This is a genomic window from Amedibacillus sp. YH-ame10, assembly GCF_053848885.1.
Map to the genome: position 1 here is coordinate 1 of NZ_JBSPFA010000011.1, position 57,671 is coordinate 57,671.

Below are 57,671 nucleotides of genomic sequence, written 5' to 3' on the forward strand. Positions count from 1 at the left end.
AGCAAGTTCTTTTTTAGCGAAAACAGAAGAGTCTTTAATCAAAAAAATCACCTATAGATAGTATACTATATCTACAGGCGAAATTTAATCTTTCGGAATGTCCTTCAGGACATCTTTTTTATATAAAAAAGGAAGAATTATTCATTCTTCCATATACTATATAACGCTTTTTAATAATTCTTCTGCAGAGATACCATATAGCTTCGCTAAAGCTAAAAGATTCGAGGTACTTGGTTCAGAAGTAGCACTTTCCCATTTTGAAACAGCTTGCCTACTAACACCAAGTGCTTCTGCCACGAACTCTTGTGTCATCTTACATTTTAAACGTTCCTCTTTCAAAGCTTGTGATAATGATTTCTTAATCAAATTCTTTTCTTCACGAACTTCCTTTGATTTTCCATACTTTAATAAAACGCGGATAAGTAAAACAATAAGGGTGATAAATATACTAAGCGTAACAAGTGAGATTAAAATTAAAATGAATGAAACTCTCATAATTAGTACTCCTTTCTTGATATTTATAGCATAGCATTTTCGAAATATCACATCCACCAACTATAACGCTAGAATAGGTTGCGTCATAAATTATCTATTTCTTAAGCACTGTCTTTTTAATATATTCAACCGTGGCATCCGTGCCATGGTCTCTTTGATATTCCAAGATAGATTGTATAAGGTCTTTTGTAGTAGGGTGCATAATAACATGATCATAGCCATTCATAAAGTATTCATATGCACTTCCATCATGATATTGATCTTTCATATAAATACGAGATGCGACAGTACGATCACAATACATTTCCACAACATAATTAACTGGCATTTCAATTGGTTTAATCCCGCCTCTCGCATTATCAAGCCAATATTCCCAATGATGTTTATTGCGTCCTTTGTGATGAAGCCATCCTAAAGAGTACCCTTTTACTTCCTTCTCTTTATCAATAGGACTTCTATTTCCTTGGAAATACTTCACACCAGAATGAAACTCAATCCATGAGTATTTCGATAAATCATGAAGTAGTCCTTGTTTATATAAACCACACCTAAAACATAGCTTTGTGACTGCCAGTTTATGTGTCGTAATTGTTTTAAAGTGTCCATATAATTTTGACATGATTATCATCCTTTCTGTACTAGTATACCATTATTTCTTCTTATTTTCATAGTCTGTTCACATAGACTTCACATTCATGGTTTATGATATTAGTACAAGCTAGAAATAAGCTTGTATCAGGTAATGGAAATGTTTCCCCATCCCTTATAAAATTTATGACAATTATCATGTTTACAATTTTACTTTCCATTATCTGCCTTCATGCTTAGACCTTTGTCCCTCGCAAAGGTCTTTTAATATTATGTGATTAAGTTTAAAGTAAATTTCATATGTTGTGAGTGAGTAATAAAAAACCGCTAGGTTATTTTTTAGGATTCTTATGGAAACGCCATGCTTGAAAGGGAATATAGGCAACAATTAGAACAAGTATAGTTGGCAATATATAATTGATAGGGAATGCAAATTTTTCCATTCCCATCCATAATGGGATGTACAAAACATTAAGTACAATAGAGATCCTAAAGGTAGTAGATTATTGGTTACTATGAAATCTTCTAAATCTTGGATGTTGGTTCCAAATCCTAGAGGTTCTATTAAGGATAATACGCTAAAGCCTAATGTACAAGGTAAAGACAAAACAACAATCAAAACAAAGTTTACAATCACGGCTTTTTTTCTTGTCCAACCTAAGTCCATAGCGAACGCTACAATGTTTTCAAATACTGCAATGATGGTTGTTAACGCCGCAAAGATTGCATCTCCTAAAACCGCAAATAGGCAAGACATCATATATTTAGAAATCTTTTCAACTCTATTTTGTAAACCACGACTACAGATAATAAAACTTATAACAATCGCAACCATCATCCAAAAGATGCATTCCCCTGGGTTTGAAGTCATAGTATGAAAAGTACTATCTACTGTGGCTTTATCAACATGATTGAATTGACCACTCACCATTTTAAAACAATAATTTAACATCCAACCACCTACGGTTGTATAAAACATCATTAATAAATAGTTTCCACCGATGGCAATATATTTGATTCTGTGCCACTTTGTACCTTTTGGTTCTAATACATCAAAACTCTTAGCGGCAGATTTTGTGAAGCGCGTCCAACAGAAAATTCCATTGTCATAATAGGAAATCCTAATAGAACTAAAGAGACAAGATAAAGTAATACAAATGCAGCTCCTCCATATTGTCCAGTAATATAAGTAAATCTCAAAACATTGCCAAGTCCAACTGTACATCCTGCAGATATTAATATAAATCCTAAACGTGATGATAATTTTTCCCTAGATTTCATAAGCATGCATCCTTTCTTGGTTTATTGAAAAGGGCAATGTTCATAAAGTCAAAGAATAATTTTACATAATCTTCAATTCGTATTCACATAGATTACACATTCAAAGAGTATGATATAGCTACAGACAAGGAAAGGTGTCTGTCTATCATAAGGGTAATGTCTCTTCCTCATTCAAAATATATTTCATTACCCTCCTTCATTCCTGTAGACCTCTATACTCCCTCATAGAGGTCTTTTCAATTGCGCGAAGATTTGTTGCGATATCTACATGCATAAATCTTTAGATAGTGCTATACTATAGAAAGAAAAAAGAGGTGTAAATTATGGAAATAGGAAGAAATACACGCTGTTGGTGTGGAAGCGGAAAGAAATATAAACAATGTCATGAAAAGTTTGACGAAAAACTCGCGAAACTTGCGAAAGAAGGAAAGACAATTCCTCAACGTTCATTGATTAAAAATAAAGAAGAAATTGAAGGCATTCGTAAAAGTGGAAAGATTAATACGGGTGTACTAGATTATGTTGCAGAACATATTCATGTAGGCATGAGTACAGATGAAATTGATCAGTTGGTGTACGATTATACAACGAAGCATAAAGCGATTCCTGCACCTTTAAATTATCAAGGCTTTCCAAAGAGTGTGTGTACTTCTATCAATGATGAAGTGTGCCATGGTATTCCGGATAAAGATATTATTTTAATGGATGGAGACATTGTCAATGTAGATGTGTCTACCATTTATCATGGATATTATTCAGATGCAAGTCGTATGTTTATGATTGGAAATGTTTCTGATGAGGCAAAACGTCTTGTGGAAGTTACCAAAGAATGTTTAGAAATCGGTATTAAGGCGGTTAAGCCTTGGGGACATGTTGGGGATATTGGGGCAGCGATTATGGAACATGCCAAAAAGAACGGATATAGTGTAGTAGTGGATTTTGCAGGTCATGGTGTTGGGAAAGAATTCCACGAAGATCCTGTTGTATCTCATGTTGGAAGAGTGGGAACTGGTATGGTATTAGTACCAGGCATGGTGTTTACGATAGAGCCTATGATCAATGAAGGAGATTATCACTTATTTATTGATGCGGATAATGGATGGACATCTTATACAGAAGATGGTAAATTGAGTGCACAGTGGGAACATACTATTCTAGTAACGGAACACGGGATTGAAATCTTAACGTACTAAGAAAGAATACTTTAAAGCATTTGTCGATAACCTTGGTTATATGATGAATGTTTTTATTAATATCTTTTACGTTCTTTCTTTTAAATATAGAGGAAGTCTGTTAAAATATGTAAGAACATGAAAGGGTGATAGAATGCGCGTTGTACTTCAAAGAGTTACACATGCCTCTGTAACAATAGATGGTAAAATACATGGACAAATACAACAAGGATTTTTAGCCCTTGTAGGAATTACACATGATGATAATGAAGAAATTGTTTCCAAGGTCGCAAAGAAATGTGCGCAACTTCGTGTATTTGAAGACGAAGAGGGAAAGATGAATAAAGGGTTAGATGATATAGGTGGAGCAATTCTATCGATTTCGCAGTTTACGCTTTTTGCGGATTGTAAGAAGGGCAGAAGACCAAGTTTTGATAAGGCTGCAAAGCCAGAGATATCAAAGCCTTTATATGAATATTTTAATACGGTATTAAGGCAAGAAGGAATACATGTGGAAACAGGTGTGTTTGGTGCAGATATGAAAGTAGACTTATGCAATGATGGTCCAGTCACCATCATTATAGATAGCTCACAATGGTAAAGGAGGCATACATATGGCAGAAATAGTATATGGTAGTGAAATCGCAAAAGATGTGAAATCAAAACTGAAGATAGAAATTGATCGATTAAAAGAAGAAGGGAAACGAATTCCAAAACTGGTCGTTGTTCTTGTTGGAGATAATCAAGCAAGTATTTCTTATGTAACTGGAAAAGAAAAAGCATGTCATGAAATTGGAATGGAAAATGAACTTTTAAGACTTCCACAAGAAACCACAGAAGAAGAATTGTTGTCATTGATTGATTCTTTGAATAAGGACGCAAAGGTAGATGGTATTTTGGTTCAATTGCCTCTTCCAAGTCAAATCCGTGAAGAAGAAGTATTGTTGGCAATTCGACCTGACAAAGATGTGGATGGATTTCATCCTTATAATGTAGGTAAGCTAATGTTACAAGAAGATACCTTTGTTTCCTGTACACCGAAAGGGATCATCCGTATTCTAGAAACGATAGGATTTGATGATTTAAGTGGGAAAAGTGCAGTAGTTATTGGAAGAAGTAACATTGTAGGAAAACCAGTTGCACAGCTTCTAATGAATAAAAACGCAACGGTTACAATATGTCATTCAAGAACCAAAGATATTGAAAGTGTGACTTCAAAAGCAGATATCGTAGTTGCGGCAATTGGAAAAGCCAAGATGATCACTAAGAATTGGATCAAAGATGGTGCTGTAGTAATCGATGTTGGTATCAATAGAGATGAAAATAATAAAATGTGTGGAGATGTTGATTTTGAAGATGTGGAAGACAAAGCATCTTATATTACACCTGTACCAAAGGGTGTTGGACCAATGACCATTGCGATGTTAATGGAAAATACATTGGAATCTTATTGTAAAAGGGAGAAATGAAAATCTTAGATTTTCTGGAGGTCTTATGGTAAATAAAGAATATGATTTAAATGATATCGTGGAAATGAAAAAAGAACATCCTTGCCATAAATCAAAATATTGGAAAGTGATTCGTATGGGGGCAGATATTCGTATTAAATGTATGGGGTGTGGTACAAGCGTGTTATTCCCTAGGGTTGAATTCGAGAAGAAACTTAAGAAAGTGATTGAAAAAGCAGAAGGTAGCGAAGAATAGTATGATGTGAAAAATATCTCTATATAATGTTAGGGATATTTTTTACATAAATTTCATAGTGTGAGTGTAAGCATACTCAAAATGCACCATGTAGTATGACGTGATACGTAAGTTCTTTGCATATAACATAAAACATGATAAAATGTAACCATTGAATTGAGAGGAATGATGATATGCCATTAACAGCAGGAATCGTAGGTTTGCCAAATGTTGGAAAGTCTACATTATTTAACGCCATAACAAAATCACAAGTGGAGGCAGCAAACTATCCATTTGCGACGATACAACCAAACGTAGGAGTCGTAGAAGTACCTGATCATAGAATTGATCGCTTGGTAGAATTGTTTCATCCAAAAAAGACGATTTATACAACATTTGAATTTACCGATATTGCGGGTCTTGTAAAAGGTGCTAGTAAAGGTGAAGGGTTGGGAAATCAATTCTTAAGTAACATTCGATTAACGGATGCAATCTGTCATGTTGTACGTTGTTTTGATGATGCTAATATTACACACGTAGAAGGGGATGTAGATCCTATTCGCGATATTGAAATTATCAATTTAGAACTAATTCTAGCGGACTTACAAACAGTAGAAAATCGTTTAGGTAAAATTGAACGTAAAGCCATGACAAATAAAGATAAAGATGCTATAAAAGAGGTTGCAGTTTTAAAGAAATTGCAAGAGGCTTTAGTGGCAGCAAGTCCAGCACGAAGTGTAGAACTGAATGAAGATGAGCTATTTATTATCAAAGCTTTTAGTTTGTTAACACTAAAACCTATGATTTATATTGCGAATATGTCAGAAGAAGAAATTTCTAATCCTGATGAAAATCCATATTATGTCAAGGTGAAAGAATTTGCGAAAGCAGAAAACAATCAAGTTGTCGCGATTTGTGCAAAGATTGAAGAAGAATTATCTTCTTTGGATGCAGAAGAAAAAACTGAGTTCTTAAATGATTTAGGAATTGCGGAAAGTGGTTTAGATAAGGTTGTGAAAGCAGCTTACAATATCCTTGATTTATGTACATTCCTTACAGCTGGAGAAGATGAATGCCGTGCATGGACATTCAAAAAAGGAATGATGGCTCCTCAATGTGCAGGTGTTATTCATACCGATTTTGAAAAAGGATTCATTCGTGCAGAATGTTACAAGTTTGATGATATTGATGCGTTAGAAACAGAGCTTGCTGTAAAAGAAGCAGGTAAACTTCGTTTAGAGGGTAAAGAATATGTTGTGCAAGACGGAGATGTATTGCATTTTAGATTTAACGTATAAATGAAAAAGGAAGCGGTTATCGCTTCCTTTTCTTTAGTTTCCATACAATTTTATTCACAATTACCATTGTAATTAAAGCTACAATAAAGGTGATATAAACGTTCTTAGTAAATCCGGCAACAAGATATCCAACCACACAAGAAACAGCGACAATCAAAGCGTATGGTGTCTGTGTGGTGACATGATTAATATGATTACACTGTGCACCAGCTGATGCCATTATGGTCGTATCCGAAATAGGAGAAATATGATCTCCACAAACAGCACCCGCAAGAATAGAAGATATACAAATTACTAATAAAGGTTCTCCTTCCGCAAAGATAGCAGTCACAATAGGAATCAAAATACCAAAGGTACCCCAAGAAGTACCAGTAGAAAAAGCCAAAGCAGCTGCGGCAATAAATAAGATTGCGGGTAAGATTGCGGAAGATATACTCGCATGTTTTAAAAGTTCAGACACAAATATACCTGCTTCAAGTTTGGTAGAAACAAGGTCACCTAATGTCCAAGCTAGTATTAATATGATAATGGCAGGAACCATCATTTTAAACCCTTGTGGAATACAGTCTGCGAAATCTTGATAACGAATAATACGACGAGGAATATACAATAAGAATGTAAAAATCAAAGTAAAGAACGATCCTAATACAAGAGCACTAGATGCATCACAATTTGTAAAGGCAGTAATAAAATCAACACCCTCGAAAAATCCCCCAGTATAAATCATAGCTGTAACACAAGCAATGATTAAGAATAGAACAGGCAGAACCAAATCTAATACTTTTCCTTTATCCGATGTAGGTATTTCTTCATTATTTTGATAATCATGTAGACCAAAGTGAACATCCCCTAATGCAGCACAATTCTCGTTCTCTTCCATTTTACCAAAATCAAAGTCATTACGTATAACATGAATCACCATTATGATAGTTAATAATGCATATAAATTATAAGGAATGGTACTAAGGAATAATGTGAATCCATCACCGCTCGTATATCCACTTACTGCTGCAGCCCAACTAGAAATAGGCGCAATGATACAAATCGGCGCAGCCGTAGAATCAATAATATAAGCAAGCTTAGCACGTGATATCTTAAAGGAATCACTCACTTCACGCATAATATTCCCAACGGTTAAACAATTGAAGTAATCATCTACAAATATAAAAGAACCAAGAGCAAACGTTGCATATAATGCGCCATGCTTTGTATGTATCTTTTTATTCGCCCAAGCGCCATATGCTTTACTTCCACCTGCACGATTCATCAAAGAAACAATCATACCTAGAAATACAAGGAAAATAAGAATTCCTATATTCCAAGTATCTCCTAAATTTTCACCCATCGTATCAAAGATAACGTGTGTTGCGTCTAGTACTTGAAACCCACTTACTAGTAACGCCCCTGATACAATCCCTATAAATAAGGATAAGTACACTTCTTTGGTAATCAGTGCTAAAGCAATCGCTATAATTGGTGGTAATAGCGAGAAAAATGTTGCGGTAAACTCCATAAAATCATCTCCTCCATAAAAAAATGCCTTGTTGGACAGACTCCACCAAAGCATATAATTTCTATACTTTAGATAGCTCTCCACTTTATGTAAAGTGACAGTATTGTGCATGTTGTGCAAAATACCAGAAACATTGAATTGGTGTTCATATGTTTCTTCGGCAAATAACCCTTTCCATATTCACTGCCACCAAGCAGATGTGAAGATGTACTCTTGTGATTTGCGCCTCTATCAATTAACGTTGTTTAGACTACCATTATTCCAACGAAATGTCAATGGAAGTACTTGTAAATCAATATCCAGTTTACAATTTATGCTGTGCATGTTAATATAAAATCAACGAAAGGCAGGTGGTTTGTATGAAAAACCTAATAATAAAACAAAGGAAAGATACGAAACGCCTGTTTAATATAATCTAACAGTGTGTTTAGCATCCCTTCTTTGGGATGCTTTTTCTTTCCCTATGCAACAAACATAAATGGAAAGGATCATAAACAATGAAAACAACAACATGTAGTAAAGAATTTGTAGAATCGATGGTTTCTATGCCATCAAGTAGTGATGCACAAAATGAGTCCTTAAGACAAGAAATAAAAGAAGGATTTCCATTGGAAAAATGCTTTGTTAAAGTTCAGGATGAAAAGGTAGTATGTAGATTGATAATCTTCGAAGAAATGCACTATCTAGCACATTTCACAGTAGAAGATATACCTCAAGAGGAAGTCGATAGTTTCTTAAGCGATGTATTCGTACAATTACCTAGAAATGTGGAGTGGCGCTTAGACTTATATACAGATAAGATACATTATGAAAAAATATATATGGCTTGCCAAAGCTATGCAAATTTATGCATAGAAAGGGAGAGTTACACAATCAAACCGATAAGCAAGGATACCTCTGGTTATACATTTACAAGCGCGATGGATATGGAATATAAAGATGTATTAGAACTCATGATCAAAGCAAGTTCCACCACACTAGATATACTTCTTCAAAAAGAGTACAAAGATTTAGGATTACAGGAAGGTGTTGAAAGTACATTAAAAGAAATCCTAGAAGATAAGGACAGTAATAAATTTTTCCAAATCTTATTGGTACAGGATGTTCCTGTTGGATTCATCGCAATCAATGAGCTGGTGGAAGGTGTTGCGGGTATCACCTATATTGGAGTTATACCTGAGGAACAAGGGCATCATTATAGTAGCTTGTTATTAAATAAAGCGATAGATATTGCACATCATGCCAAAATAGATAAGCTAATTGGAGATATCGATGTTCATAATTTTGCAATTCGTAACAATTTAGTTAATGTTGGATTTCAAAAGGATTGCGAAGAGAAAGTGTTCATTCTTTAGTGAGTATTATGATATAGTATATATAGAGTTAGAAGCCTATCTCTAAATGTATACATTTAAAGATATATTGTTTTTTAAAGAATATATCTTTTTTTTATGATATTTTTTTTCTTTTTCAAATGAAAATATCATTTTTTCAAAGTATCGAAAGGTATACATTTATGATTGTCAAATATGACAAAATACGTGTTAAATATGACAATATATTATTCATAGATATCAAAATCTAGTAAAATGAAAAGGACAAGATAGAATCAAAGGGGAGGGATTTGTATGTATCAAATTGTACTATGTGATGATAATAAAGAACAGTTACAAAAACTAGAAGTTCTTGTGAAGCAAATAAATCATGAAGAGATTGAGATTATTTCATATACAAATGGGGAAGCTTTATTAAAAGATTTATCGAAGTTTCCTAAATCATGTATATTTATATTGGATATTATGCTTGATGGAATGGATGGAATAGAAATTGCGAAAAGGATAAATTCAGTAAATTCAAGAGCAAGTATCATATTTATAACGGCTTATTTGAATTTAGTAACAGATATTTATAATGTAGATCACTGTTTTTTTGTGTTGAAGTCCGAGTTGCAAACTCGTATAGAGTTTGCATTACAAAAGGCAATTGATCAACAAAATAAAAATAGGGAATTGCTTTCTATTCACCAAAACGGAAGCAGAGTGGTTTTTCATTTAGAAGATATTATATATTTTGAGAGAAAATTACGTGTTACATACATTGTATTAGAAGATGATGTAAAGAAAACGGCATTGAAGTTTGACTCTATTATTAAGCAATTACCACCTTATTTTCAAAGATGCCACAATAGTTATATTATAAATTTTAAAAAAATACAGAAACTAAGTAGAAATGTATGTGTGTTAAAAAATAATAATACTGTTCCTATTAGTAGAGCATATAGTAATCAGGTAAAAGAAAAATTTGAAACATATATCATAGAACTGGTCTAGAATGGAGTTATATTAAATGAATTCTTTTATACTTGAGAGGCGGATGCTTCGCTTGTTAACAATCATACAAGTTCTAATGCTTTTGTTTTTACTTGTTTTTAATTACTATATAAAGTCACTTATAGGAACATCGATTTACTATGTTGTCATCTTATCGCTTAGTTTTTTATCCTATTTTCTTCTTTATAAAATAGTGAAAGGTATTTTATTTAAGGCACAAGAAGATGCACAACAGCAAGCGTATATAAAACAAAGAGAATTGGTTGATGAACATTTTCTTGCGATGAAACAAAATGAAGAAAATCTACTTAAGTTAAAAGATGCGATTCTAACTAGAGCTATGCAAGACAGTACATTGTTAAAGAAAACAGAGGAAGAAAAAAAGGAATATTTGAATCATCTTATACTAAGTTTTAAAGGAATGAATAAATTATCAAACTGCCATAATAAAACGATTGATGCAATCTTATATAATAAGGCTCTTTTAGCAGAATCGCGAAGAGTGCCTTTTCATGTGACAGCGCTTATACCTGAAATCATTGGAATAGAACCTATTGATTTGATGTGCGTATTTACGAATCTATTGGATAATGCAATTGATGCGAATAAAAATGTAGATGTAAAATCTCGTTTTGTTCATGTACATACAAAAGTACAAGCGAACTATTTAATTATAAAAGTTGAAAATGCAAAGCCAATAAATCAAACCATCGTTGTAAAGAAACATGGAACAAGCAAGATGGATAAAGAGAATCACGGGCTAGGTATTTCAATAATACAAAATACATGTAAGAAAAACAAAGGGAATTTATATATCGAAGATCAAGGTACGAAGGTAATAATAAAGGCAGTGCTTCGAATAAAGGAGGATAAAGCATATGGCAAGTGAAAACTATGTGTATATCGCACAATTTTTTTATGTTATACAAAATATCGCGCGTATCTACTTCTTTACTTCTACGCTCGAATTAAAACATAATGATCTCAAACATAGAATTATAGCACTTATTGCTGTTTCTGCTTTAAACCAAACGCTTACGAATGTTATATTTGATAACTTTTTTTTGAAAATAGGGATAGATGTAATATTTACCACAGCATTGTTTAAAGTCATGTCTGTAGAGAAGTTATCTAAGATCATACTATACGTCATGTTGTTATTAAATTTGGAAATGATATATGAGTTAGTAATTTCATTTTCTGTAATAGTTACAATTGGTCCTAATGCATTTCATAGTGATTCTTATATATTTAATATTATTCTTCAGATGTATTTTACCTTTATGTTTTCTATGGTTGTTGTGGTAGCAGCTAATGTGTTAAAAAAGAAAACTTTTCAAATTAGTTTTAAGTTAGCAGTTTTGGTTGCGTGTCTTTCTGCTCTTCAATCTTCTGTCATGCTAACTGTTAGTTATGGAGTGTATTTAAAGGTTACTACAGAACGGTTGATATTGCCCGTTATAGGCGCATTACTCTCTTATCTAGTACTTAAGATAATTATGAAACGTATATATATGGAATATAAATATAAAAAGAATGTTGCATATTTTGTAGAACAGTACGAAGAATCATTAGAGAAATATATTGAATTGAAAGAACACGATGAAGAGATTAGTTATCTAAGACATGAAATTTTAAACCAATTAGATACTTTAGAAGCGAGCACCTTTATTTGTCATGAATGATAAATGATTCCAAATATTACATCTTATGTGTTATGTATGCGTGATAAATAGAATTTTATAGTATATAAATCTATAATTTATAATGTATAGCACAGGAGGGTGTTCTAATGAAAAGGAAAAGTTTGAAAATATTTGTTTTAGGTTTATCAGTGGCAATGGGAATTTCAATGTTAGTAGGTTGTTCAAGTGAAGGAGGGAGTAGTAGTACAAGTGTAAGTAGTAATAAACTTAATATAGCAGTTAAAGATAAGTATGTTGTAAATTCAAAAGATAATAAATATGGGCTCATGAGTTTTGATAAGAAACAAGTGATTCCTTTTAAGTATGATTATTTAGGGTATTTGTCATCAGCTGATTTATTTATTGCACAAAAAGACGGGAAATATGGTGTGATTGATATAGATGAGAAGGAAATCTTGCCTTTTAAATACTCTTCAATAGGTATGAACGATACCAAAGACAAACTATATGCTTCTGATTATAAAACAACTACTGTATTTAACTTAGATGGAAAAAAAGTTAAATCTCTTAACTATGGATCTGTTTGGGATAGTGGTAAAGGTAGTGCAATCGTTGGGAAAGATATAAAGGAAGCAGATTATCGTTTAAATGGAAAATTTGGTTTGATTGATGAATCTGAAAAAGAAATTTTAAAACCAGAGTATTCATGTTTGCTTTTTATTCGTGAATACGATAAAGAAACAAATGGAACTAAGTATTTATCCGTTTATGCAGAGAAAGATGGCAAAGCTGGAATTTTTAGTTTGGAAGGTGAAGTCATCATCCCGATGGAATATAATAGTACAAATAAATTAGACACGGGGAATGAACAATTTTATGTAACCTATAATGGATATACACAAAGTTACTTTGTTAACAAAGGTGAGAAATATGGTGTATTAGATAAGAGCGGAAAACAAATTATAGAGACAAAATATGATTCTATTCGTGGAGACCATAACGGGTATATTGCGACCTTAGATGAAAAAGATACAGTCTATGATTTAAAAGGGAATGTTATGTTATCCGATGACACAATAGATGTTGTGAGAATTTCTGATAATGGTCTTATTTCTGTGGTGAAGGATGATGAAAGTTATTATGTTGATTCAAAAGGTAATAAAGTTGAAATTAAAGGTTTGAAAAATAAAGAGCATATCTTGACTTTAGGAGCTTTTGATGAATTAGGTAATGCATATTTAAGATATGGTGTATCGGATAGCATAGAAGTTGCAATGATAAATGAAGAAGGGGATACTGTTATTGGACCATTTAAAGAAGATGAAAATATGATGATAAACATTTTTAAAATTGGGAATATCAATGAAAACTCTTATTTCACTGACGTTGTTTTAATAAATGAACCAAATTTGAAGAATAATTCGGACTATGTAGTAGAAGTAAGAGAACCTGATAAAAACGATGTTTACCAAACGGTGAATTCAACTTTATATGATAAGACGGGAAAGAAAAAGAATGAGTTTAAAGGTACGATTAGCTATTATGAAGCTTCAGAAGACCTTTATGACATTTATATAAAGAAGAATGAAGGATATTTGCATGGACTAATGAACCGTGATGGAAAGGCGGTTGTAGAACCAATCTATGATTATATATCTACTTTTTATGATGATTATCTAGTTGCTCAAAAAGGAGATAAGCATTGCTTGTTAGATAAAGGGACTGGTAAAGTTGTAATAGAGTATTAGATTTTATAGTTTCTTACATTATTATAAAATTTATTATTTATTGACTGTTCACGATTAAGGAAATTAATAGTTATTTCAAACTGTTGAAAGTGAAATAAAGTTTAAAATGAGGGATTTGAAAAACTTCGGAATTTGGATAAGGCAATATAATTGAAACGGAGTGTATAGCGTGAAAAAAATTGTTAGTATAGTTTTAATAGGCAGTTTATGTTTAAGTGCATGTACTGGGAACCAAAAGGAATCAACCGATATATCTTATGGTGAAAATGTAAAACTAGAAAGTTATTTCAAGTTAAACAAGGGAGAAACAATTTCTTCTCTATTAACGATAGACTCAAAAATCATAGGTATTTATGATGTAAATGCGGTTATTGTCGATAAGGATAAAAAAGAACGCAAAGAGAATAGAAAATTAACAGTAAAAGATAGTGAAAAAGCTACTATTAAGCTGTTACAGAATGAAAATAAGACTTATGAAATACCTTTTAAGGCGTCGTTTAATGTGATTGGAAATATCGATAAGATAGAGGATAAAGTGGATGGTGAATATAAAGAGATTGATATTGTAACTAAAGAAGTTTATGAAAAAGAAATAAAAACGTTAAAAGATTTAAAGAACAAGGCAGAAAAACAGATATTCACTACGAATGAATCTTTAGAAGAATATAAAAACACTAGAGCAAGAAATGGGTATACTCTTGTAACAAGCGATGTTAACGTTGAAAAGGAAGGTACTTATGTAGTTGAAGTTTGTACAATTGATAAAAGTTATAACATTACTGAAATAAGCTATGCTTTGAAAGTAGTAAAAGAAGGAGAAAAAGTATCAGAGAGTAAGCTTGCGGTTGGTGTTGATGGTACCAAAATGGGGAAAGCAACATCGTACACAATTACTAATAAAACAAACGAAGAAGCTAAGGCAGAACCTAAGAAAGAAGAAGAAACAAGTCTTCCAACAGATGATGTACAAAGCCAACAGAAGTTTGAGAATAATATTGTTACAGGAGGTGCAGTTAGCTCTCAAGGAAGCCCTGTTTTGCAAGCTGCTTTAAATTATGTTGGTTCTCATATGATGTGTGATGAATTAGCTACTATGGCTTTGGTGAATGGAGGATATTTAACAGGAACTCCTGAATCAATTTTTCGACATAATGGTGTATACAACATAGGCGTTTATCAAATGCCAGCTATAGGATCATATATTTCCGAAGGACAAGCAGTTCCAGGTGACTTAATCCTTTATGATAATGGTGGATATGGTTCTATGCACGTCGCGGTTTATGCAGGAAATGGAAAGGCAGTACATGGTGGTTATAATGGAGCAAATGTCGTAGTAAGTACGGTGTATTTAGGGAGTGGACCTAGATATTTTCGCGTTGCACCTATGACTTGGTCAGATGTATCGATGAAAGTTTATGGACATGGAACGGATAGCAATGGGAATGTTATATGGCCAGAAACTAAGCCTCCCACAAATCAAAATCCATCTACCAATAATCCAGGTGGCAACAGTGGTAGTGGAGATAGTCCGGAAGTGGATGACCCATGGGGAGATATTGACTTTGGTCAAGGAAACGCAACTTATACTTATACGTATAATGGTTCGACAAGTGTAAGTTTTGCATCTACGAGCACGGTAGATAGTGATTTTGTATATGCGCAATTACAACAAGTTGCAGAGGGGACAATTACACGAGAACAAATGGTAGCGAATTTACTAGGGAAAGGTTATACGGTTACAGGATAATGCTGAGAGATATAAAACGAGGAGAAGTAGCATGAGAAAGATAAATATATTATTTTGTCTTGGATTGGTAGTGCTTTGCGGATGTTCAAGTGCGAACAAAGGGAATTTAAGTAGTTCTGGCAAAGGAACAGATGAAAATTCTGAAAATGAAACTTCCAACGCTTGGAATCTTGTGAATGAAGGATTCGAAAAACTGATTAATATAGATAAAACTGTTCATGTTGATGGAGTAACACAAGAGATTGCACATATAGATATAGATAGTGAATATAACATGCTTAAAGGGTCTTATGAACAGTATTATGATGTAGGTGATTTAAAAGGAGATACAGGTTCATTTGAAACATATGGTTTCATGGATAATCTTAGTATCAATCTTTCAGATAAAAAAGGTGATAAATATTTTGAGGATAATTTTGGAGAGAGTTATATAAAGAATGCAGATGAAACATTTGGTCATAATGAGCCTACAGTGGATAATCTAAAAAAGATTTATATCAAAGATATACTTTATCAGTTCAAACCCTCTTTGATTAAGATAGATGAAAAAAATGTAGTGTTTACAAACACATCGTATGATGGAGAAGTAGTTGAAGAAACGAAATCAATAGAGGATATAGGAGACAATTATTATCTAAACTTCTTAGAAAATTTTAAAATGAGTGATCGACCTGACTTTGGAAAACGTGGGAAAACAGATTATCGGTTTTTGAATGATGAATATTTTGATGGCTCTATAGAGGAAAAAGATGATACCACAATTGTTACATTCAAATTTAATAAGAACACATCTAAATATAAAACATTTTATGAATCTGATTTGTATAATGAGTTAATGACAGGTAAGGGAGCATATAACGTTATAGATACGACCGTAGAAGCAAATAAAGATGATCCTTTAGCTTCTCTAGCGCAGCAGTGCAAAGATGACGTGTGTAAAGATGTATATTTAAAGCCTGCATTCAATGATGAAATAAAATCTGCAGAGCTAGTTGTTGTATTAGATAAAGAAGGGTATCCTATTTCTTATGATCGATTGATATTGTTAACTTTTGATAAATACGATATAACACTTCCGTATTTTGCTAAATATACATTTGAAAGAAAATAAAGATAAAAAAATGGAATTAGAACATATTTGATATTCAAAACGACCTTAAGAATCCACAAAAGTGGCAACTTAAGGTTTTTATTCAGAATTTAATGAATTCTGAATATTCTTGTAATAGTGTTTTAATTAAGATTCTGTGACTATTTAGGGTATAAATAGTGAAATTATAACGGTAAATTGTTTCATAAAAAATGTAACTGAATTTTTTTTATTTACAATGCCAAAATTGTTTATTTTACTGTATAATAGTACGAAGAAGCTCAGTTTGTGGATGAAATCCAAGTTCTATGGATATAGAATGGAAATGCATCCTTTCTATAAAAAGCTGATGTAAAAGAAATGCGTATATAAAAGCTTTTGTTTTTTTTATGTTTTACCGTATTTCTATTGAACAAGGAGGAGAAGACATTATGATTACAGTTATTAAGAAAAGAGATGGACGTGAAATTCATTTCTCTCCAGAAAAAATTACAAGGGCAATTTTTTTGGCAGCATCACATGTAGCACAAGAAGTGGGGACTGCTGCAGATTATGCAACAGCAGAAATGTTGACAGAACAAGCGGTAGGTTTGTTGAACAACATGTACCAGAATACAATTCCAACGGTAGAAGAAGTACAAGATGCCGTTGTTAAGGTTTTGATTGAAAACGGTCACGCTAGAACAAGTGAGGCATATATTTTATATCGTGCAGAACGTACTAGAATTCGTAGCATGAAATCTCGTTTGATGAAATCTATCGAAGAGATTACATTTGCGGATAGTAATGAAGCAGATATTAAACGTGAAAATGCGAACATCGATGGAAATACAGCGATGGGAACCATGTTACAATACGGAAGTGCTGTTTCTAAGGAATTCTGTATGTCACAATTAATGAACCCTCAACATGCACAGTTGCATGAAAATGGGGACATTCATATTCATGATATGGACTTTATGAATATGGGGACTTTGACTTGTTGCCAAATTGATTTAGATAAATTATTTAAAAATGGTTTCTCTACAGGACACGGTCATTTAAGAGAACCAAAAGATATTACGAGTTATGGTGCTTTAGCAGCGATTGCTATTCAGAGTAATCAAAATGATCAACATGGGGGACAAAGTATCCCTGCATTTGATTATTACCTTGCTCCAGGTGTTGCGAAGACTTTCCGTAAAGAATATATGAATAATATGAATCGTGCTTTAGAATTGATTGTAGACCTTGTTGTTGATGTAAAAGCAAACTTCATGGAAGTAGAAGAACAAACAGGAAAAACTGCAACTATGATCATTGATGAAGACTTCGTTATTGCATTGAATGATATGATGAAGAAAGAATATCAATTGAATGATGATCAGATTTCTATGGTAAATGCATTTAGTTATAAAGAAGCAACGAAAGCGACAGATCGTAAAACATATCAAGCAATGGAAGCATTCGTACATAATTTAAATACCATGCATTCACGTGCTGGTGCACAGGTTCCTTTCTCAAGTATCAACTTTGGTACAGATATGACACCTGAAGGAAGATTGATTTCAGAAAAACTTATGCTTTCACAAGAAGCAGGTCTTGGGAATGGAGAAACTCCAATATTCCCAATCCTTATCTTTAAAGTAAAAGAAGGAATTAACTATAATCCAGAAGATCCAAACTACGATTTATTTAAATTAGCAATGCGTGTATCCGCAAAACGTTTATTCCCTAACTTTAGTTTCATGGATGCGCCATTCAATTTGCAATATTATAAACAAGGACAGCCTGAAACAGAAACAACATACATGGGTTGTAGAACTCGTGTAATGGGAAATGTAAATGGTCCTGAAGTAGCGACTGGAAGAGGAAACAACTCTTTTACATCATTGAATCTTCCACGTATTGGAATCAAACATGGAGTTGCGATCAATGGTGAATTCAATGAAGGTGCATTCTTTAATGAATTAGATGAAAAGATGCAAATTATTATTCAACAGTTATTAGAACGTATGGAAATTCAAGGAAAGAGAAAAGTGAAGAACTTCCCATTCTTAATGGGACAAGGAGTTTGGATCGGTTCTGAAAAACTTGGATGGGAAGATACACTTGAAGAATTAGTAAAACAAGGAACCTTAACCATTGGTTTCATTGGTTTAGCTGAGTGTTTGAAAGCATTGATTGGAGAACATCACGGAGAAAGTGAACGTGCTCAAAAATTAGGTCTTAAAATTATTCAACATATGCGTGAGATTTGTGATGACGCAACAGAGAAGTATAAATTAAATATTTCCCTTATTGCTACTCCTGCAGAAGGATTATCTGGAAGATTTACACGTATTGATAAGAAAATTTATGGAATTATTCCAGGTGTTACAGACCGTGATTATTATACAAATAGTTTCCACGTGCCTGTATACTATCATATTACAGCCTTCAAGAAGATTCAGAAAGAAGCTCCTTATCATGAATTTACAAATGGTGGACATATCTCTTATGTGGAAGTGGATGGAGACCCATCTAATAACTTAGAAGCATTTGAATCTATCGTACGTTGTATGAAAGAAGCTGGTATTGGTTATGGAAGTATTAACCATCCAGTAGACCGTGACCCTTGTTGTGGATATAGCGGTGTCATTGAAGGGCATATTTGTCCAAAATGTGGACGTGATGAAACAAAAGGTGAATACAAGTTTGAAAAAATTCGTCGCATCACAGGATATTTAGTTGGTACAGTAGATCGTTTCAATAATGGTAAAGCAAGCGAAGAGAGAGATCGTGTAAAACATGGTTAATCAGCTTCGCCTAGCTTCACCCCTACAGTTTGATAGCATTGTAGATGGACCTGGTGTGCGTATTGTTGTATGGACACAAGGCTGTATTCATCAATGTAAGAATTGTCATAATCAACAAACGTGGGATGCCTTTGGTGGAGAAGTATATCATGTAGATGAACTTGTTGAGCAAATTCAAGAAGCGAATCTACAAACAGGAATCACCTTCTCAGGAGGAGAGCCATTTCTACAAGCAGAGAATCTATTGCCACTAGCAAATGTCGCAAAAGAAAAGAAGTATTCGATTTGGGCGTATAGTGGATTCTTATTTGAAGATTTGATAAAGGATGCACAGAAAAAAGAGTTATTATCTTATTTGGATATTTTAGTAGATGGTAAATTTATAGAAGAATTAAAAGATTATAGACTCGTATTCAAAGGAAGTAAGAATCAAAGAATTATTGATGTACAGGAATCATTAAAAAGAAATGAAGTTGTCATATCAACATATGATGAACGAAATCAAAAACTAGGCTTATAACTTAGTTGATAGGTTGATGAATATCAATTTTATCGATGAGGTTATAGCCTCTTTTTATATAAAAAAGGAAGCATCACGCTTCCTTACTCTTTAGTATGTAAGTTTTCTGTTGTTTCTTGATCAAAGTCTAAGCCTTCAAATTGTAAACGATAGTAATTCGCATATACGCCACCCTTCGCTAACAATTCATTATGTGTTCCACGCTCTTCCAAACCATTCTCATTAATGACGATGATTTCATCCGCGTTACGTATTGTGGATAAACGGTGTGCGATAGTAATGGATGTACGATTCTTTGCTAGTTCTTCCAAACTCTTTTGAATGTGACGTTCACTCTCATTATCTAATGCACTAGTTGCCTCATCTAGGATAAGGATTTTAGGGTCTTTTAGGAAGACACGTGCAATGGATATACGTTGTTTTTGACCACCAGATAAACGTGTTCCACGTTCTCCTACAAAGGTGTCATATCCATCTGGCAAAGACATTACAAAATCATGGATATTTGCTTTTCTAGCAGCATCTACGATTTCTTCGTCGCTTGCCCCAGGTCTTCCATACGCAATGTTATCTTTTATAGAACCCGTGAATAAATACACATCCTGTTGAACGATACCAATGGCATTTCGTAGACTCTTTAACGTTAAATCACGAATATCTTGCCCATCAATTTGGATGCTACCACTTGTTACATCGTAGAATCTAGGTAATAGAGAACATATGGTTGTTTTACCACCACCACTTGGACCAACTAAGGCAATGGATTTCCCAGCTTCAATGTGAATATCTACATGGTCTAGTACGGTTTCATCATTGTTGTAAGAGAAGCATACATCTTTATAATCAATAACTCCTTTTACATCTTTAATATCTTTTGCATTTGGTTGATCATAAATATCGGGTTCTGTTTCCACGACTTCAAGGAAACGTTTGAATCCAGAGAATCCTTTTTGAAACATCTCTGTAAATTCTACCAATACTTCTACAGGCGCAACAAAGATGTTTATATATAATGCATACGTCGCTAATTCAATCGCGCTTAATGTTCCGTTCGCAATGAAATATCCACCCGCAACCAATAAGGTTAAAAACAACATCCCTTGAAAGAAGTTATTTCCTGCATAAAATAATCCCATACGATAGTAATTGTTTTCTTTCGATTTTAAAAACTGTTGATTGCTATGGAAGAATTTATCACGTTCTACATCTTCATTCGCAAATGATTTAACAACACGAATACCAGCTAAGCTATCTTGTAAGCGAGCGTTAACACCCGCAATCTTTTTACGATTATCCATAAATGTAGATTGCATCTTTTTGTTTTGAACCAAAGAAAATACTAGCATTAATACAGTAACAATAACCAATAGAATGGTAAGTGGGATATTGATCATACATAACAAACTAAAGGAACCGATAATTTTTAATAAAGATATAAAAACATTTTCAGGACCATGGTGTGCTAGTTCTGATATATCAAATAAATCAGATACCAGTTTACTCATCATTTCTCCTGTGTTATTTTTATCATAGTAAGAAAAGGAAAGGCGTTCAAATTGGTCAAATAGATCTTGTCGCATATCACTTTCCATACGTGCTCCCATAATATGACCCTGTGCAGATACATAGTAACGAGCAATGGAGCGAATGATATACATAATTCCAAGTCCACCCGCTAATAGTAGCAAACCGCTATATATGGCTTCTTTTGTATCTAGGTACAAGGTCCTATTTAAGTAATTTAAAATCTGTGGAAAAGCTAAATCAATGACACTGATTACAAGTGCACAAAGCATATCAAGGAAAAATATAAGCTTATAGGGTTTATAATAACTTATAAATTTTTTCATTATATTCATGTTACATCCTCCTTCTTCTTTACATAAACGTTCTGACTTATTATAATCTATTATGAGAGAAAGCTCTAGTAACATGCGTAAGAAAAACGAAAAAAAGGTGAGAATAATGGAATGGATACAAAAAGATTACATCATTAATGGATATCAAGTTAGTGCTAAGTATACAAAAGAAAATGTAGAAACTATTTTTCAACCCCTAATTACACAATTGGTAGAACTCCAACAACAAAAACAACAAAGAATATTGGTGTTCTTCGCGGCACCACCAGCGTGTGGGAAATCAACACTAGTAACCTTCTTATGTGATCTTGCGAAAGAACTGGGATATGATAATATGCAATATGTTGGTATGGATGGATTCCATTATCCCAATGAATATTTGGATTTCCATTTTATCAAAGGGAAATTATTAAGAGAAGTGAAAGGGTGTCCTGAAAGTTTTGATTTGGGGAAACTTAGAAATTATATTATAGAAACAAAGGCAAAAGATATAGATTGGCCAGAATATGATCGTAGTATTCATAATCCTAAGGAACATGCGATTCATATCCATAAGGATATTGTGTTGATTGAAGGAAATTATTTGTTGTTGGAAGAAAATGGATGGAAAGAATTGAAACAGTACTGTGATTACTCTGTTTATATCCAAGCAAATGAACATGTACTTGAAAAAAGATTGATTGATCGTAAGGCAAAAAGTACCAATACAAGAGAAGAAGCAATTGCTTTTTATCAAAAAAGTGATCAAAAAAACATCCAACGAGTTCTAGAGAATACGTCGGATGCTGATTTGAAATTAGAATTAGATGCTCTTGGGGTGTATCATCAAATATAATTTACATTATTTGCTAAGTTCACAAGAGATACACTAAGGCCAATAATAAGAAGATAAATAACAACATAAATAATTGGCGTTATATGTTTGAAATAGGAGAGTAGAGAAGCACCTTTATGTTTTTTAATATAGGATGCGATCTTCTCTCTTTTTAGGAACAATGCAATACATGCAAATAGGATAAGTGCAATTTCAAAAATTATAAACCCATTAGATACTATATCATTATCCATATAAATAGTTGCGACCATACTGATCGCATTATTTATAAAGTGAATAAGGATGGCAGGCAATAATGAATTGCTGCGCAATACAACGTAACATAATACAAGAGATATAAAGAATGTTGGAATTGTTTGTGGGATATTGCCATGCGCAAGTGCAAATAGTATCGATGTAATAATAATCGCGAACATATTTCCAAAACGCTTTAATGCGGTTAAAATTAAACCACGATATAACAACTCTTCAAAGATTGGTGCTACAATGCAGACCATAATAAACATTAAAATGTTATTTAACAAATCATACTGTAAAGAAAAGTCTGGTGTTGTTAAGGTGATACCAACATTATTTAATAATAAATTCAAGAAATATACTAAGAAGCTTGCGATACTAGATAGGCCCATTCCAATACCCGTATAATACAAAATCTTGCCGAAACTAAATGGATTTTTCTTTAAGGTAGGAATTGTAATCTTTAAAGATTTTTTAAACAAATACACTACAAATAGAGTTGCCCCTACAGTTGCCACAATCGATGCAACGTTGGTAAAGGTTGTCATACTCATACTATTTTCAATGTCATACATTCCATAATAGGAAGTTGACATGTCACTAACTAAGATAGCAACCATGAATGGTACCATGCATAAGATAACTCCTAATTCTGAACCAATCAGCGCAAGTAGTGCACCTGCTGTAGCGTTACATACATAACTTTCTGTTTCGTGTTTTGGTTTTTTTGGTAATAGTGACTCATCCAACATCTTTCCACAACCTGGACACATTACCGCTTTTTCATCAAGTTCTTTTCCACAATATCTACAATACATAAAATTTCCCCCTTATCTATCAAACAGTTTTCTGCGTGATGTAGACTGAATAAACAGTTTCTTCAAAGAATCACTGTCATTGTTAATCAGTGTTTCTTTTAAATGATTGATTTCACCTACGAAATCATCGATTTCTTGAATCAATATATCTTTGTTCAAGAAAAATAGTTCGCTCCATAAATTTTCATTGATTTTCGCAATGCGTGTTAGATCACGGAAGCTATCTCCAGTATACTCTACTAAATGCGTATTGTCATTCGTATTCATTAAAGAAACCGCAATCGCATGTGTAAGTTGTGATACAAATCCAATCATTTCATCATGCTTTTCTGGAGTTAATACAGTGATATTAGAGAATCCTAATATGGACGCAAAGGAACGTAAGGTTTCAATAGCTTCTTTCGTATTCTTATCCGTTGGTGTAATGATAAAGTTCGCAATATTGAAGATTGCGTCATCCGCAAATTTTACACCACTAACCTCTTTACCAGCCATAGGATGAGAACCTAGAAATTCAAGATCTTCTCTTAGCAACTCTTGTACTCGGTAAACAACGCTGCTTTTTACACCACTTACATCCGTAATAAACGCATTCGGTTTCATATACTTTTGGTATGTTGAAATCCATTCAATCATTGCGTTTGGATAGAGTCCTGATATGATGAAGTCAGCTTCTGAAATCAAATCTAAATCAAAGGTGGAGCCGTTATCTATTATATTATGTTTCATCGCAAAATCAATACTAAGTTGATTGATTTCAATCGCATCTACATGATAACCATTCTTTTTTAGCCCCATGGCATAACTACCACCAATAAGACCTAGACCTACGATTAAAAAACGTGTATCTTTCTGAATCATAGCATTTCCACCTTTCCATTCACACCTAGCAAATCTTCAAAGAAAGCAGGATAGCTCTTGTTGATTGCTTGTGCATCATCGATGGTAGTGGTAGATTGACTACAGGTGGTTGCTATACTCAATGCCATAACAATGCGGTGATCATTATGTCCCTGTAATTCTTTGCTACAAGTATATTGTTGTTTCCCTGTAATGAAGATTTCATCTTCAGTGGAACGCATATCTACATTGAACTTATGAAGTTCTTGTTGCATTGCCTCAATGCGATCACTCTCTTTGATTCGTAATCTTCCCGCATTATAAATGTGTGTTTCTCCTTGTGAATACATCGCAAGGACACATAGAATTGGTCCTAAGTCAGGACAATTTTCTAAATTGATTTCATGTGCTATCGGATTGCCTTTATGAATATGATAACCACGTTCTATTTCATCCACTTGTATTTGGAAATCTTTTAAGATTGATAAGATTTGTTTATCGCCTTGTTTAGAATCATGATGTACACCTGTAATGGTTAAATCATGATTCAAAGCCGCAAGTACAGCAAAGAATGCCAATTGTGAATAATCTCCTTCAATTTCATAATCATGAGCTACATACGTTTGATTACCTGGAATATGAAGGGTATGTTCATCCATAAAAGATGCATGAACGCCATATAGTGCCATCATCTGCAATGTTAAATCTACATAAGATTTAGATTCGAAAGGTGGAAGAATGTGAAGTGTAGAGTCTTCTTTAAGTAGTGGTAATACAAACAATAAACCACTAATGAATTGGGAACTTACATCCCCTTTCATTGTATAGCTTCCTGCTTGTAGGGATTGATGAATATGAATGCCATCTTCACTTTGTACAAAATCCAATCCTTGTTCATGGAAGATATCTTCATATACCTTTTGAGGACGTTGTAGTAAACGACCTTGTCCAGTAAAGATAACCTCTTGATTACATAAAGAAAAGATGGGAATAAAGAAACGTAACGTAGAACCAGATTCGAGGCAAAAGATTTCTTTCTTTGCTAAATGTTGGAAATCTTTGATTCCTTCGATGGTAACACTATCTTTTTCTACAGTAATTTGTGCACCTAGATTACGCATCCCTTCGATTGTAGTTAAGATATCTTGTGAGAATGCAACGTTTGTAATCGTGCTTTTTCCTTGTGCAAGGGCAGCGCATATAATGGCACGGTGAGACATCGATTTACTTGGAGGTATATGAACACTTCCATTACATATAGAAGGGGATACCTTTGCTTTCATTACATATCCCTCCCGATAACGTTAGCGATTGCCTTTCCTTTTCGAATAACTTCTTTAAAGTTATCTGGTTTTAAAGATTGTGCTCCATCACTCCATGCACATTGTGGACAATCATGAACTTCAATAATCAATCCATCCGCACCAGCCGCAATCGCAGCCAAGGATGCAGCTTCAACCAATTCCCAATCTCCTGTCGCATGACTTGGATCAATGATAATAGGTAAATGCGTTTTCTTCTTAATCAAAGGAATTACACTTAAATCTAAGGTGTTTCTTGTATATGGTTCAAAGGTACGAATGCCTCGTTCACACAAGATAACATTCTCATTTCCCTCAGACATAATATATTCAGCGGACATAATCCACTCTTCAATTGTATTCGCTAATCCTCTTTTTAATAACACAGGCTTATTGGTTTTCCCAACAGCCTTTAATAAATCAAAGTTCTGCATGTTACGTGCACCAATTTGAATAACATCCACGTGTTCAACAAACTCCTCTAATTTATCAGCGCTCATAAGTTCACTAACAATAGGAAGTCCACTCTCTTTACGAGCTTCAACCATGGCTTGAATTCCTTCACTTCCCATCCCTTGAAACGCATAAGGACTTGTACGAGGTTTATACGCACCTCCACGAAGCATTACGCCACCTGCTTCTTTTACTTCCTTCGCCAGATGTACAATCATATCTTTTCCTTCTACAGAACATGGACCACCAATCACAACGAGTTTCTCTTTTCCACCAATACGTATACCATTTACATCCACTATGGTATCTTCTGGATGAAACATACGACTTGCCTTTTTGTATGGAGAGGATACACGTACAACGCTATCCACATGAGGGTTTGCCTCAATACGTTTTGGATCTACTTGAGAAGTATCCCCAACAACACCAAACACATTGTAATTTTCTCCGATACTTTCATGTATTTGTAATCCTTTTTCTTTTAATTGCTTCATGACACTTTCTATATCTTGTCTTGTCGCATCTTTTTTCATTGTGATAATCATAACAGTTCCTCCTTATATAGTTTTTATTTCTTATGCATCGATTTGGTTGCTTCTGCTTCCATCATTAAATCTAAAATACCAATTGCTAGTACACTATCTACCACAACTCTTGCACGGTGGATAATGGCAGGATCATGACGTCCTTCAATAACAAGCTTCACAGCTTCATGGCTCTTTAAATCAATGGTATCTTGTTCTTTATAAATAGATGGTGTTGGTTTGATTACACTACGTATCATAATTGGCATTCCATTGCTAATGCCTCCATTGATACCACCATTGTTATTTGTTTTAGTTTCTACTTTATTTGTATACGTGAGCGCATCGTTTGCTTCACTACCCAAGCAGTTCGCAAACCCAAAACCTAATCCAAATTCCACACCTTTTAAGGCAGGAACACTAAACAACAAATGAGATAATCTACTTTCGATAGAATCAAAGAAAGGTTCTCCTACACCCGTTGGCATATTCAAAATACAACTTTCCAATATACCGCCAATACTATCCCCTTCTTGCGCAACTTCTGTAATCATTTCTTTCATCTGCACTGCTTTTTCATCATCAAGAACAGGGAACTCTTTTTCATTCACATTCTCAAGATCTTCTAATAAATGTGTACTATCAAAAGGTCGATCATAAATATCCTTGCATTGTAATATGTGGGAGCCTATTTCAATTCCTTTTTCTTTTAATACTTGTAAAGCAATCGCTCCTGCTGCCACAAGTGGGGCAGTAATTCTTCCACTAAAATGTCCTCCACCACGATAATCTTGATAGCCTTGATATTTTTCATCTGCTGTATAATCCGCATGCGATGGACGAACTCTATGTTTTGTCTTTTCATAATCATGACTTTTAGTATTTGTGTTATGGATGAGAATAGTAAGTGGTGTACCTGTTGTATACCCATTGAAGTATCCACTCACAATATGAAGTTCATCGCCTTCTTTACGTTGTGTAGAAATACGACCCTTCGCTTTTCTCTTCTCCATCTGTGCTTCTATAAAATCCATATCTAATTTGATACCAGGTGCTAGTCCATCAATCACTGCACCAATACTTTCTCCATGACTTTCTCCGAAGATTGTCACTTGTAATAAATTTCCGAATGTATTTTTCATACTTGACCTCTCAATATTTCACGCACTTGCGTAAGTGGTGTTTCCACTAATTGTGCACTTCCAAGTTCCTTTACACGTACAAGAGTAACACTATCATTTCCAGCTTTCTTATCACTGCATAATGTTTCATAAACTTGTTGTTCATCATAAGGAGCATCTTTACAAATTCCCAATTTATCATATAGGGCTAATACCCTTTGTTTTAAATCTTTATCATCAATGAAGTACAACATTCCCATCGCCACACATTCTCCATGTAGATAATCACTTAAATGATAATAACTTTCTATCGCATGTCCAATGGTATGTCCAAAATTTAAAATCTTACGTAAATGTTGTTCTTTTTCATCTTTTTCCACTACATCTTTTTTTACACATAAAGCTTTGTAAATGATGTTATCTAAATCCTGATAAATATCGCCTGTTTCAAATAGTTCAAATAAATCCTTATCATAGATTAAGCCAGCTTTAATCGCTTCTATTAACCCATTGATATAGTGACGTTTTGGTAGTGTTTTTAATGTATCCGCATCCACAATCACGAGCTTAGGTTGATAAAATGCACCTATGATATTTTTTACTTCGTGTAAATTGATGGCGACTTTTCCTCCAATACTACTATCGATTTGAGATAGGGTCGTTGTTGGTATTTGAATAAAATCAATTCCACGCATATAAGAAGAAGCGACAAACCCTGATAAGTCGCCTACAACGCCACCACCTAACGCAATGACACAATCCTTACGTGAAAACTTATGAGACAACATATCTTCACAAATTTCCTTATATACTTCAAAGCTCTTAGAGTCTTCTCCTTGTTCAACAATATGAATGTAACTCTCACGGCATTGTTCACTTAGTATTTTCGCGTATTGTGTAGGTACTCCTGAATCGGTGATAATCATCACTTTACGTTCAAGATTGACATAGTCTGACACATGATGTAAAGCACCATGTTCTAGTATGATGTCGTATCCGTTTTCTTTTAAATCAATGTGTAGTTTCATAAAAGTCCTCCCTTAAAGAAAAAAAGCACCGTTCATAGGACAGATGCTAATGTATATTTCGTTATAAAGAATATAGAAAATGACCATCATATGCAAATGTTGGCTTCATAACGAATTCAGCTAAAATAATAATATCCTTTGTTTTGCATAAATAATCACTCCAATTACTCTAATATCATAATATAAAATACTTTGAATTACAAGAGAAAACCTTTCATTTATGAAAAAAATTACAGAAAACTGAAAACAGAAAGAAAATTTTCATAAAATAGTGTTCGTATTGTTTACTTTATTGTATAATATATAAGAAAATGAGGTGATGACATGAGTTTGCTAGAGGATGCACGAAAACAGATCAATGAAGTTGATGAACAGATGGCAGAACTGTTTGAAAAGCGCATGCAGGCTGTGGAAGATGTTATCCATTATAAACAGGAAAACAATTTAGCAGTACTTGATACATCCAGAGAACAAGAAATTTTGGATAAGAATATTCACTATATACATAAGGAAGAGTATAAGGAATTATACAAAGATTTCATGAAGAATGTGATGGCACAATCAAGACGTTATCAAAAGATGGTAATTAGTAAAGATGTGGTTGGTTATCAAGGAACGCAAGGGGCGTTTTCTTATATTACCTGTACACATGTTTTTCCAGATATGAAAAAACAACGTTATGCAACTTTTGAAGATGTTGTAAATGCAGTAAGCAGTGGTGAGATTACTTACGGTGTAATTCCTTTTGAAAATAGCTATACGGGAGAAATTGGAGAAGTGTTGGATATTCTCATACAATATGAAAATGTATATATTCATGACATATACGATTTGAAAATTTCTCAGAATTTGTTAGGTGTAAAAGGTGCTCGTATTGAGGATGTACGCCAAGTGTATTCCAAAGACCAAGCGATTTATCAATCGAAGAAGTTTTTAGAAGGACGTAATATGGAACTTATTCCATATGCGAATACTGCTCTTGCGGCAGAATATGTCGCAAAACAAAATGATAAAACAAAGGCAGCGATTGCCGCAAAGGAAAATGCAGAATTGTATGGCTTAGATATCTTAGCAGAAGATATCAATACAAGTGCTCAAAATACAACTCGATTCATAATCATTAAAAGAGAGCTAGAACCTCATGGTAATGAATTCAGTATCTTATTTAAAACACAACATAAAGCAGGGGCGCTGTTAGAAGTTATGCAAATCATATCCAATTATGGATTTAATATGGAGAGCATTAAATCTAGATCCATGAAAGATAGCCCATGGGAATATTATTTTTATGTAGAAATCGTTGGGAATCTACAACATGAGGCAGAACAGAAATTACTGGAAGATTTGAAAAAGGCATGTGCTTATGTACGTGTATTAGGGGCATATCAAAAAGAAAGTAGGGACGAGAAATGAGTTTTGTAAAAAAGAAAGTAGACACTACACCAATCGAAGATACAGTATTTGCGATTGTAAAAAAAGCAAAAGAAGATATTGCGAAGAATGGGCCTGAGGGGGTCATCAACGCAACCATTGGTTCCTTGTACAATGAAGAGGGTTCCATTGTCGCATTCGATAGTGTATTTACACCTTACAACAATATCGCAAAAGAAACCAAGGCAGCCTATGCAGGAAGCTTTGTAGGGAATGATTCTTTCCGTAAACAAGTATACCAGTGGGTTGTGGGAGATAGCAATTCTACACTAGCACACAGTGTTATTGCGACACCTGGTGGAACAGGGGCAGTTGCATTAACGGTACAAGAAATACTAGATGATGGAGAAACACTTATTATACCTGAGATTGCTTGGGGGTCTTATAAACTGATGGCAACTATGGATAATCTAAAAGTAAAGACCTATTCCTTATTTGATGGAGATCACTTCCATTTGGAGTCTTTCAAGAAAACTTGTTTGGAAGTTATGGAAACACAAGAAAAATTATTGATGATTATCAATGACCCTTGTCATAATCCAACGGGATATTCACTTACAATGGAAGAATGGAAAGAAGTAGTCGAATTCTTAAATGAATGTGGAAAGAAAGTACCAGTTGTTTTATTGAATGATATTGCGTACATTGATTATTCTTATGATTTAGAACACTGTCATGATTATATCAATACATTTAATGAATTCAGTGAGAATGTGATGGCAATCATTGCCTTTAGTTGTAGTAAATCATTAACTTCTTATGGACTTCGTTGTGGAGCTGCAATTATCATGGCGCAAAAGGAAGAAGATGTTCGTGCAGTGGAAATCGTATTTGAAAAAGAAGCACGTGCATTTTGGTCTAATGTACCCAATGCCGCTATGGAAAACTTCACCTATGTTACCACAACAAACTTAGCTGCATATACAGAAGAAAAAGATTACTATGTAAAACTATTAAAACAAAGAAGTGAAATTTTCTTAAAGGAATCTGATGCTTGTGGATTAGCATATTATCCATATAAAGAAGGATTCTTTGTAACAGTTAAGATTGAAGATAATGCGTGTCGTGATAAATTCCATGATGCATTGATGGAAAAACATATCTATACTGTAAAAGTAAACAAAGGAATTCGTGTTGCAGTATGTAGTTTAAGTACTGATAAATGCAAAGGCTTAGCAAAACAAATGAAAGATATTTTAGATACTGTTGCATAATGGTTAAGGGCTTCATATAAATATGATGTTGAGAACGAGGAAACTCGTTCTTTTTCGCATACCTATGAAAAAATGTAAATATAAAATTGAAGGAAAGAGATAACCATTGTATAATGAAATTACAAATGAAAGGGTGGCAAATATGAAAATCATAAAATATTTTATCGTGCTATGTACAATTTTATTTTGTCTACCTTTTATGGGGATAAATTTAAGCGATAGTATACATGCACAAGATACAGTTGAAGCTGATACTGAGACAGAGCGGTTTTTAAAATGGTATGAAGAACATAAAGATTTTGATAAAAATTATGAAATGTTTGAATTGAAAGAAGACATTTATTTAGATGGAGGAACTATTGAGCAGCCTATTCAATTTAACGGAACTAGCAAAAGTATGTATATTGATGCCAATAATCATACTATTTATATCAGAAGTTTCGTTGAAATTGATCATGATGGCTTAACCTTTTATTCGTCATCTAGTGAACCAACCAACCCTACTATGGTAGTAACACAAGAGGCACAACTAACTCTAAAACAAGGAGCTATACAAGGAGGAACAAGCGCCTTACGTGTAGATTCAGGACAGTTGATTTGTCCCGAAAGCAAAAAAGAGGGAAGTTTCGTTAATAACGAGGATGCATATCGTTTTCGCTTATGGGGATTTCGCAATGTAATTGATATTCGTAAGGGAAATATGGTATTAAAGAATCTTTCAATATGTGTTCAAGGAAATGAAGAAAATACAGATGTTCTTGCCATACAAGCAACACAAAATATCACAATACAGGATAGTTATATATTTGCTGAAATAGATCCTCAATATGGTATACATAACAGTCAAGCAACTGCTATACATGCAGGTAATCGTATCACATTAAGCAATACTCAAATCATCGCAAAAGGAAGCGATGCGAAAAGTGTTGTAAGTAGTGCAGGTGTAGAACATATTATCGCAGATACTACTACTTCCATATCTCCAGCAATCGATTTGCCTGTGAAATATGATGATATCTATCGATTACAAACCATCCTTTCACCAGATACGATGAATGTACCAATTCATATGAATAGTAATCAATGGGTACTTCCAAAAACGATACGATGTAAATTGCGTTATTTATATGATGAACACAAGGAAGCAGAAGAAGTGGAACTTGCTGTTACTTGGAACGTTGAACATATAGAGGAGTATTTGGATTTGTATGGAGAGTTTACAATTACAGGAAGTTTCTCACAAGAAGAACTTGCTAGTAAACATATCTATAAAGCCAATTCCTTAAATCCAACATTAAAAGTAAAAGTAGTACGTGCAGATTTAATGGATACCATATCCTTCTCAGAAATAAATGCGGATGCGACTGTGGCTAATGTGAAAGTTTTTATGTATCGTCCATATGGAGCAACCAGTGTTGTATTGCAATATAGTAATGATGGAATACATTGGGTTGATGGATATTGTAATCGTGAACAAGATCAAGAGAAAGATACGAATTTGTTACGTTCTAGTGAACGTTTATCTGAAAAACTAATAACACATGTATACTTTCCAGAACTTAAGCATGGAGGATATATTCGTTCTGTGATTGTAGGTGGACCTTTTGAAGGAACATGGAAAGCAAATAAGCTAACCATTGACAATTTGTTCTCTGAAATTGATGGAGGTGGCGGAAACCGTGGAGGTGGAGGCCAAAATGAAACAGGTAGAGATAAACCCGAGCAAGAAGAAGACTCCACTCAACAAGAAAGTGTTATAAAAGAAACTGCACTCAATAAAGTTAAGAAAGAAGTAACACATAAAAATATTAGTCAAGATGAAACGAATACGATATTAAATACTAAACGTGCTAGCAAAACTGATGAAATGACATCTTCTATCCTATGGGAGGGTTTCGTAGTTACGCTACTTACAATAGCTGGTTTCCTGGTATGGAAATATAAAAAAATAAAACAACAATAAAAAAATCTGAGTGATCAGATTTTTTTTACTTATCTAGTTCTTTACGAATCGCTTTTGCATTACTTGCGATATCTGCACTTGTTCCTTTGGTCAATAATCCACCAAAGCCAATGCAATCTACGCCTGCAGAAATCCAATCTTGAATGGTTTCCAATGTAACACCACCACTTGCCATAATAGGCATATAAGGAAGAGGAGTTTTTAGTACTTTCACTAAATCTTTACCATAGAAGTTAGAAATAGGGAAGGCTTTAATCATAGACGCGCCTGCCTCCATTGCTTGTACCATCTCAGTTACACTTGTACATCCTGGCATATAAGGAATTCTATAACGATTACAAGTCTTCGCTACTTCGGGTGCGAAGTTTGGCGCAATGATAAACTGTGCACCAGCAAGTATTGCAAGTCGTGCTGTTTCGCTATCTAAAACAGTTCCAGCTCCCACAAGAAGAGTATCTTTGTATTTCTCTTTTAATGCTTTGATCACCTCGGCAGCATTAGGAAGTGTGAAACTAATTTCCATACAAGGAATTCCACCATCGATTAGCCCATCTGCTATTTCATAAGCTCTTTGAGTTGTCTCTACACGCACAATAGCCATTGCTTTTATTTCGTCAAATCTTTGTAATATTTTATACATGAACGCGAACTCCTTTTCTATCTTTTTGTATTGTTTCTACAGGTACTTTATGTTTCGCAAAGCACTCTAGTAACGCTTGTTTCTTTGACTCTAAATCTTTTCCAAGAAAAGGATAATCAATATGAATCATATATACACCACTCGCGTGTTCCACATGACTTCCAAATAATAAGAATTGCACACTATGATGTTTTTCTTTCATGGTTACCTTTTCTAAATCTTTCCACTTCATGGTATATGTCTTATTGCTTAAAGAATTGATTTGAATTTCTTTATCATCAATACTGCAAATCGGTTTGTTTTTAAATAGACGTTTCACATTACGAATAGCGCCCTTTATCATAAACCAACAAATAGTTAATAGAAAGAAAATCATGAGAGGATCTAAAGAGACATAAAGACATAAGGCTGGCATCATGAGGAATAGTAATAGATATAAGATACAAGATAGTGTTAGTTTTACACGATCGAAGGGTATACGAATTGATTTCATAAGATTATCCTTTCTTCCTACATATGATAGTAGGAAAGCATTGCTTTTATTTTATCGACAGATTCTTCGCTCAAATCACATACAGGATAACGAGCAGGACCTACTGGGATTCCCATCAAGTGAACCGCCTTTTTCAATACAGAAGGAACCGTTCCTAGTTTTAATACATCACGAAGTGGTTCGATTTCATTTTGATAATATGCTGCTTTTTCTAAATCACCTTTTTTAAAGTTATCATATACTGCGACATCAATATCTGTTAATAGATTACTCGTTCCAGCAACAGCAGCAGTAGCACCCATTTTAAATGCTTCTAGCATTTTAGAATCACTACCAACCAATACTTCAAATTCATTTCCATTTGCTGCCTTTAAGTAATCTTTCATATTGTCCATGTTGCCACTACTATCCTTAATTGCTACGATATTTTTTACTGCAGCTAATTCACGAACAACCTCATAGCTTAAATTAATACCTGTACTTTTTGGAATGTTGTATAAGATAATTGGAAGATGTACTGCTTCTGCAATCATTTTATAATGTGTAATCAATTCTTGTTCTTTTGGGGCGATGAAGTACGGTGTAATTACAGATAACGCATCAGCACCTAATGCCTCCATTTGTTTAGATAAACGAATGACAGAAGCTGTTGAATTTCCACCTGTACCAACATATACAGGAACGCGATGATTTGTTTTTTCGATTACAAATTTTGCGAAGGTAACCTTTTCTTCATCTTCCATAACATGGAATTCTCCATTACTTCCTAAAATAAATAGTCCTTTTACACCATGTGCAATTAAGTGTTCTATCAATTGCTCTGTCGCATCATAGTTAATTTCTTGTTGTTCATTAAATGGTGTTACTAACGGTGTAATAATTCCTTCGAATTTCATATGCTCTCTCCTTCGTTTAATGTTTCTTTAATGCTTTTTCCAAGACTACCACCTGGATGCCATTTAACATATTGTTTTGGATCTAAATTCTTTTCATATTGTAATAGAATACTTAAACATTGAAGAACGATGATTTCCGCAAGAATGGAAGATCTTGGAGGTTTGTTCATGGTGTCTCCTTCATGAGATACACCCGCATATAGTGCAACATCTCCTTCTTTGGCAAGCCAAGATTCTAGATTACCACAAACAGAAATAATTTTCGCTCCGTTTTGTTTCAGCGTATTCACAGTTGCCATCAATTCTTTTGTTTCTCCTGAATTACTAATGGCGATTACAACATCCCCTTCTTGTACTTGACCACTGCTTCCATGCACTGCTTCAGTTCCATGTAATTCATAACATGGGGTACCAGTAGAGGATAATAAACTTGCAATATATCCAGCCACATGTCCTGGTTTTCCAATACCTGTTACATGTACACGATTCTTATTTTTTTCTGCATTGATGATAAGATCCCTAGCCTTAATCAATGCTTCATAATCCATTTGTTCACGAAATTGTTCTAACTCTGATGCTTCTATCGATAAGAACTCTTTAATTTGTTCTTGTTCTTTCATTTTGTATTACCTCCTATATTTGTTATCATCTATCCCTAAAAATAAGAACAAGGAAGTTATCCTTGTTCTTTATATTTCTATATTATCCAAAGATACTTAAGATCTTGTGTAGGAATGCTCCTATGATATTGTAGTCAACGTTAGGGAAACTTGCTCCTGCAATACCCATTTCAGAGAATGCTGGATACAGAATGAGTGGAAGTGCAGTTAATGCAATACCAACTATAAAGCTACCTACAAGGGCACCTTTCCATCCACCATACGCGTTACCGAATACACCACAAGTACCACCAGAGAAGAAGCAGATACCAGCAGCTGGAATCATAATTGTTGGACTACCCATTACAACCATTGCAGCCATTGCAGCCAAACCACCACAGAAGGATCCAATGAAACCAATCAATACAGCAGTTGGAGCGAATGGGAAGATTGCAGGACAGTCAACTGCAGGTTTAGAGTTAGGAATGTATTTTTCAGAAATAGCAACGAACGCTGCAGTAATTTCTGCGATGAACTGACGAACACCATAAATCAATACACTCATACCTGCTGCAAATTGAAGAGCCTGTAAGAATGGGTAAACAAACCATAAGTCATTTCCTGATTTTTCTAATACGAAATCCATGTGTCCATTTACTACACAAGCAATTACAGCTACGTAGAATAAGACAACCATGAACAATGCTACTGAGAAGATAAAGTCACGGAATAATTCAAAGAATTTAGGTAAATTAACAGTACTAGCATCTTTGTGTTCTTTGTTTCCTTTGTTGAACAATTTTCCAACATAACCAGAGAATGCATAACCAATACAGTTAAAGTGACCGATTGCTAAGTTGTCTGCCCCAATGATTTTGTTCATGAATGGCTGACAAAGAGATGGTAATGCCGCACCACAGAATCCTAATAAGATACCTCCACCAATAACAGTTACAGGTGTAGGAAGTCCACTAGAGATAAATACTAATGCAAGTACACATGCAAAGTATAAGAAGTGCTGACCTGTTAAGAAGATTGCTTTGAAACGAGTAAATTTAGCAAAGAATAAGTTCATCACGAATCCAAGTAGCATAACTAAGGCCACTTCGGTACCATACGTGTTTAAGGCGAGCCCTGTGGCTACCTCCACCTGCGTGGTAACACCCTGAATTCCAAATCCTGTATTAAATAATTCTGTAAATGTTGTAATAACGCCAGACATTGCGCTTGAACCGATATTGAAGATCATAAATCCAATGACAGTCTTCATCGTTCCACTCATGACATCTGTTGCTGATTTCTTTTGAAGTAATAAACCAATTAAGGCAATTAATCCCATAATTAGCGCAGTATTTCTGGATTGCGCTAGTATCGCATCTAACATATATGTTCTCCTCTCCTAATGTTAATTTCTATAAATTTTAAACCCCTTTTGTGGCAAGGAATTCGTCCATTTTGGCTTTCATTTCTTCCTTGTCCATAATGTTTCTGATACCTAATGCGTAAGGTACTTTGTCTTTTAGCTCGCCAGCTAAATCATCCATCGTGATGACCAAATCTCCAGAGAACCCCATAAGTGAATCCAAATTCCCATGTTCAGTTTCAATTGGGTAATTGTTTTCTTTGATTACTTGATCTGCTTTGATTTTGAGCAACATACTAGAACCCATTCCAGCACGACAGCATACGAGAGCTTTATACATCTTTGTTTCCTCCTATCTTTCTTGATTTAAATAGTTCATAATTTCTTGAGGGTCTTTCGCTCTATCTAATAGCTCAAAGAACTCCTGCTTCTCAAATAATCCTGCTAATTCAGCCAATGCATTTAGATGTTTTGTATTATCTGTAGCACTTAAACTAAATAAGTATTTCACTGGATCATTATCCTTGTTGCCAAACTTTACTGGATCCTTTAATGTAGCAATCCCAATAGCAGTTTCTAACGCGCCTGCCTCTGGTCTGGCATGAGGCAATGCGACATGCTTGGTGATTACAATATAAGGTCCTAGTTCCAACACGCCTTTGATAATTTCTTCAACATAGTTTTCATTTACTTTCTTGTTTTCTACAAGCGGAGCTACCGATTCCCTTATGGCAGTTTTCCAATCACTCGCTTCTATGTTTAAGCGTATCAAGGATGCGTTACATAATTCACTTAACATTTGTTCACCTCCGTCCATGTCTTTCGTAGCACTAGTACTTACACCCACATTGTAAAATGGGATAGAATGTTTCGCAATTGTTTTTGTGCTCTACTTTTGTGTGCGATTATGACAAAAAGTAAGCATAACTAGTCATGATTTATTTTTGTAAAGGATGCATACAAAAATTGTACATGATTTTGTTTGCACTCCCTTCCATTATAAACTACAATACTTATATAGAAAGGAGAATTTCACATGGATAATGACTTATTAACCCTGATTCGTTTGTTGTTAAAAAAATCTTTATTAACAACTTCGGATTTACAAAATGAAACACATTCCACTCGAAGACAGGTTGCATATCGTGTAGAGAAGTTAAATCATATGCTACAAGACCACGTATGTAAGCCAATTACTTTTGGTGTCCATGGAGAAGTTTACCTAGAAAAACAAACAAAACATGCTTTAAAGAAAATCATGTCTTCTGTAAAAGGGGATATGAGTTATATTATGAATAAGAAAGAACGCATGATGTATATGTATTTCATGCTTTTTCTGCATATGGATTATGTATCTCAGATGGATTTTATGGATCAATTAGGAGTAAGTCGTTCTACCATCTTATTAGATTTTAAAGACCTTCAACAAGAGTTGAAAGAGAATGGAATTGAAATAAAAAACAACCGAACACATGGCTATCACTTAGCAGGTGAAGAATTACAAATCCGTAGCTATATGATGCAGTTGATTATTTGTTTCCTTGCGGAAGAGAAGAATACCAAAGTATTCGATTTGTTTATTGATGCGTACCACTTGGATACCTTTGATTATTTTCAATTGGTCATTATTGAACTTGCGAAACAATACCAAATTCGTTTCGTAGAAGATCGCTTAAGTGAATTTATTTACATCTTTATTTTCTTACGTGTACGTATGCAAAGAATGCAAAATGATCCAGAAGAAATTGCACATTTATATGATGTAGGAATTATGGATTCTTTAAAGGAATATCATTTCACAAAAGAATTATTAAAAGAAAGACCAACAAAGAAGCCACTAACAGAAACGGATATTTATTATATAAGTGCTTGGATTCTAGGGATTTCTGTTGGAGATGTAGAAGAAGATACGGCAGATTGTGCTGTTATAGCAGAGATTGTTGAAAAGATTATGGTGCGTTTTGAATCCTTAAGTGGAATTCACTATAAGGATAGTGAAGATATTTTTCGTAAACTCTACTCACATTTTAGACCCGCATATTATCGATTATTGTTTAAGCTGCCTATTGTTAATCCATTATCAGAGCGTGTAAAAAGTGAATATGCAGACTTATATCAGCTTATCAGTGAAACAGTACGTCCTTTTACAGGTCTATTTCATAAGGCAATTCCAGAAGCAGAAATTGCATATCTAACCATTCACTTTACCGTCATTTACTCTAAAACGAGAGCGAGTGAAGTAGTGCCAAGAAAGAAAGCTCTTATTGTTTGTTTAAATGGAATTGGAAGTAGTGCAATCTTATATAGTGAACTAACAGAACTGTTTCCAGAAATGTATTTCTATGCTCCAATGGAGTCTAGTCGTGAATTAGATAAAGATTTAAAAATCGATATCATCTTTACAACCAATGATATGTTAGATATTGATACAGGTGATATTCCTGTGATTAAAGTAAGTCCCGTTATGAACTTTAGCGAACGTTATCAAATATCAAGAGAAGTATATTACCAACTTGGAAACTCCACGTATCAACAACCCAATACAAAGGCAATTTTAAATATCGTAAGAAAACACGCAAATATTCATAACGAAGCACAATTAGAAAATGAACTTATAACATATTTCTCTGCGATGGATATTAAAGAGGAAAAGAAAACACCATCTGCAACTCTATTACATATGGTAGATGAACACACGATATGTTTGCATGTAGATGCGAAAAATTGGGAAGAAGCCATTCGTATATGTGCGCAACCAATGATTGATCATGCGTATATTAAATCTGCTTATGTAGAGGAAATCGTACGTATCATGAAAGTAGAAGGGCCTTTTGTGGTTATCACAAAACATGTTGCACTTCCTCATGCAAAGCCAAGCGCAGGAGCACTTAGAAGAGGAATAGGCATAGGAGTTTTAGAAGAACCTATTGTATTTGGCAATAAGGAACTTGATCCTATCAAATATATATTTACGCTAAGTGCTACTGATAATGAGAGTCATTTAACCGCAATGTCACAATTACTAGATATGTTCAACAATAAAGCATTCTTTAAAATGTTAGATAAAGCAGATTCATCAAAAGAAGTGTTTCATTTCTTGGAAAGTGAAATTGTATAAAAAAAGGGAGACGAATCTTTATATTCGTTTCCCTTTATGACAATCTACCTGTAGGACTACATGTTAAAGTGACTCCTCGACTAGTTTTTATACCAGTATTATTCTTTGCGGTTGCACTAGCGCTGGCACTATTACCAGAGTTAGAAGCACTTTTATTATATTTAGACCAAAAGCTATTGAGAATTTATTATTACTCTCCTTCCTGTGGGATTGGGTTCTCTGTGATAGTTGTTTCAATACGGATGTTTAATAAACTGTCAGCAGCACCCTCATATTCTTGATTAACTTTAAGGATTCCTGTAATTCCTATCAAGAAAATAGCAAATATTCCAGTATACATCAGAAAAGATAGACGTTTTTTCTTATCTAGCTGCTTTATGATTTGCTCTGGCTCAATTCCGTTTATATAAGAAATAGCTACCTCGTTAGGACTACCAAATTTTGTTATCATTTCAGTATAGTTATGAATTTCACAATTTTCATAAGAACGAATAATTTTTTTATTTAGTGATATGATAAATTCTTTACTTTCTTTTGAATTAATAGGAATTAAAGCATTGATACAATGCACGTATTCTTTAATTAATTTTTTCATACTATTGCCCCTCATCTTCACTTGGTGCCCACATACCTTTTTGAGCTTCTTTTTCTTCCTGAACAGCATCAAGGAGTTTCTCCAAACGATAAGCGTCATAAGTATAAATGCCAAATATTACTATAAGTGTGCTGATAATAAAGCATAAAAACAATTTCTTGCTTTTTATATAGCGAGTTATTCTTTCTGTTTCTATGGTTTCAATATAAGAGACTGCGATATCTTTTGGAGTTCCAAAGAGTTCTACAATATTTTTGTAAGTTGTTGCATTCTCATTCTCGCAAGTTTGAATGATTTCATTTTTTAATTTCTTTAGAAATTCTTTTTCTTGTTTAGAATGCATAGCAATCAACGACTTTACTTCACTCATATACAAAAGAATATACTCTTCCATAATTTATTCCCCTTTTTCTCCATACTGGATGATTTTAAAAACTCCCTCGATGTTTAGTTTAAACTCTTTTATAACGTTCTCTAGGTATTCAATTCCTGTATCCTCTATATGATAATAAACACGAATCTTTCTGTTTACGATTTTATCTTCACTTGTTATGTAACCTTTTTTTAATAGATTATACATAATAGGGTACAAAGTACCTTCCTTTATGGTGATTGCTTCATCTGAAATCTCATTCATTAACTTTACGACTTCGTATCCATAATGATCATGATTTCGTAAAATGCTTAATACTAATAAATCTATATTAAAAAAACTATTCGACTTTGCCATAATTCTCCTATCTTTTCTTCCGTTTATAGTATAACACAAACACAATCAACACAAAAATACTATTTTTATAAAAGTATGATTTACAAAATATATAGACGAGTGTATAATATGGATAGGAAGTACTTTCAAATACAATGAAATTCAACAACCATTTTTATCTTTTGTTAGATGAATATCCATATGAAAAATATTTAAAATATTTGTAGTGTTTTAGTTGCTTTTACATTTTTATCCTTGAATTCAAATCATAAATGCAAACAGGCTAACGTTGATAATGTGGAAGTCCAAGAATTCATTGATAGAATAGCAAGAATAGAAAACAGAACAATATTACAAGATGAAATAGTTGAGTATGATGTTGAAATGAAGTAATCACTATTATTAAGGACCAAAATGATGAGTTTTCTATGTATCGTTCTCTGTCAGATGAAGAACAAGTAACAATGGAACCATCCACAGAAACTAGAGGAATTATAAAATTATATGGGGAGTCATAAAGAAAATATATGCAGGTGGAAAGGCTATGTTTAAAATTGTACAGTTTGGAACAGGTGAAGATGTATGTGAGATGATAGGTAGAGCGATGTTAGAGAATTTAGCCACAAACGAAAGATATAAAGTAGTATCTTATCTTGAGAAAGATCCGAACTGCAACCCACCTCATTCACAACAATGTAATATGGCACCATATGTTTACTGGAGCGCCGTTGTTCAAACAGTATAAAAGGGTTTGTTGAAAGAATAGTTAATTAATAGAAAAGAGAGGACATAAAATGAATGATAATCTTAAGATAATAGAACTAGCATTGAAAAAATCAAAATTCTGGTTGATTATTATGTGCTTTGAAAGTGTAGATATTTTGTTTTTGGACCAAAAACTATCCTTTTCATCCTTAAGCTTTTATCTTACATTACTTATATTTGTATTTGGAATAAGTGATATTATTGAAAATTACAAAAAGATAAAAAAAGAAATAAAAAACAAAAATATAAAAACTATATCGATGTAAAATTAATGTAACTAAAGCCAAATACAATATTTTATAATTTAGTAAATTTGAATTAATCTATATATTTCATGACTATATTTTATTAAAGATTATTATTTAGTTTCCTATTAGAATCTGTAGTATACTACCTCTTTTATATGGTAGCATAACAGTATTTGGAATTGTAGTAGTTTCACAAAATATTTGTGCCCGCGTGCGAGGTGCGGGGGAATGGAGGAAATAATGAAAAAAATATTATGGAAGAATTTAAATGCAAAGGAAAAATTTATTCGTTTTAAAAAAACATCATGGTTGGGATTAACTGCAATTATTGTATCTTTTTGGAAATTAGAGCTATCTACTGCTGTGGTGATTACGGCTGTGTTAATTGTGGGGTATATATTCTCTTTTAAAGAATTAAAAAAATTATCAAATATATATGATAGTTAAAAGGGCAGTATGTAAAATTCCAATAACAATACTAACATGAGCATTTTTGAAGTCGATGAGTAGATACAGGAGAAAATGGTGAAAACACATTCTATCATAGAATTTAAGGATAAAAGCACACACTTTAAAGGGAAAGAATGGTATTTAATGTGCTTGAGTAATTACTGGTTTCAGATGCAAGTAATGATACAATATGGTAAGTGATTGAATTTAAACCTAATTTTGAAAATAATACAATGACTTTTTAAACTTTAAACAAGAGTATGATTTGAGAAGGTAATTAGAGTGATATTGCAGTGGTGAATGCTGCAGCAAATGGGAATAGAATAAGGGTTACAATTACTGATTCAAAGCTTTGTTATACATCCTATTCACAAATAGTAACTTTCAAGGAGGTATCATAAATGCGAGAGCAGCTGACATTTTTCTTACATAAGTTTTTCTTTTCTGCATTAAATATGTTGCTAGTTGTCGTTATATCATTATTGTTGAGTAAAAATGATGATGTTTGGCAGCAAGTTCCTATCATCATAGGAGTTTGCCTTCTACTTGACATGATTATAACTTTTATATATACATTACTACATTATCGCAAGTAAGAAATTTTAAAAAAATGCGATATATAATAGGATGTTAAAAATCGAATTTATAAGAAAACATAACGGGGGATAAACAGTAAATCTTATGAAACTATTAATCAGTGCAGTTGGATCTGGTGCAAACAAGGTGAATGCACAAAATGCGTATAATTATTTTTACAGTAGCAAACCTTAATTAGGAACAAAGAAAACTAGTATGTATCAAATTCAAAGGAGACCAACAAAATGGAAGAAAATAATAAACCAACAGAAGAACAATGGGTTACTAAAGAAGAAATAAAGAAGATTGGAAAGCATTTTATTCAAGCAATTATTTCCACATTGCTATTCTTTATATTTATGTATTTGATAACAAATCTAGGAAATTAGCACGTAAATGATTATGTATATGAGATAGGCATGAAATACTATGTTTATCTCTTTCTTGAGTTACTGGAGGAAAGGAGGGTCTATATGAGTACAAAAAAGTTACTTTGGGGTGTTGTATTTCTAATTGATATCGTATTCATGGGGTATGCACTTTATTACACCTTTACAAAGATTAGTATTCAATCGGTTTTATTGACGATCATTACAATTGGAATGCTCGTATCATCTGTCTTTAAATATTTGAAAGAACGTGAGAAAGGCAATGTGTAATTACCTTTTGTAATAGAACAAGATTAAAATTTGTATATATAGTGTTAGAAATGAAGGAGGGGCATTGTATGCAAGCAAGCCTTATTAGTTTTATCATACTACTTTTAGTTTATATAGTTCTAAAGGTAATCGTTTATAAAAAATACAAAGCAGGGAATCAATTATTTCTAGTCTTGCATACAACAAGATTTAGATGGATACTGATAGGAATTACTGCGTTGTTTATAAGTTCTATCTTTTTTGGAATTAGCTATATGTATGCCTTACTATGGCTAGTGGGAATTCAGTGTGTTGATATGGTATTGTTTATTGGTAGTAAACAAGTGTAGGAAGGGTTTGTGAAGAACTCTTCTTTTTATTAAGAAGTCTTCCTTGCTAAAACAGTTGGTTGTGCCCCCCCTCATTACTAGTGTTGTTACATTTATGGTGTAACAATGAGGTATATGATAATACCATAAAGGTGGTAATATCATATGAACAAAATAGCTATTGAAGATTTAAAATGTATCTCAGCAAAAGAGCTTCATGAACTACAACTAACAATCAATAATCTTGTGAAAGAGAAACTAGTTAATGAAAGTATGTTATTAGCTCACTGTGATCAAGATGTTTTGTGTTGCCCTCATTGTAATTCGCACAAAATCATCAAATACGGCACCAACAAACAAGGTAAGCAACGTTACCAATGCAAAAATGAAGATTGTTAACATGTTTTCATTTCAGAAACGAATACGCTTCTGTTTTCCACAAAGAAAATTAAAGCGCAATGGGCAACTTTTATTCAGGCATACCTAGAATAACGAACATTGAAAGTATGTGCGGATTTGTCCAACATAAGCGAAGATACTGCTTTCCGCTAGAGACATAAAATCAATTATCTTTTAAACAAACATGAAAACAAAACTCATTTGCAAGGTTTAGTAACACTAGATGAAACTCTATACAACGTGAATAATAAGGGAGTAGTTTCAGAGGTGCATCCCTGACAAAGTACGAAATCTATCTATACTTAGTTATCTTTTATCCCAACGGTTGCATAGCAAAACGTAATGTTTTTTTCAGTAGGCATAACTCGTAGATATGTATTTCCATTGTTATCATAATATTTACTAGTATTTGTAGTGGTTGTGCTTAAATCATCACTGGATTTATGTCTTTCACCATTAAATTCAGAATATATAAGTTCTATCTGTCTATTGTCATTATCATCAATTGTTTGAGGAAGAAAATCTTCTTGTGGAATGTATACAACAGTATAGTTTCCATTGCTCTCCCTCGTCAAACTAACACAAGGTGATATGATTTCAAATTCCCTGAATTCTTCAAGATCTTTAAATAAACTGCGATCCCCTATTGTTACATCATAAGTAGCTAGAGTATCCCTAGCGTTCCATTCTCGATCAAATGTAAAACATATGGCATTTCCAATATACTTCGGTTCATACTTCGTTTCATGAAATGTATTGTCCATCCATAAAATAGATTCCTTCAAATCAATTGCTTTGGCTAATTGTAAATCTCGATACATAAACTCCATCTGTGAATAATCAGGAGCATCATAATTCGTTCCTGTGCTATTGAAATATGGTTTATAATTGAAAACTGCCATTTGATGCCTTTGATTTAAAAATGATACTTTTTTTATTGGTTCAAGAGAAGGTGCATCCTCGCTAAAAAAAATACCAACCATAGTGATTTCAGATAAGAATTCTTTTAGATTATTATTCTTTAACACCATATTTTTAGGAAACATATTACGTGGAATGTATTGATTATTTACCTCATACTCTTCAAAAACTAAGATACTTTCATAAACATCACTATTTAATTCTTGCGTTAATTGATTTAATATTGCATCTTTAATATCTTCTAACTGATAATTATCACAGCCATTGTAACTTTTTTTATCTCCTTCTATCGCCACTTTAAATTCTTTCCCCTTGTAAAGCATATCCAAATAAGCACTACCATCCAATTTTGGATCAAAATCGGGAATAGGAGAAGTATCTATTCTGCCTAAATTGATTTTTTTCACTGTTGCATCTATATCATATTTTTCTTTTATATATGTTATTGCATTTTCTTCCGCCTGTTTCTTATATTGTTTTTCCTCATCTATATCTGCACGACTTTTACAAGCAGCTAATGTAACAAATAAGAAAAAACAAGAAAAACATATCATAAATTTGCGCATTATATCTCCCTTTCTTTCACTGTATAAATATTGTGATTATCAAAACTATTTTGAAAACAATAATTAATAATTTTTCACACAGTGTCTTAGTAATAACTTCAATAAGTCACCTTTATTATACCATTGTTCTAAATAAAAAATTCAAAAACAAGATAAGGTAGCATTTAATAAATCAACCTCATTACAATCCTTTATCCAATTAATAATACCTTGCTTTCGCCCAATAATTAACATATTATTTCTATAGCTATAAAATATACATGAATTCTATGATTGGAAAGAATAATTAGTTTAGTGACAAAAGGAGATTGTATGAAAGTTAAATTTGATTCAGATAATTATAAAAAAAATTTTATCGAAAATGATATTGCTTTAGTGAATAAGCTAAAGAATAAGATAAATGATTCTTTTATTTATGTCATATTAGTTTATGCAATTTTGAATACAATATTTTCATTTGCTGTCAATGAATTCATAATATTGAGTATAGGGATTTCTTTCATATCATTAGCACTTGTGTTTTATCTACATTTATTGACAAAGCAATATAAAAAAAATAGAATATTTAAACTCTTAATAAAAAATTATATGATGAGAGGCATCGTTTTTATTATATTATTTTTGTTTACTATTATTATTACAATAATATCCCTTCCAAACATTGGAGATATTAAACAAATTTGGTCTATCATCTTCATTATAGGAAGTTTAATCGGAGCAATTATTCTTTTGTATATTGATAACAGGTATATGAAAATTGAACCTCTTGAGCGAGTAGCATTGCCTTGCATAACTTTAGGCTTGATTAGCTATTTAATAGTAAAAACATTAGGGACTCATGTTGATATGTTTGTTATTGTTTTATTTGTATGTTACATATTAGGCTTATCCGGTATCACTACCAATATAATTCGTTCAATCCGGCTACTTAAATACGCTCCACAAGATGTTTTAGATCATACTGAATAATTCAAAATATACTAAAAGAACAATCTAAATCAATTGCTATAGTAATAGGCGTGAGCTTTGTTACATACATATTATGTTTTCCACTGTAATTATAACCTGTTAAATATAATTAATATGTCTAAATATTTAAATTCCTTGGATCATACGAAAATTTTATTGTAAGTGTAATGCCACTTATATCCTTCTTCTGTTCTTTGACTTAACTGTTCTCTAGCATTATTTATAGCTAATGATAGTTTCTCTTTCACAAGATTATAAATTGTTAGTTGTAGTTCATGAAGCTCTTTTGCTGGGATACATTTTAAATCTTCAATAGTTATTTTGTTCATATGATATTACCACCTTTACGGTATTATCATATACCTCATTGTTACACCATAAATTTAACAATACTGACAATGAGGTTTTTTTCACAACCAACTGTTTTAGCAAGGAAGACTTATTTGAAAAAGCAAACTAGAAAGTGGAATTGCGTTTTAAAATACTATAGAATAGTACTATATGAGGAAGTGATGTTATGATTTTATTTGTAAGTGGTCGTTGTGATATACCAGCATATTATAGTACATGGTTTTTTACTCGTTTAGAAGAAGGATTCGTGGATGTTAGAAATCCATTTAATCCGCATCAGATTTCTAGAATACAATTGAATCCACAAAATATTGATGTGATTGTGTTTTGTACAAAGAATCCAATTCCTATTATGAATAAGCTAGATGAGGTTCCTTTTCCATTTCAAATGCAAGTTACATTCACTCCCTATAGAGAAGATATAGAACGTTTACCTAATAAGAAGGAAATTCTACAAAGTATTCTTACGCTTGCGGATAAATTAGGTGAAAATCGACTAGTTGTTCGTTATGATCCAATATTCTTAAGTGAGGTATACACAATAGAGTATCATGAAGTTGCGTTTACGAAGCTTTGTAAAACATTACAGGGGCGTGTAGGAAAAATTATTATTTCTTTTGTGGATATGTATAAGAATACAAAAGCGAATATGGAAACGATGCGTATGGTGGAAATGAACGAAGCTTCTATGCGTAAGATAGGAGAGGTGTTTGGTAAAATCTCGAAACAATATGGGATACTTGTACAGACATGTGCTGAGAAAATTGATTTAAGTAAATTTGGTATTATAAAAGGATTGTGTATGGATCAAAAAGAACTTGAGAAGATTGCGGGACATTCTCTTTCTCATATTAAAGGAAAGGGAGTACGCGATACTTGTGCGTGTATGAATAGTGTTGATATAGGAGATTACAATTGTTGCGCACATCATTGTTTGTATTGTTATGCAAATTATGATGCTAAACAGATTGAAAATAGAATGAAACTGCATGATCCTAAGAGCAGTGTATTAATTGGATGTATAGAAGCGGAAGACTATATCGTAGAGAGGAAAGAAAAGAGTGTATTACAAGACACGTTATTTTAGTTAATATATTATCCAATTATTGACAATATAGTAAAAATAAGATAATATATTATCTATGATAGATATATATAAAGTAAAGATGGCTCCAGATTATCAAAAAGAAATTGTTGAAAATGTCCGGAATAGAAGAAAGGAAATGAAATTGAGTCAAGAAGGTTTAAGTAGAAAATCCGGTGTAAGTTTGGGATCTATAAAACGATTTGAAAATAGTGGAGAAATTTCATTATTTTCTCTAATCAAAATCGGTATGGCGTTAGAGTGTCAAAATGATTTTTCGCAATTGTTCCAGAGAAAGAAGTATCAAAGTATTCAGGAGGTAATTGATGATCAAATATAAAAAATTAGAAGTATATTATAATTCATCATGTGTGGGAACTTTAGCCATTATGAAGGATGGTAGAGTTGCGTTTGCCTATGATGATGAATGGCTTCTTCATGGTTTTAGTATATCTCCATTTTCTTTGCCTTTAGAAAGTGGTGTGTTTGAACCAAAGAGTTATGAACCATTTGATGGACTGTTTGGAGTTTTTTATGATAGTTTGCCAGATGGGTGGGGAAGATTATTGGTTGATCGATTATTGCAAAGTAAAGGTGAAAATCCAAATGAGATAACAAGTCTAGATCGTCTTGCGATTGTTGGCGAATCAGGCATGGGAGCTTTATCTTATAAACCAATATATGAATTACATAAAGAGAGTGAGATTATTGATTTTGATTATTTAGCAAATGAATGCAAGAAAATTTTGAATGATGAGAAAAGCGGAACATTGGATGAGTTGTTTTTCTTGGGAGGTTCTAGTGGAGGTGCTAGACCTAAGATATTGACAAAGATTCATAACGAAGACTGGATTATAAAGTTTCCATCTGCAATGGATCATGTAAATATTGGAGAAATGGAGTATTCATATAACAAATGTGCAAGAGCGTGTGGTTTGAATATACCTTCATTTCAATTATTTGCTTCTAAACAATGTAGTGGATATTTTGGCGTCCAACGATTTGATCGCATGAAGGATAGCCATACAAATAAAGTAAAAAAACTACATATGATAAGTGTCAGCGCTTTGTTAGAAACAAGTCATCGCGTTCCTAGTCTGGATTATACTATTTTAATGAAATTAACTATGATGTTAACCAACAATCATGAAGAGTTAATGAAAATGTATCGCTTGATGTGTTTTAATGTGTTTGGACATAACCGAGATGATCATAGCAATAACTTTAGTTTTATATATGATGATACAATTCGAACGTGGATTCTATCACCTGCATATGACTTAACATATAGCTATTCCATAGGTGGAGGACATGCGACGAGTGTTCATGGAAATGGTAAAAATCCAGATATCAATGAATTATTAGAAGTTGCGTTAGAGGCAGGGATTGATAAAGGAAAGGCATTGATTATCATAAAGCAGATGAAAGAAACAATAAAACGTATGTTGAAAGAATATTTGTAAGCATATATCATTTAAACATTCAAATTTTTTATTATGAGAAAATGCGGTAGAATATAAAAAAGGTGTACGATATGAAAATGATATTACACGTGAATGTGAAGCCTACAAAAGAAGATGAACATATGACAAAACTTTTTTTAGAAGCGGTGAAATGGGAAATCAAAAAAATACTTTGAAGAGGTACCCAATTGCGAAGTATGATGGGTGCAAGAAAAAAGGATATCTAGAGTATCTGGATGGAAGTAAAATATATGATTTCTAATAGAAAAGTGTATTATATTGCGAGTAAGATTTCAAAAGTAAATAGGTAAGGTATAAAAAGAGATGAAATGTAAGCGTATTTCATTTTAGGTAGGTAAGAAATAGTAAAAGATTGCGTGAATTGCTATTGTAATAAATAAAGAATTTTAGTAAAATAGAAGAGTATTGACGATCGCTTGTATATATCCCGAAATATGGTCGGGAAGTTTCTAGCCCTTTACCTTAAATGAGGGGACTACAAGCAAACGGATATGTCTAACGTATCGAATAACGGAAGGCGTACTTGTTTGCTTGTGCAAACAGGTACGTCTTTATATTTGTATAGGAGGTCTTACTTATGGTCTTAAGTAGATACGCTATAACAATTACACAACATACGCGTTTTTAAGTGTACATATTGGGAAAAAAGCAATATGTATTTTTTTATTTCTAGGAGGAGAAAACTATGACAAACAACAAACCACTTGTATCAATCCTTATGGGAAGTCGTTCAGACTTACCTACTATGGAAAACTGTTTTAACCAATTGAAAGAGTTCAATATTCCATTTGAAGCTCATGCTTTATCTGCACATCGTACACCGAATGAAGTAATCGCGCTTGCGGAAGGCGCAAAAGATCGTGGCATTAAAGTGATCATTGCGGCAGCTGGTGGAGCGGCACACTTAGGTGGCGTAATTGCTTCTAGTACAACACTACCAGTGATTGGTGTTCCTATTCAAACAAGTGCATTAGGTGGTATGGATTCTTTACTATCTACGGTACAAATGCCTGGAGGAATCCCTGTAGCAACTGTTGCGATTGGAAAAGCAGGTGCAAAGAATGCAGCAATTCTTGCGGCTCAAATGATTGCTTTATTTGATGAAGATATGGCAAACAAAATGGTGGAATTTAAGAAGTCTATGGCTGACAAAGTAGTCGCAGATTCTGTTATTGAAGTAGAATAGAAAGGGTAGAGTGAAATCTATGAATTATCGTGTTTTCGTAAAGAAGAAAGAAGCATATCAAGTTGAATCAGATTCTTTGTTTCATGAGTTAAAGCAGAATCTAAGTTTACATAGTTTAGAGGGAGTAGAACTCTACAATACCTATGATATTTTTCATGGAGATGATAGAGATTTAAAGTTGTTGAATGAAAAGGTTCTTTCCGAGAAAGTAACAGATGTTGTTTATGATTCTATTGATTTAAGTGGAAAAACATTTATTGCATATGAATGTTTACCAGGACAGTATGATCAACGAGCTGATAGTGCACAACAATGTCTTATGTTGTTAAATAATAAACAAGATGTAGTTATTAAGAGTGGACGTATTGTTGTTTTAAATGGAGCTTTGACACAACAAGATGTGGATGCTGTAAAAAAATATTTAATTAACCCAGTAGAAAATCGTGAGAAAGATTTGAATGTATTGGGATATGAAGAAGATGTGGAAATCGAAGCTGTACCAGTATTAAAAGGATTTTGTGAATTGGATGATGCTGGATTAGAGGCGTTGCGTAGTGAACAAGGGTTGGCTATGACACTTGCTGATGTATTGCACATTCAAGCTTATTTTAGAGATGAGGAACACCGTGATCTTACCTTAACGGAGTTGAAGGTGTTGGATACGTATTGGTCAGATCACTGTCGTCATACGACGTTTGAAACGATTTTACAAAATGTAAAGTTTGATGCAGGTTCTTTACAGGATACGATGCAGAAAGCGTTTGATACATATTTGAACTTACGTGAAGAAGTACACGGTGGAAAGAAAGTCATGACATTGATGGATATGGCTACGATTGCTGGAAAGTATTTACGTAAAAAAGGAAAATTGGATGATATGGAAGTAAGCGATGAAATCAACGCTTGTTCTGTAGAAATCACAGTTGACGTAGATGGAGAAGATCAACAATGGTTGTTGATGTTCAAGAATGAAACACATAACCATCCTACAGAAATTGAACCATTTGGTGGAGCTTCTACATGTATTGGTGGGGCTATTCGTGACCCATTGTCAGGAAGAAGTTATGTATATCAAGCAATGCGTATTACGGGAGCTGGTGATATCACAAAAGATATCAAAGAAGCACTTCCTAACAAACTACCGCAATCACGCATTTCTAAAGGGGCTGCGGCAGGTTATTCTTCTTATGGAAACCAAATCGGTTTGGCTACAACCTATGTAAAAGAAATCTTTAATGATGGGTATGTCGCAAAACGTATGGAAGTAGGAGCTGTTGTTGGTGCTGCGCCAAAAGATAATGTAGTACGTAAGACACCAGCTGCAGGTGATATTGTTGTATTGATTGGTGGAGCTACTGGACGTGATGGTGTTGGTGGAGCTACAGGTTCTTCTAAAGAGCACAACGATACATCACTTACAAAATGTTCTTCTGAAGTTCAAAAGGGAAATGCTCCAATCGAACGTAAACTACAAAGATTATTCCGTAATCCAGTAGCGACTCGTTTGATCAAAAAAGCAAATGACTTTGGTGCTGGTGGTGTTTCTGTTGCGGTTGGAGAAATCGCGGATGGATTGATTATCGATTTGGATAAAGTACCAGTAAAATACAATGGTTTATCAGGCACAGAGTTAGCAATTAGTGAATCTCAAGAACGTATGGCTGTATTGATTGAAAGTGATAAGTTTGATGAATTCAAACAATTGGCATATGAAGAAAACTTAGATGCATGTATAGTTGCGGTTGTTACAGAAGAAAAACGTTTGGTAATTAACTTCCATGGTGAAGAGATCGTAAATATCTCTCGTGCATTCTTAGATACAAATGGAGTACGTGGACTTCAAGATGTATTGGTTACAGAAGGACTTACTACAATGGATCCATTCCACAGTAGCGTAAACAATATCAAAGAAAACTTAAAACAACCAAATGTAGCATCACAGATTGGATTGGCAGAAATGTTTGATTCATCTATCGGTAAATCTACGGTTATGATGCCATTTGGTGGAAAATATCAATTAAGCGAGACGGAAGGTAGTGTACAAAAATTACCTGTCTTTGGATTTACAAATACTTGTAGTATTATGACACACGGATATCATCCAGAAGTGTCTTTATATTCACCATATCTTGGGGCTGCTTATTCTGTTGTTGAAGCACTTGCTAGAGTTGTGGCGATGGGTGGTAATTATGCAACTTGTCGTTTGACAAATCAAGAATACTTCGAACGATTGAATGATCATCCTGAAAAATGGGGAAAACCAATGCAAGCTTTATTAGGCTTGATTGAAGCAGAAATGGCATTTGAAACACCAGCAATTGGTGGAAAAGATTCTATGTCTGGTACATTCAATGATATTACGGTACCTCCAACATTGATTACATTTGCAGTTACTACAGAAAAGACAGCGAATATTATATCTCCTGAATTTAAGAAGGACGGAAGCTATATTTATTTGGTAAAACATACACCGAATAAGAATATGACTCCAAATTACGATATGTTAAAGAAGAACTTTACAACAGTTCGTAATTTGATTTTGAACAATAAAGTAATGAGTGCTTCTACTGTAAAATTTGGTGGTATTAGTGAAGCTTTATGTAAAATGAGTTTTGGTAATAAAATTGGTGTTGATGTTACTACAAAAGAAAATGTATTTGATCTTTCTTTAGGAAGCATCATTGTAGAAGCAGATTTGCCTTTAGATGAAGAAAACTTCATCTTATTAGGAACTACAACAAATAACGATTGCATTAAGATCAATGAAGAAACAATTTCAATTGAGGAAGCTATTTCTGTTTGGTGTGAACGTTATGATGCCTTGTATCCAATGCATGTAAATGCAAAAGAACAAACGATTGAAACACCAGTTTATAAGGCAATAGAAGTGAAGAAAGCACGTAAGACTTACGAGCATCCAAAAGTTATCATTCCGGTATTCCCAGGGCAAAACTGTGAATATGACACAAAACAACAATTTGAAAGAGCAGGAGCAGAAGTAGAAGTCTATGTATTCAATAACTTGAACGTAGAAAGTATCGAACGTTCTTTAAAAGAATTAAGTGAAAAGATTGCGGCTGCGCAAATCTTGATGATTGTTGGAGGATTCTCTAGTGGAGATGAACCTGATGGAAGTGGTAAATTCATTGCGAATGTATTAAGCAATCCATCTGTAAATGAAGCAGTTCAAACATTGTTAGCAAACGATGGTTTAATCTTAGGGATCTGTAATGGATTTCAAGCATTGATCAAATCAGGATTGTTACCTTATGGTGATATCACAAAACTGAGTGAAGATTCTCCTACATTGTTTAGAAACGATATCAATCGTCATATAAGTCACATGGCTTCTACTCGTATTACTTCTAATAAATCTCCTTGGTTAGCGGGATTTGAACCAGGTGCAACACATAGTGTTGCCATGTCACATGGAGAAGGTAAGTTTGTAGTAAGTGAAGAAATGGCAAAACAATTATTTGAAAATGGACAAGTTGCAACTCAGTATGTAAATCTTGATGGAAATCCTACGATGGATGGAACTTACAACTTGAATGGATCTACTTATGCAATTGAGGGTATTACATCTGCGGATGGAAGAATCCTTGGTAAAATGGGACATAGCGAACGTTATGAAGAAGGACTCTTTAAAAATATAGCTGGAGATAAGAACCAAAACATCTTTAAAAACGGTGTTGACTACTTTAAGAAGTAAGAAAGTGAGTATACAATATATGAATGAAGTAAGAGATGAATTCCTTTCAAGGGAATTACATGAAGAATGTGGTGTCTTTGCCATATACAATAACTCGGATGCCGCATCCCTATCCTATTTTGGATTACATGCACTTCAGCATCGTGGACAAGAAGCTGCAGGTATTGCGGCTTGTGATACAGGTGGAGAAATCAACTGTTATAAAGGAAAAGGCTTGTTAGCGGAGGTCTTCAATAATGATATTATGAAGACCTTGCCAGGTCATCATACAATTGGACATGTTCGTTATTCCAAAGCGGATGCAAACCAATTGGAAAATGTACAACCAATTATGGTTCGTTCCCATGCAAACTCATTTGCAGTTGCGCATAATGGACAAATCGTAAACGCTCCAGAATTAAAGAATGAATTAGAAGTGAAAGGAAGTATCTTTCAAGGAATCAGTGATTCAGAATTACTTGCACACTGGATACAGGTTGAAAAAGGAAACTTCGTAGAAAAGATTAAAAAATCTTGTGAACGATTTGAAGGGGCATTTGCATTTGTTATCTTAACAAATGATGCGGTATATGCAATTCGTGATAAGAATGGACTTCGTCCAATCGCATTAGCAAAATTAAGTGAAGGTGGATACTGCGTAAGTAGTGAAACTTGTGCTTTCGATATCGTAGGAGCTACCTATATTCGTGACATCCGTCCTGGAGAAATCGTAAAGATTGATAAAGAGGGTGTTCATAGTTATCAATATACAAGTGAAATTCAATATAAGATGTGTGCAATGGAGTATATTTACTTTGCACGTCCTGACAGTAATATCGATGGTATCAATGTGCATACTGCACGTCGTTTATCAGGTAGAGCATTGGCACGTAGAGAAGATGTTGAAGCAGATATCGTAATTGGTGTTCCTGATTCTTCTATTTCTGCAGCGATTGGATTTAGTGAAGAAAGTGGACTTCCTTATGAAATCGGTTTGATTAAAAATCGTTATGTAGGAAGAACCTTCATTCAACCAACACAAAAACAAAGAGAACGCGGTGTACGTATGAAATTGTCTGCCGTTAAATCTATAGTAAAAGGAAAACGCGTCTTTATGATAGATGATTCTATTGTTCGTGGGACAACAAGTAAACGTATCGTACAATTGTTAAAAGAAGCAGGCGCAACAGAAGTACATGTTCGTATTTGTTCTGCACCATTGGTCAGTCCATGTTTCTATGGGGTGGATACTTCAACGTATGATGAGTTGATCTCTGCACGTTTAAGCCATGATGAATTATGCAACTTTATCGGAGCTGATTCTTTACGCTTTATGGGTGTTGAAGAAATGGGAGAAGCATTTGGTACAAAGAACTTGTGTACTGCTTGTTTCGATGGTAAATATTGTACTAGCTTATATAGCTATGGTGATGTTTTGGAAAGTGAGAAGAAAAAATGAGTGATAAATATAGAGAAGCCGGTGTCGATTTAGAAGCTGGTTATGAATCCGTAAGACGTATCAAAAGTCACGTTGCACGTACACAAATCAAAGGTTCTATTGATTCTTTAGGTAGCTTTGGAGGAATGTTTGATTTAAGTATCTTACAAATGAAAGAACCAGTACTTGTATCTGGAACAGATGGTGTTGGGACAAAGCTTATGTTAGCATTTGATGTAGACAAACACGATACAATTGGGATTGATGCAGTTGCGATGTGTGTGAATGATGTATTGGTACAAGGAGCTATGCCTATTTATTTCCTTGATTATATCGCAGTTGGAAAAAATCACCCTGTACAAATTGAACAGATTGTAAAAGGTGTTGCGGATGGTTGTGAGTTATCACAGTGTGCTTTGATCGGTGGGGAAACTGCAGAAATGCCGGATATGTATCATGATGGTCATTATGATATTGCGGGATTTTGTGTAGGAGTGGTGGAAAAGAGCAAGTTGTTAGATGGAAAAAATATCGCAGCAGGTCAGACCTTAATTGGACTTCCTTCTAGTGGATGCCATTCTAATGGATTCTCTTTAATTCGTAAAGTTTTATTGAAAGATGCAAATTTAGATATTAAGAAAACATACGATG

At 33.6% G+C, this 57,671-nt stretch carries 58 protein-coding genes and 2 riboswitches (1 of these 60 running past the window's edge); of the genes, 34 read left to right on the plus strand and 24 right to left on the minus strand.

Features of this window, described 5'->3' with window-relative positions; all coding sequences use genetic code 11:
* Positions 1 to 156: 156 nt before the first annotated feature.
* From ACWG42_RS05920 to ACWG42_RS05935, 4 genes are all read right to left on the minus strand, one after another.
* Entirely contained in the window at positions 157 to 495 is a 339-nt protein-coding gene (locus tag ACWG42_RS05920) for a helix-turn-helix transcriptional regulator (RefSeq protein ID WP_455790808.1), read from the minus strand.
* Positions 496 to 589: 94 nt separating this feature from the next.
* A complete protein-coding gene (locus ACWG42_RS05925; RefSeq protein WP_455790810.1) occupies positions 590 to 1,114 on the minus strand; it encodes a DUF5662 family protein in 525 nt (174 codons plus the stop codon).
* Positions 1,115 to 1,471: 357 nt separating this feature from the next.
* Positions 1,472 to 2,035, minus strand: a complete 564-nt coding sequence (locus tag ACWG42_RS05930; protein ID WP_455790812.1) for a hypothetical protein — start codon at positions 2,033 to 2,035, stop codon at positions 1,472 to 1,474.
* A gap of 92 nt (positions 2,036 to 2,127) precedes the next feature.
* Complete coding sequence (locus ACWG42_RS05935; RefSeq protein WP_455790814.1) at positions 2,128 to 2,364, minus strand: hypothetical protein; 237 nt, start codon at positions 2,362 to 2,364, stop codon at positions 2,128 to 2,130.
* Between the two features lie 323 nt (positions 2,365 to 2,687).
* Here ACWG42_RS05935 and ACWG42_RS05940 point away from each other — a divergent pair, with 323 nt between their 5' ends.
* From ACWG42_RS05940 to ychF, 5 genes are all read left to right on the plus strand, one after another.
* Entirely contained in the window at positions 2,688 to 3,557 is an 870-nt protein-coding gene (locus tag ACWG42_RS05940; protein WP_455790816.1) for a methionyl aminopeptidase, read from the plus strand.
* Between the two features lie 133 nt (positions 3,558 to 3,690).
* Positions 3,691 to 4,137: a D-aminoacyl-tRNA deacylase gene (gene dtd / locus ACWG42_RS05945; RefSeq protein ID WP_455790818.1), complete on the plus strand. Its 447-nt coding sequence runs from the start codon at positions 3,691 to 3,693 to the stop codon at positions 4,135 to 4,137.
* Positions 4,138 to 4,150: 13 nt separating this feature from the next.
* On the plus strand, positions 4,151 to 5,005 hold the full coding sequence (folD, locus tag ACWG42_RS05950; protein WP_455790819.1) for a bifunctional methylenetetrahydrofolate dehydrogenase/methenyltetrahydrofolate cyclohydrolase FolD: 855 nt from the start codon (positions 4,151 to 4,153) through the stop codon (positions 5,003 to 5,005).
* Positions 5,006 to 5,030: 25 nt separating this feature from the next.
* The gene (locus tag ACWG42_RS05955; RefSeq protein WP_455790820.1) at positions 5,031 to 5,240 is read left to right on the plus strand and encodes a DUF951 domain-containing protein; all 210 of its coding nucleotides are present in this window, start codon (positions 5,031 to 5,033) and stop codon (positions 5,238 to 5,240) included.
* Between the two features lie 173 nt (positions 5,241 to 5,413).
* On the plus strand, positions 5,414 to 6,517 hold the full coding sequence (gene ychF, locus ACWG42_RS05960) for a redox-regulated ATPase YchF (protein ID WP_455790822.1): 1,104 nt from the start codon (positions 5,414 to 5,416) through the stop codon (positions 6,515 to 6,517).
* 16 nt (positions 6,518 to 6,533) lie between these two features.
* Here ychF and ACWG42_RS05965 read toward each other — a convergent pair whose 3' ends face one another.
* Complete coding sequence (locus ACWG42_RS05965) at positions 6,534 to 8,030, minus strand: Na+/H+ antiporter NhaC family protein (RefSeq protein WP_455790824.1); 1,497 nt, start codon at positions 8,028 to 8,030, stop codon at positions 6,534 to 6,536.
* A gap of 65 nt (positions 8,031 to 8,095) precedes the next feature.
* Positions 8,096 to 8,269: riboswitch (Lysine riboswitch) on the minus strand.
* Between the two features lie 258 nt (positions 8,270 to 8,527).
* On the opposite strand from ACWG42_RS05965, the gene ACWG42_RS05970 reads away from it, so the two are divergent.
* The 9 genes from ACWG42_RS05970 to nrdG all read left to right on the plus strand — a co-directional run bounded on the left by ACWG42_RS05970 (position 8,528) and on the right by nrdG (position 19,888).
* A complete protein-coding gene (locus ACWG42_RS05970) occupies positions 8,528 to 9,385 on the plus strand; it encodes a GNAT family N-acetyltransferase (protein ID WP_455790825.1) in 858 nt (285 codons plus the stop codon).
* A gap of 273 nt (positions 9,386 to 9,658) precedes the next feature.
* Positions 9,659 to 10,360: a LytR/AlgR family response regulator transcription factor gene (locus ACWG42_RS05975; protein ID WP_455790826.1), complete on the plus strand. Its 702-nt coding sequence runs from the start codon at positions 9,659 to 9,661 to the stop codon at positions 10,358 to 10,360.
* Positions 10,361 to 10,412: 52 nt separating this feature from the next.
* Complete coding sequence (locus ACWG42_RS05980) at positions 10,413 to 11,249, plus strand: GHKL domain-containing protein (protein WP_455790827.1); 837 nt, start codon at positions 10,413 to 10,415, stop codon at positions 11,247 to 11,249.
* The gene (locus ACWG42_RS05985; protein ID WP_455790829.1) at positions 11,239 to 12,045 is read left to right on the plus strand and encodes a hypothetical protein; all 807 of its coding nucleotides are present in this window, start codon (positions 11,239 to 11,241) and stop codon (positions 12,043 to 12,045) included. Before ACWG42_RS05980 ends, ACWG42_RS05985 begins: the two co-directional genes overlap by 11 nt.
* A gap of 107 nt (positions 12,046 to 12,152) precedes the next feature.
* Complete coding sequence (locus tag ACWG42_RS05990) at positions 12,153 to 13,754, plus strand: WG repeat-containing protein (RefSeq protein ID WP_455790830.1); 1,602 nt, start codon at positions 12,153 to 12,155, stop codon at positions 13,752 to 13,754.
* Between the two features lie 169 nt (positions 13,755 to 13,923).
* Complete coding sequence (locus tag ACWG42_RS05995; RefSeq protein WP_455790831.1) at positions 13,924 to 15,501, plus strand: NlpC/P60 family protein; 1,578 nt, start codon at positions 13,924 to 13,926, stop codon at positions 15,499 to 15,501.
* 31 nt (positions 15,502 to 15,532) lie between these two features.
* Positions 15,533 to 16,612 (plus strand): hypothetical protein, encoded by a 1,080-nt coding sequence (locus ACWG42_RS06000; RefSeq protein ID WP_455790832.1) that lies wholly within the window; start codon positions 15,533 to 15,535, stop codon positions 16,610 to 16,612.
* 410 nt (positions 16,613 to 17,022) lie between these two features.
* On the plus strand, positions 17,023 to 19,368 hold the full coding sequence (locus ACWG42_RS06005; protein WP_455790834.1) for an anaerobic ribonucleoside triphosphate reductase: 2,346 nt from the start codon (positions 17,023 to 17,025) through the stop codon (positions 19,366 to 19,368).
* Entirely contained in the window at positions 19,361 to 19,888 is a 528-nt protein-coding gene (nrdG, locus tag ACWG42_RS06010; protein WP_455790835.1) for an anaerobic ribonucleoside-triphosphate reductase activating protein, read from the plus strand. The genes ACWG42_RS06005 and nrdG overlap by 8 nt, the downstream gene beginning before the upstream one ends.
* Before the next feature lie 83 nt (positions 19,889 to 19,971).
* Here the strand turns inward: nrdG and ACWG42_RS06015 are convergent, their stop codons facing one another.
* Positions 19,972 to 21,747 carry an ABC transporter ATP-binding protein gene (locus tag ACWG42_RS06015; RefSeq protein ID WP_455790836.1) on the minus strand — a complete coding sequence of 592 codons (1,776 nt, stop codon included), beginning with the start codon at positions 21,745 to 21,747 and terminating at the stop codon, positions 19,972 to 19,974.
* A 106-nt stretch (positions 21,748 to 21,853) separates the two neighbouring features.
* On the opposite strand from ACWG42_RS06015, the gene ACWG42_RS06020 reads away from it, so the two are divergent.
* Positions 21,854 to 22,582, plus strand: a complete 729-nt coding sequence (locus ACWG42_RS06020) for a nucleoside/nucleotide kinase family protein (protein ID WP_455790837.1) — start codon at positions 21,854 to 21,856, stop codon at positions 22,580 to 22,582.
* Here ACWG42_RS06020 and ACWG42_RS06025 read toward each other — a convergent pair.
* Genes ACWG42_RS06025 through aroB form a run of 6 tightly spaced genes read right to left on the minus strand, consistent with a single transcriptional unit; the run spans position 22,573 to position 28,904 of the window.
* A complete protein-coding gene (locus ACWG42_RS06025) occupies positions 22,573 to 23,637 on the minus strand; it encodes a CPBP family glutamic-type intramembrane protease (protein WP_455790839.1) in 1,065 nt (354 codons plus the stop codon). The genes ACWG42_RS06020 and ACWG42_RS06025 overlap by 10 nt on opposite strands.
* 12 nt (positions 23,638 to 23,649) lie before the next feature.
* Positions 23,650 to 24,498, minus strand: a complete 849-nt coding sequence (locus tag ACWG42_RS06030; RefSeq protein WP_455790841.1) for a prephenate dehydrogenase — start codon at positions 24,496 to 24,498, stop codon at positions 23,650 to 23,652.
* Positions 24,495 to 25,760: a 3-phosphoshikimate 1-carboxyvinyltransferase gene (aroA, locus tag ACWG42_RS06035; protein WP_455790843.1), complete on the minus strand. Its 1,266-nt coding sequence runs from the start codon at positions 25,758 to 25,760 to the stop codon at positions 24,495 to 24,497. The genes ACWG42_RS06030 and aroA overlap by 4 nt, the downstream gene beginning before the upstream one ends.
* Complete coding sequence (gene aroF, locus ACWG42_RS06040; protein ID WP_455790844.1) at positions 25,760 to 26,776, minus strand: 3-deoxy-7-phosphoheptulonate synthase; 1,017 nt, start codon at positions 26,774 to 26,776, stop codon at positions 25,760 to 25,762. The genes aroA and aroF overlap by 1 nt, the downstream gene beginning before the upstream one ends.
* A 23-nt stretch (positions 26,777 to 26,799) precedes the next feature.
* Positions 26,800 to 27,897 carry a chorismate synthase gene (aroC, locus tag ACWG42_RS06045; RefSeq protein ID WP_455790845.1) on the minus strand — a complete coding sequence of 366 codons (1,098 nt, stop codon included), beginning with the start codon at positions 27,895 to 27,897 and terminating at the stop codon, positions 26,800 to 26,802.
* A complete protein-coding gene (gene aroB / locus ACWG42_RS06050; protein ID WP_455790846.1) occupies positions 27,894 to 28,904 on the minus strand; it encodes a 3-dehydroquinate synthase in 1,011 nt (336 codons plus the stop codon). The genes aroC and aroB overlap by 4 nt, the downstream gene beginning before the upstream one ends.
* 324 nt (positions 28,905 to 29,228) lie before the next feature.
* Here aroB and ACWG42_RS06055 point away from each other — a divergent pair, with 324 nt between their 5' ends.
* The 3 genes from ACWG42_RS06055 to ACWG42_RS06065 all read left to right on the plus strand — a co-directional run bounded on the left by ACWG42_RS06055 (position 29,229) and on the right by ACWG42_RS06065 (position 33,512).
* Positions 29,229 to 30,317, plus strand: coding sequence for a chorismate mutase (locus ACWG42_RS06055; protein ID WP_455790847.1), 1,089 nt, complete (start codon positions 29,229 to 29,231; stop codon positions 30,315 to 30,317).
* Complete coding sequence (locus ACWG42_RS06060) at positions 30,314 to 31,549, plus strand: pyridoxal phosphate-dependent aminotransferase (RefSeq protein WP_455790848.1); 1,236 nt, start codon at positions 30,314 to 30,316, stop codon at positions 31,547 to 31,549. Before ACWG42_RS06055 ends, ACWG42_RS06060 begins: the two co-directional genes overlap by 4 nt.
* Positions 31,550 to 31,691: 142 nt before the next feature.
* A complete protein-coding gene (locus ACWG42_RS06065; RefSeq protein WP_455790850.1) occupies positions 31,692 to 33,512 on the plus strand; it encodes a hypothetical protein in 1,821 nt (606 codons plus the stop codon).
* Positions 33,513 to 33,537: 25 nt separating this feature from the next.
* Here ACWG42_RS06065 and eda read toward each other — a convergent pair whose 3' ends face one another.
* The 7 genes from eda to ACWG42_RS06100 form a co-directional block, all read right to left on the minus strand.
* Positions 33,538 to 34,152, minus strand: a complete 615-nt coding sequence (gene eda, locus ACWG42_RS06070; protein ID WP_455790851.1) for a bifunctional 4-hydroxy-2-oxoglutarate aldolase/2-dehydro-3-deoxy-phosphogluconate aldolase — start codon at positions 34,150 to 34,152, stop codon at positions 33,538 to 33,540.
* Positions 34,145 to 34,645, minus strand: coding sequence for a hypothetical protein (locus ACWG42_RS06075; protein ID WP_455790852.1), 501 nt, complete (start codon positions 34,643 to 34,645; stop codon positions 34,145 to 34,147). The genes eda and ACWG42_RS06075 overlap by 8 nt, the downstream gene beginning before the upstream one ends.
* Before the next feature lie 17 nt (positions 34,646 to 34,662).
* Positions 34,663 to 35,541 carry a 4-hydroxy-tetrahydrodipicolinate synthase gene (dapA, locus tag ACWG42_RS06080; RefSeq protein ID WP_455790853.1) on the minus strand — a complete coding sequence of 293 codons (879 nt, stop codon included), beginning with the start codon at positions 35,539 to 35,541 and terminating at the stop codon, positions 34,663 to 34,665.
* The gene (locus ACWG42_RS06085) at positions 35,538 to 36,161 is read right to left on the minus strand and encodes a KpsF/GutQ family sugar-phosphate isomerase (protein WP_455790855.1); all 624 of its coding nucleotides are present in this window, start codon (positions 36,159 to 36,161) and stop codon (positions 35,538 to 35,540) included. The genes dapA and ACWG42_RS06085 overlap by 4 nt, the downstream gene beginning before the upstream one ends.
* Positions 36,162 to 36,243: 82 nt before the next feature.
* On the minus strand, positions 36,244 to 37,524 hold the full coding sequence (locus ACWG42_RS06090) for a PTS ascorbate transporter subunit IIC (protein WP_455790857.1): 1,281 nt from the start codon (positions 37,522 to 37,524) through the stop codon (positions 36,244 to 36,246).
* A 37-nt stretch (positions 37,525 to 37,561) separates the two neighbouring features.
* Positions 37,562 to 37,843: a PTS sugar transporter subunit IIB gene (locus ACWG42_RS06095; RefSeq protein ID WP_455790858.1), complete on the minus strand. Its 282-nt coding sequence runs from the start codon at positions 37,841 to 37,843 to the stop codon at positions 37,562 to 37,564.
* 12 nt (positions 37,844 to 37,855) lie between these two features.
* On the minus strand, positions 37,856 to 38,320 hold the full coding sequence (locus ACWG42_RS06100) for a PTS sugar transporter subunit IIA (protein ID WP_455790860.1): 465 nt from the start codon (positions 38,318 to 38,320) through the stop codon (positions 37,856 to 37,858).
* A 219-nt stretch (positions 38,321 to 38,539) separates the two neighbouring features.
* Here ACWG42_RS06100 and ACWG42_RS06105 point away from each other — a divergent pair, with 219 nt between their 5' ends.
* Positions 38,540 to 40,621 (plus strand): BglG family transcription antiterminator, encoded by a 2,082-nt coding sequence (locus ACWG42_RS06105; protein WP_455790862.1) that lies wholly within the window; start codon positions 38,540 to 38,542, stop codon positions 40,619 to 40,621.
* 190 nt (positions 40,622 to 40,811) lie between these two features.
* On the opposite strand, the gene ACWG42_RS06110 is transcribed toward ACWG42_RS06105, so the two are convergent.
* From ACWG42_RS06110 to ACWG42_RS06120, 3 genes are read right to left on the minus strand one after another with little or no spacing between them, the layout of a single operon-like run.
* On the minus strand, positions 40,812 to 41,216 hold the full coding sequence (locus ACWG42_RS06110) for a hypothetical protein (protein WP_455790863.1): 405 nt from the start codon (positions 41,214 to 41,216) through the stop codon (positions 40,812 to 40,814).
* 1 nt (position 41,217) lies between these two features.
* Complete coding sequence (locus ACWG42_RS06115; protein WP_455790865.1) at positions 41,218 to 41,610, minus strand: DUF6120 family protein; 393 nt, start codon at positions 41,608 to 41,610, stop codon at positions 41,218 to 41,220.
* A gap of 3 nt (positions 41,611 to 41,613) precedes the next feature.
* The gene (locus ACWG42_RS06120) at positions 41,614 to 41,946 is read right to left on the minus strand and encodes a PadR family transcriptional regulator (protein WP_455790867.1); all 333 of its coding nucleotides are present in this window, start codon (positions 41,944 to 41,946) and stop codon (positions 41,614 to 41,616) included.
* 523 nt (positions 41,947 to 42,469) lie between these two features.
* Here ACWG42_RS06120 and ACWG42_RS06125 point away from each other — a divergent pair.
* The 7 genes from ACWG42_RS06125 to ACWG42_RS06155 all read left to right on the plus strand — a co-directional run bounded on the left by ACWG42_RS06125 (position 42,470) and on the right by ACWG42_RS06155 (position 45,330).
* A complete protein-coding gene (locus tag ACWG42_RS06125) occupies positions 42,470 to 42,670 on the plus strand; it encodes a hypothetical protein (protein ID WP_455790868.1) in 201 nt (66 codons plus the stop codon).
* A gap of 49 nt (positions 42,671 to 42,719) precedes the next feature.
* A complete protein-coding gene (locus tag ACWG42_RS06130; protein ID WP_455790870.1) occupies positions 42,720 to 42,956 on the plus strand; it encodes a hypothetical protein in 237 nt (78 codons plus the stop codon).
* Positions 42,957 to 43,178: 222 nt separating this feature from the next.
* Positions 43,179 to 43,385, plus strand: a complete 207-nt coding sequence (locus ACWG42_RS06135; protein ID WP_455790871.1) for a hypothetical protein — start codon at positions 43,179 to 43,181, stop codon at positions 43,383 to 43,385.
* 824 nt (positions 43,386 to 44,209) lie between these two features.
* A complete protein-coding gene (locus ACWG42_RS06140) occupies positions 44,210 to 44,353 on the plus strand; it encodes a hypothetical protein (RefSeq protein WP_455790872.1) in 144 nt (47 codons plus the stop codon).
* An 84-nt stretch (positions 44,354 to 44,437) separates the two neighbouring features.
* A complete protein-coding gene (locus tag ACWG42_RS06145; protein ID WP_455790874.1) occupies positions 44,438 to 44,623 on the plus strand; it encodes a hypothetical protein in 186 nt (61 codons plus the stop codon).
* Positions 44,624 to 44,691: 68 nt separating this feature from the next.
* Entirely contained in the window at positions 44,692 to 44,952 is a 261-nt protein-coding gene (locus ACWG42_RS06150; protein WP_455790875.1) for a hypothetical protein, read from the plus strand.
* Positions 44,953 to 45,096: 144 nt separating this feature from the next.
* Positions 45,097 to 45,330 carry an IS1/IS1595 family N-terminal zinc-binding domain-containing protein gene (locus ACWG42_RS06155; protein WP_455790877.1) on the plus strand — a complete coding sequence of 78 codons (234 nt, stop codon included), beginning with the start codon at positions 45,097 to 45,099 and terminating at the stop codon, positions 45,328 to 45,330.
* 302 nt (positions 45,331 to 45,632) lie between these two features.
* Here ACWG42_RS06155 and ACWG42_RS06160 read toward each other — a convergent pair whose 3' ends face one another.
* Entirely contained in the window at positions 45,633 to 46,817 is a 1,185-nt protein-coding gene (locus ACWG42_RS06160) for a hypothetical protein (protein WP_455790878.1), read from the minus strand.
* A 312-nt stretch (positions 46,818 to 47,129) separates the two neighbouring features.
* Between ACWG42_RS06160 and ACWG42_RS06165 the strand changes: the two genes are divergently transcribed.
* The gene (locus ACWG42_RS06165; RefSeq protein WP_455790879.1) at positions 47,130 to 47,786 is read left to right on the plus strand and encodes a hypothetical protein; all 657 of its coding nucleotides are present in this window, start codon (positions 47,130 to 47,132) and stop codon (positions 47,784 to 47,786) included.
* 140 nt (positions 47,787 to 47,926) lie between these two features.
* Here the strand turns inward: ACWG42_RS06165 and ACWG42_RS06170 are convergent, their stop codons facing one another.
* Positions 47,927 to 48,115: a hypothetical protein gene (locus tag ACWG42_RS06170; protein WP_455790881.1), complete on the minus strand. Its 189-nt coding sequence runs from the start codon at positions 48,113 to 48,115 to the stop codon at positions 47,927 to 47,929.
* Between the two features lie 188 nt (positions 48,116 to 48,303).
* Here ACWG42_RS06170 and ACWG42_RS06175 point away from each other — a divergent pair, with 188 nt between their 5' ends.
* From ACWG42_RS06175 to purM, 7 genes are all read left to right on the plus strand, one after another.
* Entirely contained in the window at positions 48,304 to 49,224 is a 921-nt protein-coding gene (locus tag ACWG42_RS06175) for a DUF1848 domain-containing protein (protein ID WP_455790883.1), read from the plus strand.
* A 55-nt stretch (positions 49,225 to 49,279) separates the two neighbouring features.
* The gene (locus ACWG42_RS06180) at positions 49,280 to 49,561 is read left to right on the plus strand and encodes a helix-turn-helix domain-containing protein (RefSeq protein ID WP_455790885.1); all 282 of its coding nucleotides are present in this window, start codon (positions 49,280 to 49,282) and stop codon (positions 49,559 to 49,561) included.
* A complete protein-coding gene (locus tag ACWG42_RS06185; protein ID WP_455790887.1) occupies positions 49,548 to 50,684 on the plus strand; it encodes a type II toxin-antitoxin system HipA family toxin in 1,137 nt (378 codons plus the stop codon). Before ACWG42_RS06180 ends, ACWG42_RS06185 begins: the two co-directional genes overlap by 14 nt.
* 417 nt (positions 50,685 to 51,101) lie before the next feature.
* Positions 51,102 to 51,203, plus strand: a riboswitch (purine riboswitch).
* Positions 51,204 to 51,390: 187 nt separating this feature from the next.
* Positions 51,391 to 51,891 (plus strand): 5-(carboxyamino)imidazole ribonucleotide mutase, encoded by a 501-nt coding sequence (gene purE, locus ACWG42_RS06190; RefSeq protein ID WP_455790889.1) that lies wholly within the window; start codon positions 51,391 to 51,393, stop codon positions 51,889 to 51,891.
* A gap of 19 nt (positions 51,892 to 51,910) precedes the next feature.
* The gene (locus ACWG42_RS06195; RefSeq protein ID WP_455790891.1) at positions 51,911 to 55,603 is read left to right on the plus strand and encodes a phosphoribosylformylglycinamidine synthase; all 3,693 of its coding nucleotides are present in this window, start codon (positions 51,911 to 51,913) and stop codon (positions 55,601 to 55,603) included.
* A gap of 19 nt (positions 55,604 to 55,622) precedes the next feature.
* Positions 55,623 to 57,041, plus strand: a complete 1,419-nt coding sequence (purF, locus tag ACWG42_RS06200) for an amidophosphoribosyltransferase (protein WP_455790893.1) — start codon at positions 55,623 to 55,625, stop codon at positions 57,039 to 57,041.
* Positions 57,038 to 57,671 carry the 5' portion of a phosphoribosylformylglycinamidine cyclo-ligase gene (purM, locus tag ACWG42_RS06205; protein ID WP_455790894.1) on the plus strand. It continues 398 nt past the right edge of the window, so 634 of the gene's 1,032 nt are visible here — the first part of the coding sequence; the start codon lies at positions 57,038 to 57,040; the stop codon falls past the right edge of the window. The genes purF and purM overlap by 4 nt, the downstream gene beginning before the upstream one ends.

Coding starts and splice junctions, on each gene's coding strand:
- ACWG42_RS05920 (WP_455790808.1), bottom strand. CDS start 495: ATGAGAGTTTCATTCATTTTAATTTTAATCTCACTTGTTACGCTTAGT.
- ACWG42_RS05925 (WP_455790810.1), bottom strand. CDS start 1,114: ATGTCAAAATTATATGGACACTTTAAAACAATTACGACACATAAACTG.
- ACWG42_RS05930 (WP_455790812.1), bottom strand. CDS start 2,035: ATGTTAAATTATTGTTTTAAAATGGTGAGTGGTCAATTCAATCATGTT.
- ACWG42_RS05935 (WP_455790814.1), bottom strand. CDS start 2,364: ATGAAATCTAGGGAAAAATTATCATCACGTTTAGGATTTATATTAATA.
- ACWG42_RS05940 (WP_455790816.1), top strand. CDS start 2,688: ATGGAAATAGGAAGAAATACACGCTGTTGGTGTGGAAGCGGAAAGAAA.
- dtd (WP_455790818.1), top strand. CDS start 3,691: ATGCGCGTTGTACTTCAAAGAGTTACACATGCCTCTGTAACAATAGAT.
- folD (WP_455790819.1), top strand. CDS start 4,151: ATGGCAGAAATAGTATATGGTAGTGAAATCGCAAAAGATGTGAAATCA.
- ACWG42_RS05955 (WP_455790820.1), top strand. CDS start 5,031: ATGGTAAATAAAGAATATGATTTAAATGATATCGTGGAAATGAAAAAA.
- ychF (WP_455790822.1), top strand. CDS start 5,414: ATGCCATTAACAGCAGGAATCGTAGGTTTGCCAAATGTTGGAAAGTCT.
- ACWG42_RS05965 (WP_455790824.1), bottom strand. CDS start 8,030: ATGGAGTTTACCGCAACATTTTTCTCGCTATTACCACCAATTATAGCG.
- ACWG42_RS05970 (WP_455790825.1), top strand. CDS start 8,528: ATGAAAACAACAACATGTAGTAAAGAATTTGTAGAATCGATGGTTTCT.
- ACWG42_RS05975 (WP_455790826.1), top strand. CDS start 9,659: ATGTATCAAATTGTACTATGTGATGATAATAAAGAACAGTTACAAAAA.
- ACWG42_RS05985 (WP_455790829.1), top strand. CDS start 11,239: ATGGCAAGTGAAAACTATGTGTATATCGCACAATTTTTTTATGTTATA.
- ACWG42_RS05990 (WP_455790830.1), top strand. CDS start 12,153: ATGAAAAGGAAAAGTTTGAAAATATTTGTTTTAGGTTTATCAGTGGCA.
- ACWG42_RS06000 (WP_455790832.1), top strand. CDS start 15,533: ATGAGAAAGATAAATATATTATTTTGTCTTGGATTGGTAGTGCTTTGC.
- ACWG42_RS06005 (WP_455790834.1), top strand. CDS start 17,023: ATGATTACAGTTATTAAGAAAAGAGATGGACGTGAAATTCATTTCTCT.
- nrdG (WP_455790835.1), top strand. CDS start 19,361: ATGGTTAATCAGCTTCGCCTAGCTTCACCCCTACAGTTTGATAGCATT.
- ACWG42_RS06015 (WP_455790836.1), bottom strand. CDS start 21,747: ATGAATATAATGAAAAAATTTATAAGTTATTATAAACCCTATAAGCTT.
- ACWG42_RS06020 (WP_455790837.1), top strand. CDS start 21,854: ATGGAATGGATACAAAAAGATTACATCATTAATGGATATCAAGTTAGT.
- ACWG42_RS06025 (WP_455790839.1), bottom strand. CDS start 23,637: ATGTATTGTAGATATTGTGGAAAAGAACTTGATGAAAAAGCGGTAATG.
- ACWG42_RS06030 (WP_455790841.1), bottom strand. CDS start 24,498: ATGATTCAGAAAGATACACGTTTTTTAATCGTAGGTCTAGGTCTTATT.
- aroA (WP_455790843.1), bottom strand. CDS start 25,760: ATGAAAGCAAAGGTATCCCCTTCTATATGTAATGGAAGTGTTCATATA.
- aroF (WP_455790844.1), bottom strand. CDS start 26,776: ATGATTATCACAATGAAAAAAGATGCGACAAGACAAGATATAGAAAGT.
- aroC (WP_455790845.1), bottom strand. CDS start 27,897: ATGAAAAATACATTCGGAAATTTATTACAAGTGACAATCTTCGGAGAA.
- aroB (WP_455790846.1), bottom strand. CDS start 28,904: ATGAAACTACACATTGATTTAAAAGAAAACGGATACGACATCATACTA.
- ACWG42_RS06055 (WP_455790847.1), top strand. CDS start 29,229: ATGAGTTTGCTAGAGGATGCACGAAAACAGATCAATGAAGTTGATGAA.
- ACWG42_RS06060 (WP_455790848.1), top strand. CDS start 30,314: ATGAGTTTTGTAAAAAAGAAAGTAGACACTACACCAATCGAAGATACA.
- ACWG42_RS06065 (WP_455790850.1), top strand. CDS start 31,692: ATGAAAATCATAAAATATTTTATCGTGCTATGTACAATTTTATTTTGT.
- eda (WP_455790851.1), bottom strand. CDS start 34,152: ATGTATAAAATATTACAAAGATTTGACGAAATAAAAGCAATGGCTATT.
- ACWG42_RS06075 (WP_455790852.1), bottom strand. CDS start 34,645: ATGAAATCAATTCGTATACCCTTCGATCGTGTAAAACTAACACTATCT.
- dapA (WP_455790853.1), bottom strand. CDS start 35,541: ATGAAATTCGAAGGAATTATTACACCGTTAGTAACACCATTTAATGAA.
- ACWG42_RS06085 (WP_455790855.1), bottom strand. CDS start 36,161: ATGAAAGAACAAGAACAAATTAAAGAGTTCTTATCGATAGAAGCATCA.
- ACWG42_RS06090 (WP_455790857.1), bottom strand. CDS start 37,524: ATGTTAGATGCGATACTAGCGCAATCCAGAAATACTGCGCTAATTATG.
- ACWG42_RS06095 (WP_455790858.1), bottom strand. CDS start 37,843: ATGTATAAAGCTCTCGTATGCTGTCGTGCTGGAATGGGTTCTAGTATG.
- ACWG42_RS06100 (WP_455790860.1), bottom strand. CDS start 38,320: ATGGACGGAGGTGAACAAATGTTAAGTGAATTATGTAACGCATCCTTG.
- ACWG42_RS06105 (WP_455790862.1), top strand. CDS start 38,540: ATGGATAATGACTTATTAACCCTGATTCGTTTGTTGTTAAAAAAATCT.
- ACWG42_RS06110 (WP_455790863.1), bottom strand. CDS start 41,216: ATGAAAAAATTAATTAAAGAATACGTGCATTGTATCAATGCTTTAATT.
- ACWG42_RS06115 (WP_455790865.1), bottom strand. CDS start 41,610: ATGGAAGAGTATATTCTTTTGTATATGAGTGAAGTAAAGTCGTTGATT.
- ACWG42_RS06120 (WP_455790867.1), bottom strand. CDS start 41,946: ATGGCAAAGTCGAATAGTTTTTTTAATATAGATTTATTAGTATTAAGC.
- ACWG42_RS06125 (WP_455790868.1), top strand. CDS start 42,470: ATGTTTAAAATTGTACAGTTTGGAACAGGTGAAGATGTATGTGAGATG.
- ACWG42_RS06130 (WP_455790870.1), top strand. CDS start 42,720: ATGAATGATAATCTTAAGATAATAGAACTAGCATTGAAAAAATCAAAA.
- ACWG42_RS06135 (WP_455790871.1), top strand. CDS start 43,179: ATGAAAAAAATATTATGGAAGAATTTAAATGCAAAGGAAAAATTTATT.
- ACWG42_RS06140 (WP_455790872.1), top strand. CDS start 44,210: ATGGAAGAAAATAATAAACCAACAGAAGAACAATGGGTTACTAAAGAA.
- ACWG42_RS06145 (WP_455790874.1), top strand. CDS start 44,438: ATGAGTACAAAAAAGTTACTTTGGGGTGTTGTATTTCTAATTGATATC.
- ACWG42_RS06150 (WP_455790875.1), top strand. CDS start 44,692: ATGCAAGCAAGCCTTATTAGTTTTATCATACTACTTTTAGTTTATATA.
- ACWG42_RS06155 (WP_455790877.1), top strand. CDS start 45,097: ATGAACAAAATAGCTATTGAAGATTTAAAATGTATCTCAGCAAAAGAG.
- ACWG42_RS06160 (WP_455790878.1), bottom strand. CDS start 46,817: ATGCGCAAATTTATGATATGTTTTTCTTGTTTTTTCTTATTTGTTACA.
- ACWG42_RS06165 (WP_455790879.1), top strand. CDS start 47,130: ATGAAAGTTAAATTTGATTCAGATAATTATAAAAAAAATTTTATCGAA.
- ACWG42_RS06170 (WP_455790881.1), bottom strand. CDS start 48,115: ATGAACAAAATAACTATTGAAGATTTAAAATGTATCCCAGCAAAAGAG.
- ACWG42_RS06175 (WP_455790883.1), top strand. CDS start 48,304: ATGATTTTATTTGTAAGTGGTCGTTGTGATATACCAGCATATTATAGT.
- ACWG42_RS06180 (WP_455790885.1), top strand. CDS start 49,280: ATGATAGATATATATAAAGTAAAGATGGCTCCAGATTATCAAAAAGAA.
- ACWG42_RS06185 (WP_455790887.1), top strand. CDS start 49,548: ATGATCAAATATAAAAAATTAGAAGTATATTATAATTCATCATGTGTG.
- purE (WP_455790889.1), top strand. CDS start 51,391: ATGACAAACAACAAACCACTTGTATCAATCCTTATGGGAAGTCGTTCA.
- ACWG42_RS06195 (WP_455790891.1), top strand. CDS start 51,911: ATGAATTATCGTGTTTTCGTAAAGAAGAAAGAAGCATATCAAGTTGAA.
- purF (WP_455790893.1), top strand. CDS start 55,623: ATGAATGAAGTAAGAGATGAATTCCTTTCAAGGGAATTACATGAAGAA.